General features: G+C 54.8%; 37 protein-coding genes, 4 tRNA genes and 1 rRNA gene (1 of these 42 running past the window's edge). 22 read left to right on the forward strand and 20 right to left on the reverse strand.

Going from position 1 to position 57,671, the window contains the following annotated elements:
- Positions 1–167 precede the first annotated feature (167 nt).
- A 5S ribosomal RNA gene (gene rrf / locus K334_RS0110115) occupies positions 168–280 on the forward strand.
- 160 nt (positions 281–440) lie between these two features.
- Here rrf and K334_RS15090 read toward each other — a convergent pair.
- From K334_RS15090 to K334_RS0110145, 4 genes are all read right to left on the reverse strand, one after another.
- The gene (locus tag K334_RS15090) at positions 441–602 is read right to left on the reverse strand and encodes a hypothetical protein (RefSeq protein ID WP_169712453.1); all 162 of its coding nucleotides are present in this window, start codon (positions 600–602) and stop codon (positions 441–443) included.
- A 12-nt stretch (positions 603–614) separates the two neighbouring features.
- Complete coding sequence (locus tag K334_RS15290; RefSeq protein WP_051218733.1) at positions 615–4,592, reverse strand: leucine-rich repeat protein; 3,978 nt, start codon at positions 4,590–4,592, stop codon at positions 615–617.
- A 742-nt stretch (positions 4,593–5,334) separates the two neighbouring features.
- Positions 5,335–6,468, reverse strand: a complete 1,134-nt coding sequence (locus K334_RS0110130) for a helix-turn-helix transcriptional regulator (protein WP_025881678.1) — start codon at positions 6,466–6,468, stop codon at positions 5,335–5,337.
- Between the two features lie 1,074 nt (positions 6,469–7,542).
- Positions 7,543–7,962 carry a hypothetical protein gene (locus K334_RS0110145; protein WP_025881680.1) on the reverse strand — a complete coding sequence of 140 codons (420 nt, stop codon included), beginning with the start codon at positions 7,960–7,962 and terminating at the stop codon, positions 7,543–7,545.
- Positions 7,963–8,127: 165 nt separating this feature from the next.
- Between K334_RS0110145 and K334_RS0110150 the strand changes: the two genes are divergently transcribed.
- On the forward strand, positions 8,128–9,801 hold the full coding sequence (locus tag K334_RS0110150; protein ID WP_025881682.1) for a glycosyltransferase: 1,674 nt from the start codon (positions 8,128–8,130) through the stop codon (positions 9,799–9,801).
- Between the two features lie 55 nt (positions 9,802–9,856).
- Entirely contained in the window at positions 9,857–12,418 is a 2,562-nt protein-coding gene (gene glgP, locus K334_RS0110155) for an alpha-glucan family phosphorylase (RefSeq protein WP_027444911.1), read from the forward strand.
- A gap of 124 nt (positions 12,419–12,542) precedes the next feature.
- Here the strand turns inward: glgP and K334_RS0110160 are convergent, their stop codons facing one another.
- The gene (locus tag K334_RS0110160; protein ID WP_027444912.1) at positions 12,543–14,672 is read right to left on the reverse strand and encodes a M3 family metallopeptidase; all 2,130 of its coding nucleotides are present in this window, start codon (positions 14,670–14,672) and stop codon (positions 12,543–12,545) included.
- A 49-nt stretch (positions 14,673–14,721) separates the two neighbouring features.
- Complete coding sequence (locus K334_RS0110165; RefSeq protein ID WP_025881684.1) at positions 14,722–16,332, reverse strand: PD-(D/E)XK nuclease domain-containing ATP-binding protein; 1,611 nt, start codon at positions 16,330–16,332, stop codon at positions 14,722–14,724.
- A 404-nt stretch (positions 16,333–16,736) separates the two neighbouring features.
- Here K334_RS0110165 and K334_RS0110170 point away from each other — a divergent pair, with 404 nt between their 5' ends.
- On the forward strand, positions 16,737–18,407 hold the full coding sequence (locus K334_RS0110170) for a hypothetical protein (RefSeq protein WP_036890322.1): 1,671 nt from the start codon (positions 16,737–16,739) through the stop codon (positions 18,405–18,407).
- Positions 18,408–18,496: 89 nt separating this feature from the next.
- On the opposite strand, the gene K334_RS0110175 is transcribed toward K334_RS0110170, so the two are convergent.
- On the reverse strand, positions 18,497–19,435 hold the full coding sequence (locus K334_RS0110175) for a ribose-phosphate pyrophosphokinase (protein WP_021589390.1): 939 nt from the start codon (positions 19,433–19,435) through the stop codon (positions 18,497–18,499).
- Between the two features lie 324 nt (positions 19,436–19,759).
- On the opposite strand from K334_RS0110175, the gene K334_RS0110180 reads away from it, so the two are divergent.
- From K334_RS0110180 to K334_RS0110230, 10 genes are all read left to right on the forward strand, one after another.
- Positions 19,760–21,058: an alpha-L-fucosidase gene (locus K334_RS0110180; RefSeq protein ID WP_025881685.1), complete on the forward strand. Its 1,299-nt coding sequence runs from the start codon at positions 19,760–19,762 to the stop codon at positions 21,056–21,058.
- 325 nt (positions 21,059–21,383) lie between these two features.
- The gene (gene nspC / locus K334_RS0110190; protein WP_025881689.1) at positions 21,384–22,544 is read left to right on the forward strand and encodes a carboxynorspermidine decarboxylase; all 1,161 of its coding nucleotides are present in this window, start codon (positions 21,384–21,386) and stop codon (positions 22,542–22,544) included.
- Between the two features lie 179 nt (positions 22,545–22,723).
- Positions 22,724–22,796: transfer RNA gene (locus K334_RS0110195), tRNA-Gly, on the forward strand.
- Positions 22,797–22,835: 39 nt separating this feature from the next.
- Positions 22,836–22,917: transfer RNA gene (locus K334_RS0110200), tRNA-Leu, on the forward strand.
- A 27-nt stretch (positions 22,918–22,944) separates the two neighbouring features.
- Positions 22,945–23,028 (forward strand) — tRNA-Leu (locus tag K334_RS0110205).
- A 21-nt stretch (positions 23,029–23,049) separates the two neighbouring features.
- Positions 23,050–23,122, forward strand: a tRNA-Gly gene (locus K334_RS0110210).
- Positions 23,123–23,154: 32 nt separating this feature from the next.
- Positions 23,155–23,694 carry a hypothetical protein gene (locus K334_RS0110215; RefSeq protein WP_021589382.1) on the forward strand — a complete coding sequence of 180 codons (540 nt, stop codon included), beginning with the start codon at positions 23,155–23,157 and terminating at the stop codon, positions 23,692–23,694.
- Positions 23,695–23,720: 26 nt separating this feature from the next.
- Positions 23,721–24,137 carry a single-stranded DNA-binding protein gene (locus K334_RS0110220; protein ID WP_021589376.1) on the forward strand — a complete coding sequence of 139 codons (417 nt, stop codon included), beginning with the start codon at positions 23,721–23,723 and terminating at the stop codon, positions 24,135–24,137.
- A 131-nt stretch (positions 24,138–24,268) separates the two neighbouring features.
- The gene (gene gldE, locus K334_RS0110225; RefSeq protein ID WP_051218734.1) at positions 24,269–25,561 is read left to right on the forward strand and encodes a gliding motility-associated protein GldE; all 1,293 of its coding nucleotides are present in this window, start codon (positions 24,269–24,271) and stop codon (positions 25,559–25,561) included.
- The gene (locus tag K334_RS0110230; protein WP_025881696.1) at positions 25,542–26,171 is read left to right on the forward strand and encodes a 4'-phosphopantetheinyl transferase family protein; all 630 of its coding nucleotides are present in this window, start codon (positions 25,542–25,544) and stop codon (positions 26,169–26,171) included. Before gldE ends, K334_RS0110230 begins: the two co-directional genes overlap by 20 nt.
- A gap of 124 nt (positions 26,172–26,295) precedes the next feature.
- Here the strand turns inward: K334_RS0110230 and K334_RS0110235 are convergent, their stop codons facing one another.
- The 3 genes from K334_RS0110235 to radA form a co-directional block, all read right to left on the reverse strand.
- Positions 26,296–27,549, reverse strand: a complete 1,254-nt coding sequence (locus tag K334_RS0110235; RefSeq protein WP_025881697.1) for a phosphoglycerate kinase — start codon at positions 27,547–27,549, stop codon at positions 26,296–26,298.
- Between the two features lie 173 nt (positions 27,550–27,722).
- Complete coding sequence (gene queC / locus K334_RS0110240) at positions 27,723–28,376, reverse strand: 7-cyano-7-deazaguanine synthase QueC (protein WP_021589429.1); 654 nt, start codon at positions 28,374–28,376, stop codon at positions 27,723–27,725.
- A 257-nt stretch (positions 28,377–28,633) separates the two neighbouring features.
- Complete coding sequence (gene radA / locus K334_RS0110245) at positions 28,634–30,022, reverse strand: DNA repair protein RadA (protein ID WP_027444914.1); 1,389 nt, start codon at positions 30,020–30,022, stop codon at positions 28,634–28,636.
- A gap of 102 nt (positions 30,023–30,124) precedes the next feature.
- Between radA and K334_RS0110250 the strand changes: the two genes are divergently transcribed.
- Together K334_RS0110250 and K334_RS0110255 are read left to right on the forward strand one after the other, a co-directional pair.
- A complete protein-coding gene (locus K334_RS0110250) occupies positions 30,125–31,048 on the forward strand; it encodes an ABC transporter substrate-binding protein (protein ID WP_025881705.1) in 924 nt (307 codons plus the stop codon).
- A gap of 2 nt (positions 31,049–31,050) precedes the next feature.
- The gene (locus tag K334_RS0110255; protein ID WP_025881707.1) at positions 31,051–33,267 is read left to right on the forward strand and encodes a tetratricopeptide repeat protein; all 2,217 of its coding nucleotides are present in this window, start codon (positions 31,051–31,053) and stop codon (positions 33,265–33,267) included.
- A 153-nt stretch (positions 33,268–33,420) separates the two neighbouring features.
- Here the strand turns inward: K334_RS0110255 and rho are convergent, their stop codons facing one another.
- The 5 genes from rho to K334_RS0110280 form a co-directional block, all read right to left on the reverse strand.
- Entirely contained in the window at positions 33,421–35,487 is a 2,067-nt protein-coding gene (gene rho, locus K334_RS0110260; RefSeq protein ID WP_027444915.1) for a transcription termination factor Rho, read from the reverse strand.
- A 240-nt stretch (positions 35,488–35,727) separates the two neighbouring features.
- Positions 35,728–37,506: a 30S ribosomal protein S1 gene (gene rpsA, locus K334_RS0110265; RefSeq protein ID WP_025881709.1), complete on the reverse strand. Its 1,779-nt coding sequence runs from the start codon at positions 37,504–37,506 to the stop codon at positions 35,728–35,730.
- A gap of 173 nt (positions 37,507–37,679) precedes the next feature.
- Entirely contained in the window at positions 37,680–39,155 is a 1,476-nt protein-coding gene (locus tag K334_RS0110270) for a DUF438 domain-containing protein (protein ID WP_025881711.1), read from the reverse strand.
- Positions 39,156–39,177: 22 nt separating this feature from the next.
- Positions 39,178–39,501 (reverse strand): cupin domain-containing protein, encoded by a 324-nt coding sequence (locus K334_RS0110275; protein WP_021589420.1) that lies wholly within the window; start codon positions 39,499–39,501, stop codon positions 39,178–39,180.
- A 117-nt stretch (positions 39,502–39,618) separates the two neighbouring features.
- A complete protein-coding gene (locus tag K334_RS0110280; RefSeq protein WP_025881715.1) occupies positions 39,619–40,908 on the reverse strand; it encodes an NAD(P)/FAD-dependent oxidoreductase in 1,290 nt (429 codons plus the stop codon).
- Positions 40,909–41,422: 514 nt separating this feature from the next.
- Between K334_RS0110280 and K334_RS0110285 the strand changes: the two genes are divergently transcribed.
- The 4 genes from K334_RS0110285 (at position 41,423) to ccsA (ending at position 48,108) form a co-directional block, all read left to right on the forward strand.
- The gene (locus K334_RS0110285; protein ID WP_021589415.1) at positions 41,423–42,727 is read left to right on the forward strand and encodes a putative porin; all 1,305 of its coding nucleotides are present in this window, start codon (positions 41,423–41,425) and stop codon (positions 42,725–42,727) included.
- Between the two features lie 99 nt (positions 42,728–42,826).
- Positions 42,827–44,077: an imelysin family protein gene (locus K334_RS0110290; protein WP_404828099.1), complete on the forward strand. Its 1,251-nt coding sequence runs from the start codon at positions 42,827–42,829 to the stop codon at positions 44,075–44,077.
- A gap of 27 nt (positions 44,078–44,104) precedes the next feature.
- Positions 44,105–45,835 carry a di-heme oxidoredictase family protein gene (locus K334_RS0110295; protein WP_025881719.1) on the forward strand — a complete coding sequence of 577 codons (1,731 nt, stop codon included), beginning with the start codon at positions 44,105–44,107 and terminating at the stop codon, positions 45,833–45,835.
- 29 nt (positions 45,836–45,864) lie between these two features.
- Positions 45,865–48,108, forward strand: a complete 2,244-nt coding sequence (ccsA, locus tag K334_RS0110300; protein ID WP_025881722.1) for a cytochrome c biogenesis protein CcsA — start codon at positions 45,865–45,867, stop codon at positions 48,106–48,108.
- Positions 48,109–49,421: 1,313 nt separating this feature from the next.
- On the opposite strand, the gene K334_RS0110305 is transcribed toward ccsA, so the two are convergent.
- The 5 genes from K334_RS0110305 to K334_RS0110325 all read right to left on the reverse strand — a co-directional run bounded on the left by K334_RS0110305 (position 49,422) and on the right by K334_RS0110325 (position 53,469).
- On the reverse strand, positions 49,422–50,585 hold the full coding sequence (locus K334_RS0110305; RefSeq protein ID WP_027444917.1) for a zinc ribbon domain-containing protein: 1,164 nt from the start codon (positions 50,583–50,585) through the stop codon (positions 49,422–49,424).
- 13 nt (positions 50,586–50,598) lie between these two features.
- Positions 50,599–51,303 carry a glycoside hydrolase family 25 protein gene (locus tag K334_RS0110310; protein WP_027444918.1) on the reverse strand — a complete coding sequence of 235 codons (705 nt, stop codon included), beginning with the start codon at positions 51,301–51,303 and terminating at the stop codon, positions 50,599–50,601.
- A 64-nt stretch (positions 51,304–51,367) separates the two neighbouring features.
- Positions 51,368–52,063: a hypothetical protein gene (locus tag K334_RS0110315; protein ID WP_025882104.1), complete on the reverse strand. Its 696-nt coding sequence runs from the start codon at positions 52,061–52,063 to the stop codon at positions 51,368–51,370.
- 3 nt (positions 52,064–52,066) lie between these two features.
- Positions 52,067–52,393 (reverse strand): hypothetical protein, encoded by a 327-nt coding sequence (locus K334_RS0110320; protein WP_154655594.1) that lies wholly within the window; start codon positions 52,391–52,393, stop codon positions 52,067–52,069.
- An 11-nt stretch (positions 52,394–52,404) separates the two neighbouring features.
- Positions 52,405–53,469, reverse strand: a complete 1,065-nt coding sequence (locus K334_RS0110325; RefSeq protein WP_021589425.1) for a LacI family DNA-binding transcriptional regulator — start codon at positions 53,467–53,469, stop codon at positions 52,405–52,407.
- A 200-nt stretch (positions 53,470–53,669) separates the two neighbouring features.
- On the opposite strand from K334_RS0110325, the gene K334_RS13905 reads away from it, so the two are divergent.
- Both K334_RS13905 and K334_RS0110335 read left to right on the forward strand, forming a co-directional pair.
- On the forward strand, positions 53,670–57,134 hold the full coding sequence (locus K334_RS13905; RefSeq protein ID WP_081658085.1) for a sensor histidine kinase: 3,465 nt from the start codon (positions 53,670–53,672) through the stop codon (positions 57,132–57,134).
- On the forward strand, positions 57,121–57,671 hold the 5' portion of the coding sequence (locus tag K334_RS0110335) for a DUF5932 domain-containing protein (protein WP_025882110.1). It continues 175 nt past the right edge of the window; 551 of the gene's 726 nt are visible here — the first part of the coding sequence; the start codon lies at positions 57,121–57,123; its stop codon lies off the right edge, out of view. The genes K334_RS13905 and K334_RS0110335 overlap by 14 nt, the downstream gene beginning before the upstream one ends.

Consider the following 57,671-nt stretch of genomic DNA (forward strand, 5'->3'; position numbering starts at 1 on the left):
GAGACTAGGACGTCGATAGGGCGCAGGTGTATAGACGGCGACGTCACAGCCGAGCGCTACTAATTGCCCGAAACTTTCCTTGCGCTCCATCCTTTTGGCTGTCGTGCGGTGATGGTCTTTCGTTCTTCCTTCCGTCCTTGCCTGTGTCCCGATGTCAAACCATAAAATCAGGTGGTTCTTGCGGCAGGGCCCCACCTCTTCCCATTCCGAACAGAGAAGTTAAGCCTGCCTGCGCCGATGGTACTGCAATGCAATGCGGGAGAGTAGGTCGCCGCCTTCTTTCAGAGCCGAGCCCCGGTCACTTCACAGTGGCCGGGGCTCTTTGCGTTTGGGGGAAAGGAGGAGAAGGGGCGGCTCTGAACGGCTACAGGCGCCCGAAAAAAGGGGAGCTGCGCGAATGGTGGCGCAGCTCCCCTTTTTTCTCATGACGTGGACAGCCTTTACCAGGCGTCTTCACCATTGATGGTTTTGTCGTCGTCGAAGTATATATCCACATTTTGGGTCTCGGTCTCCTTGAAATTGCCGCTCACGCTCCCGGAAAGAATCGCCTGCGGGCTTATCTGTATCACCGTCATCACCGGTTTCAAATAACTCTTCTTCATACACATGTTCTTTTATTTGACATAAACTTTCTTGCCATTGACAATGTAGATACCGCTTGGCAGCCGGGTGCCTTCAAGCTTGTCGGCCACCTTGCGGCCCTTAAGGTCGTAGACGCCCTTGCCGGACATGCCATCGACACGCGTGCGACCGATTCCTGTCAGATCATCGTCGGTGAAGCGTATCTTCAGGCTGGATTTGGCGGCGGCCACGCTGGTAGGCACTTGCAGGTAAGCCTTCTTGGCTGCCAACTCACCCGTGCCCGAAGCCTTGTAGAAACCTGCAACACCATTGTTCTTTCCGTAGAGGAAATTGGTGTAGCCCCCTTCGGTGGCAGGCACCACCTTGGCCGTGAGATTCGGCTTCAGCAGGTTGACGTAGTAAGAGGTTGCCGTTGCATAAGGCACCTTGTAGGTGAGGCCCTCTGTTCCCACGAGGAACAATCCGGTGTTGGCCGGCACGACGTCCACCTTCGAGAGCTGCACCGTGCCATCCCGGTCGAAGCCGCTGGCAATATACGCTGTAAGCCCATAGACTTCGGAGAAGTCCAGGTCGCGGTCGCAGCTGAAGGAAGCCTGGCCGTTGGTCATGGTGATGAACTCCTTGGAGGACTTCCAAGTGGCAACGACTGTCACATCGCCAGTGACCTCTTCGATGATGTATCTATAGTCGGCAATCTGCGATGTCACATCAACGTTGTTTACAAGGAGGCTGGCGAGTTCAGTATCGGAATCAGGCAGGATGGTCAGCATTACATAAGCGCCATATTCGGGGCTATAGTTGTCGGCGGTCACGCCACCACCGGTGATGTTCACGGTGTAGTGCTTGATTTGCCACGTAGCCGTGACAGTGAGGTCCCCGGCGGGCATGGTCTCGGGCAGCTCGGGAGTCCAGCCGATGAAGTCATACCCCTCCCTCGTCGGGTCTTCGGGCGGCGTGACAGCCGTACCGTAGTCCTGTACGATGGGTGCCACATCGTCGTTGCAATCTTCGAAGTAGATGGTGTAGGAATTGATCTTCCATGTGGCGGTGTAGGACTTGTTGCCGGTGCAGCCCTTGTCGATGGTGACATTCATCTGTGCTTCGCCCTCGCCATCGAGTAGCCAACCATTGAAGGTGTAGCCCTCGCGGGTGGGGTTCACGAGCGTGATGGCGTCGCTCTCGATGGTGTAGCTGGCGGGATTCTCCACGGCGGCGCCACCTGCGAGGTCACAAGTGATCGTATATATAATAGGTGTCCACGTGGCGGTATAGCTGCGGTTGTCGGTGCTGCCCTTGGCAATGGTCACGCTCACAGTGGCTTCGCTGAGGTTGGTGCCAGTCCATCCGGCGAAGGTGTAGCCCTCGCGGGTGGGGTTCACGAGCGTGATGGCGTCGCTCTCGATGGTGTAGCTGGCGGGATTCTCCGCGGCGGCGCCACCTGCGAGGTCGTAGGTCAGCGTGTAGCTGATGGGGCTGAAGGTGGCGGCGAGCGTCACGTACTCCTCGCCCTCGCTGTTGGCGCGGCTCTGGGCTGTGCCGAGGTCGGGCAGGGGCGAGACGGGGTTGCCGTTGTCGGTCAAGGCAGTCGGCTCGTAGCCCGTGTCGGCGGTGAGCGTGTAAGCCACGGGGGCGTCCTTCGCCTGGCGATACTGCGCCGAGCCGCCGGCGGCCGTGGCCTTTTCGTTGGCGATGGTGCCGTGGGCCGAGGCCGTCAGGGTGACGAGCGTGCTATGATGGTTCATCTTGGTGAACTTCTTCCATATATCCGCGGCTTGATAGGCTTCCTTGGTGCCGCCGGGAACCCACAGCGTGATGTCGCCGTAGTTGCCTTTGCATATATCCTCCGTCTGCTCGATGGGGGTGGTCCATGGTACGTATATGTCAGATACGTTGCCTGTTCCGGGCATTAGCTGGCCCAGAGACGTTACCTTCTCGCCCAATTCCACAACTTTTGCATAGGCGATGATGCTGTTGCTGAGGTTATCGATGCGCACGATGTTGCGGCCCACGTAGATATGGTCAAGCGTGTGCGCCGGTGTCATGTTCAGGACGCCGTATTTGTGGATGCCTGTCGCATAGGACAGTGCCGTGTCGCTGTCGGCAATAACCATCTTCTTCAGGTTTTCGTTACGCTGGAATACACATGTGCCGATCTTCTTCAACGAGGCCGGCAGGGTTATCTCCTTGAGAGCCTTGCAATCGTAGAAGGCGCCGTGGCCTATCTCCTCAAGACCTTCGGCAAGCGTTACGGTGGCCAGCGAGTAGCATTTCTCAAACGTCTCCTTCGGCAGCACCTTGAGGGTGGACGGCAGAGACACGCTTGTCAGACCGGTTTCTCTGAATGCGGCGGCACCCACTATATTTACAATACCCTCGCCGACCACGAGTGTCTTGAGCGTACTTTTACCTTGGGCGAAATTCTCCGGGATAGTGGTCATGCTGCCACCGAGGGTGAGCGATTCCACGTTGCCGAACATCGACGTGCCCTCTGTGAACGTAAGATTGCGGCCTATGTAGAAGGTCTTGCCGGGAATCGTTGAGTAGGCACTAATGGAAAGCGGCGTCTGGCTGTCGGAGATGTGAAATGTATCTATTGGGCAGTCCTGAAACGCCTGTCTGCCCACCGATGTAACTGACGCTGGCAAGGTGACGCTGGTAAGGGCACAATTATAGAACGCATCTTTACCCACAGTGGATAGCCCTTCGTGCAGCGTGACGCTTGCAAGCTTGGTACATCCTTCGAACATGCTCTCGGAGATTGTGGGGAGGCTTGCAGGAATGTCGATGGCTGTGAGCTCAGAACAGCCTTGGAAACACGCTTTGCCCACCTCCGTCAGATTGCTGCCGAGGGTCACACTGGTGAGCTGCGTGCAGCCCCAGAACATGTTCTCATTCAACTTGGTCACGTCGTCGCCCACGACGAGCGTCTGCACGTCGCTGAATATCGACGTGCCTTCTGTGAACGTAAGATTGCGGCCTATGTAGAAGTACTTGCCGAGAATCTTTGAGTAGGCACTAATGGTAAGTGCCTCATCGCAGTCGGAGATGTTGAACTCTTCTATAGGGCAGCCCTGAAACGCCTGTCTGCCCACCGACGTAACTGACGCTGGCAAGGTGACGCTGGTAAGGGCACAATTATAGAACGCATCTTTACCCACAGTGGATAGCCCTCCCTTCAGCGTGACGCTTGCAAGTTTTTTACATCCTTCAAACATGCTCTCGGAGAGCGTGGCGAGGCTTTCGGGAATGTCGATGGCCGTGAGCTCAGAACAGCCGTAGAAACACGCTTTGCCCACCTCCATCAGATTGTTGTCGAGGGTCACGCTGGTGAGCTGTTTGCAGCCCCTGAACATGTTCTCATGCAGCTTGGTCACGTAGCCGCCCACGACGAGCGTCTGCACGGTAGGAAAGTCGGCAACTGTCGACCCCTCTATGTCGCGGTCAAGGTTGACTTTGGTGGCGGGGCAATTTCCAAATACAGCATAGCTGGCATGGTTCAGCGTGATGGGCTCGTCCGTGCCGCTGAAGGTGATTTCGGCCAAGGCCGTACAATTGTAGAACGCGCCCCGACCGATGGATGTCACTGAGGACGGAATGGTGACGGCCGTGAGTTTTGCATTGCTGTTTCCACCACTCTGCATACAAAGCAGATAATCGCTGATGGTCTCCAACCCATCGTTGAGGGTGATGGACGCGATGTTTTTACAGTTTTCGAAGCAGGAACCACCAGTGCTGCGCATGCTGGCAGGGAACACCACCGACGTGATGTTGGCATTGTCCTTGAAACCACTCTCTGCGATAGAGGTGACGCTGTAGCTCACTCCGTCGTTCTGCGCCGTGGCGGGGATGACGAGGTCGCCGCCGACTTGGTTGTTGGCCTGCTTCACCGATACGGTCTTTGCGTCGGCATCGGTGACGGTGTAGGTAAAGTCACCTGATGTGAACGTTGTCTGCGCCCAGGCTGTCGTGGCTGCAACGACAGACAACAAAAGGGAGAAGAATTTTTTCATAAGCATTGGTTTTATTAAAATCATTTAAAGTTGTTGGAACACATACCTTTTATGAGCGCACAAGTTACAGCCATTCGTCTGGATGCGTTTCCCATATTCACAAAAATGTTTCCCATATTCACAAAAACACGTTGCGGGCGTGCTTTTTCGGTTGTGTAATTTCAACTGTGTCGAGCGTGTAAAGTAAACTGTGTCAGGCGGTTCATGGGAGCATAGCCATGGTGCACTGCGCACTACCGCCTTGGCGGTTGGTTTTTTGTAGGGGAGGGTTGCGAGCGCAGCGCGCTACCCTGCCTAAGCTTTGTTGGTGGGAAGCTAGGCCGAAGGTCTTGGTCTTTTTATCCCAAATCGGTTTATTGGTATATGGTCATGGTGCACTGCGCACTACCGCCTTGGCGGTTGTTTTTTTGTAGGGTAGGGGTGCGAGCGCAGCGCGCTACCCTGCCTAAGCTTTGTTGGTGGGGAGCTAGGTCGAAGGTCTTGGTCTTTTTATCCCAAATCGGTTCATTGGTATATGGTCATGGTACATTGCGCATAAAGAAATGCCTGTCGCAGACCGCGCAGGGAGTGAAGCCGGAGGCTTCATCGCTCAGTAACCCCTGGTCATCTCTGCGAAGCGGAGTGACCAGGGGATAAAAGACCAAGCGGACATCGACCCTGGAAGGGTCGCCCAAAGACAGCCGTGATGATGGTGGGCGACCCCTTCAGGGTCGACGGATGGGTGGCGGGCATACCTCCCCGGTCATCCTGCGGCATGGTCTGCGTCCTTGCCGTAAAGACGGTAGTTGCGGTAGAACGTGGAGAGCGAGTTGTAGCCCGAAGCTGTGGCCACATCGGCCATGGCAATGCCGGGGATGTCCTTCATCAATTGCACGGCGTAGGCGATGCGGCGGCGGTTGACCAGTTCGGCGAACGACGTGCCCATCTGCTTGTTCACCACCTGATAGACGTATGTGCGGTTGGTGTATGCCATGGCAGCCACGTCGTCGATTTTCAGGTTGGGCTGTAGAAAGACCTTCTGTTCGCCAAACAGCGTGAGGATGCGCTGGTGGATGGCGTCTTCATCGGGTACGGGCGTGTCGTCGGACAGTTCGGCACGCATCTCGCTGCGCAGTTTCTCCAAGTCGACGATGGAATACGTGCGGTGCAACCCCACATAGCCGAACGCAAAGAGCAGGCTGGTGAAAAGCAGGGAGGGAATGGCCAAGGCCGCGGTGGAATCGACAAAGATGTGGCGGCCTATGACGTTGAACACCAACGAGAAGCAGGATATCACGACCACGAGCACCAAAACGTTGCGCACACTGCGCATGGTCATGTGCTCGGTGTCGGCGAAATACCGTTCGAGGGCCTTGTCGTATTCGCGTAGCCGACGCGTGGCTGTCACAAGCACATAGACCACGAGCAAGGCAAAGGCCACCTTGCATGCCGTATGGATGTAGGCCTGCCACAGTGCCGCCCCTCGAAGTCCATCCATGCTGTTCCGATAAAGGTATGTGTCGAAGAAGACATGGGTCTCCGCTTGCGGCATAAAGGCGTACAGTATGCCGACGGCCAGCGCGGCCACCACAGCCGGAGCCAGCAGCCAGTAAATGCGGGGCGAGCGATCGGCCACGGAGAGGCGGGTGACATAGATGAGATAGAGGGGGTAGACGGCAAGGTTGGCAAAGACATACAGCGTGTCGGTGAGGGGCAGCAACGCCTCGGCGCGCAGGAAAAAGACGTTGTGGCCCGCGTACAGCATGGTGCTCACGAGCATGAAGCGCAGGAACGACGGCAGTTCGCGCAATCGGCCACGGCGCAATTCCAGTGCGATGATGGCCGACATCACCAGACAGGTCAACATCGGCAGGTCGGCAAGCAGTCCTTTCAGCATTTCAATCGCGCGGATTAGGGTCGGCTAATAGAGTTCAAACCATTGACGATTCGTGAACCCGAATAAAGTGTATCAGTCAATGCCGGCACCATATCCCCGACTGCAAGATAAAGCTTTTCCCGTTCGGCAGCCGATGCGGTGTGCGCCTTCCGGCCCTCGAAAAGCTGTATGGTAAAGTTTATGTTCATGTTTTCTCTGCTGTTTGAAATCAAATGCAAAGGTAGTCATTTTCCGGAATAATCCCATCAACGACCTTGTTAAACCCCATCGGGCGTTGAAAAACCGGGCATGGCGGCTAGGCCGAAGGCCTTGGCCTTTTTGTAGGCCAGGGTTGTGAGCGCAGCGAGCTACCCTGACTGGCCGGTGGTGGAGAGAAGCTAGGCCGAAGGTCTTGGCCTTTTTACGTTTCCATCTGAAGCTCGGGGCCAACCGCCATGCGGTTGTTGGCACAGTACATTATGACGATGTGGCAATGAGTGGTTGGGGAATGGGAAATGGGTGCCTCCCCTGACCCCTCCCAAGGAGGGGAATACCCCCGGTGACGGCGGGGCAGTGGGGGTGGTAATAGACGGTGATGGATGGGCTTCGGCTTTTCCTCTTCTCATCGACGCCCTTTGGGCTTCTGAAAAGGCAGCTTCGGGCTTCTGAAAAGGCAGCTTTGGGCTTCTGAAAGGGCAGCTTCGGACTTCTGAAAAGGCAGCTTTGGACTTCTGAAAGAGCTGCTTTGAGCTTCTGAAAAGGCTGCTTTTGCAAGTCGAACACCTCATCCTTCAGGCCCTACAACAATCATCACAAACGTAAAAAGACCAAGACCTTCGGCCTAGTTACCGACCACCGGCTTAGACAGGGTAGCTCGCTGTGCTTGCAACCCTGTCCTACAAAAGAACCAACCGCCATGCGGTAGTTGGGGCAATACATTATAAGGATTTGTCAATAACGCGGATGGGATTGACGAAAGCTACACCGTGACGGTTTGGCGATGACTGATGGGGGCATGAAACCGCCTCCACCGAAGAATAAGGACAACCGATTTCCCCGCGTGCGCATGGTCGGGGGACTTGGGGCAACGCATCTCTATTTCTTGTGGAGGACAAGCGTCTTGGGAATCTTCACCCATTTGCGGTCCACAACAATCTTGATGGTGCTGCCTTCCCCCTGTTTTAGTATGTAGTTTCCATTCTTGTCCTTGTAAAGAGTGGCGGACAAGTCTTCGCTGCCATAGTCGTTGATGATGTCGACGCGGGCCGTGGAGTCGTTGAGCAGCTTGATGTCGGTTATCAACCATTTGCGCATGTCTCTCTTCGCGCCGAAGTAGCCCGGCAGTTGGCCGAAGATCTCTTGGTTTGGCACAAGGATGTTCTTTTGATAGAAGTCTATGTCGAGATAGACTTGGTATTCGTCATTATACAAATGCCCTTTGAACACTTGTCGTCCCTGGGCGTTCAGCGCCGTTGCGAAGGCCAAACCCATGATGGCTGTCATCATTCGTTTCATCAGATTCCGATTCAGTTTATAGCCGGTGATATTCCCTTGTCAATCAAGGATGTTGCAAAGATAATTCTTTTAGGTCAAGAATGCGGACGAATTATTAAAATATTGTCTTCACAAGTTGGTTTTTCATGTAAATTATAGTATCTTTGCGCCGCTTATATTAGTTGTATGGTAAGAAAGTTTGTTCTTCCCGATTTCATTTTTGAGTCAAGTTGGGAAGTCTGTAATCAAGTAGGTGGGATTTATACGGTATTATCTACGCGCGCAAAGACATTGCAGGAGATTTTAAAAGACAGAATTATTTTCATCGGTCCGGACTGTTGGTCGGAGACAGCCAGTCCCTTCTTTGAAGAGGACGCTTCGTTGTTGGCGGAATGGCGGTCGTCTGCGGCCCAAGAAGGGTTGCGGTTGCGTGTCGGTCGCTGGCTTGTTCCGGGCCGACCGCTGGCAGTTCTTGTTGATTTCAAGCCTTTCTTTGCCCATAAAAACGAAATATACACCCAGCTTTGGAACGATTTCGAGGTCGACAGCCTGCACGCCTATGGCGATTATGACGAAGCGTCCATGTTCTCATACGCGGCGGGCAAGGTGGTGGAAAGTTTCTATCATTTTCAGTTGAACGACTCCCTGAAGGTCGTTTATCACGGCAATGAATGGATGACCGGCCTGGGACTGCTTTACATTCAGAAGCATGTGCCGCAGATTGCAACCATCTTTACGACCCATGCCACGAGCATAGGGCGCAGTATTGCGGGCAACAACAAGCCGCTCTACGAATATTTGTACGCCTATCAGGGCGACGGGATGGCCGAGGAACTCAACATGCAGAGCAAGCATTCGATAGAGAAGCAAACGGCATTGCATGTGGATTGCTTCACAACCGTCAGCGACATAACCGCCAGGGAATGTCAGGAACTGTTGGACAAACCCGTGGACATGGTTCTTCCCAATGGTTTTGAAGACGATTTCGTACCCAAGGGCGCAACGTTTACAGCCAAACGGAAAGCGGCCCGGCGCAGGATGTTGGAAGTGGCGTCCGCTTTGCTGGGCGAAACTTTCGACAACGATACGTTGATTCTCTCGACAAGCGGACGCTATGAGTTCCGCAACAAAGGCATTGATGTCTTCATAGAAGCCATGAACAGGCTGAAAAGCGACGGCCGCTTGTCAAGAAAAGTGCTGGCTTTCATCGATGTTCCGGCATGGGTGAAGGAGCCTCGCCGGGATTTGGCGGAGCGTTTGGAGGGCGGGCAGGCTTTCACGCAACCCCTTGAAACCCCGACGCTGACGCATTGGCTGAACGAGCAGGAGACCGACAGGGCCTTGGGAATGATGAACCATCTTGGCCTCGACAACGGGCAATCGTCTCGTGTGAAGCTGATTTTTGTCCCTTGCTATCTGACAGGGCAGGATGGAATCTTCAATCTCTCCTATTATGATTTGATTTTGGGCAACGATCTCTGCGTCTATCCATCCTATTATGAGCCTTGGGGATACACGCCATTGGAGGCGGTCGCCTTCAAGGTTCCTTGCATCACGACCGACTTGGCAGGCTTCGGCCTGTGGGCCGAGCAGACGTTGGGCCGCGAGAGTGGAATCATGGACGGCGTGAAAGTCATCCACCGCACCGACTACAACTTCTCCGAGGTGGCTGATGGTATCAAGGAGACGGTAGTCGCATTCTCGCAGTTGGACAAGAAACAGGTGGAGACATCACGTTCACACGCTTTCCAATTGTCGAAGAAAGCTTTGTGGAAGCACTTTATCAAGCATTATGAAGCAGCCTATGATTTGGCGCTGGGCAACGCGCGGACGCGTTTGCAGGCCATGGCTGACGCATGACGCGACAATGTAGGTAAAAGAAACAAGTGGAATAATATAACTAAACAAGAGATTTATGAAAATTAAAGCTGATTACGCGAATGCTCCGCAGTGGAAGGAGCTGTCTATCAAGTCGCGGTTGCCGGAGCAACTGCAGTGTCTTGATGAGTTGGCTCATAACATGTGGTGGGCATGGAATTATGAGGCACGCAATCTTTTCAAAAGCTTGGACGAGAAGCTTTATGAGGAAGTGGGCCACAATCCGGTAATGCTTCTGGAGCGTTTGAGTTACGACCGCAAGGAAGCCGTCGTCAAGGACAAGGCTCTGATGAAGAAAGTGAATGACGTCTACGCGAAGTTCCGTGCCTACATGGACGTGAAGCCCGACGCCACACGTCCTTCCGTGGCCTACTTCTGCATGGAGTATGGTCTGAATCAGGCGCTCAAGATCTATTCAGGCGGTCTCGGCATGCTCGCCGGCGACTATTTGAAAGAGGCTTCGGACAGCAATGTAGACCTTTGCGCCGTCGGTTTCCTCTATCGTTTCGGCTACTTCACGCAGAGCCTGAGCATGGACGGCCAGCAGATAGCCAAATACGACGCACAGAACTTCAACTCGCTCCCCATAGAGCGGGAGCTTGACGCCGACGGCAACCCCGTTGTCGTGGACGTTCCCTACATGAACTATCAGGTGCATGCCTATGTGTGGCGTGTCAATGTAGGGCGCATCAAGCTGTATCTGCTCGATACGGACAACGAGATGAACTCCGAGTTCGACAAACCCATCACCCACTCGCTCTATGGCGGTGACTGGGAGAATCGTCTCAAGCAGGAGATTTTGCTGGGTATCGGCGGTATTCTGGCACTGAAGAAGCTCGGTGTCACGAAAGACATTTACCATTGCAACGAAGGTCATGCCGCCCTCTGCAACCTGCAGCGGCTGTGCGACTATGTAGAGTCGGGCCTGACCTACAACCAGGCATTGGAACTTGTGCGCGCGTCTTCACTCTATACCGTCCATACGCCTGTGCCGGCGGGACACGACTACTTCGACGAAGCCTTGTTCGGCAAGTATATGGGTGGCTATCCCGAGCGTCTTGGCCTCACCTGGGACGAGTTTATCGGCATGGGACGCCAGAATCCCGACGACCACAGCGAGCGTTTCTGCCTTTCCACCTTCGCCTGCAACACCTGCCAGGAAGTCAATGGCGTGAGCAAGCTCCATGGTTGGGTCAGCCAGAAGATGTTCGCCCCCGTCTGGGCCGGTTACTATCCGGAAGAAAACCACGTGGGCTATGTCACCAACGGTGTCCACCTGCCTACATGGACGGCTACCGAATGGCGCAAGGTCTATGACAAATACTTCGATCCTTCCTTCATGGGTGACCAGAGCAATGAAGATATCTGGCATGCCATCTACAATGTGCCCGACGCGGAGATTTGGAACACGCGCATGGCCTTGAAGCAGAAGCTGGTCAAGTATATCCGTGAGAAGTTCACGCAGTCGTGGTTGAAGAACCAAGGCGATCCCGCCCGCGTCGTATCTCTGCTCGAACGCATCAATCCCAACGCGCTGATGATTGGCTTCTGCCGCCGCTTCGCCACCTACAAGCGCGCCCACCTTCTCTTCACCGACCTGGAGCGTCTGTCCAAGATTGTGAACGACCCCGAGCACCCCGTGCTCTTCTTCTTTTCGGGCAAGGCCCACCCGGCCGACGGCGCAGGTCAGGGATTGATCAAGCGTATCTTCGAGATCAGCCAGCGTCCCGAGTTCCTTGGCAAGATTATCTTCCTGGAGGACTACGACATGCAGTTGGCACGCCGCCTGGTTTCGGGCGTCGACATCTGGATGAACACGCCGACCCGCCCGCTCGAAGCCAGCGGCACGTCGGGTGAGAAGGCTGAGATGAACGGCGTGGTGAATCTCTCCGTGCTCGACGGCTGGTGGGTGGAAGGTTATCGTGAAGGTGCCGGCTGGGCTTTGCCGCAGGAGCGCACATACGACAACCAGAGCTATCAAGACCAGCTGGATGCCACCACCATCTATAATCTGCTTGAGAACGAAATCATTCCTTTGTATTACGACCGCACCAAGAAGGGCTATAGCGAGGACTGGATTAAAGTGGTGAAGAACTCCATTGCAACCATCGCGCCCCACTATACGATGAAGCGTCAGCTCGACGACTATTACGAAAAGTTCTACAACAAGCAGGCTAAGCGGTTCAAGAAGTTGGCCGCCAACGGCAACAAGCTTGCCAAGGAAATCGCTCTTTGGAAGGAGAATGTGGCCGAACGCTGGGACGCCATCCATGTGGTGTCGAAGGACGACGCCGCATTGTACAACGGTGGTGAAACGGGCAGGGACTTCAAGCTGACTTACGTGATTGACGAGCAGGGGCTGGATGACGCCATCGGTCTGGAGTTGGTTGCGCTGAAGAACAATCTTGAGGGCGGCGACCATGAAATCTATTCGATTCACGAGTTCAAGGTCGTTGGCCACGAAGGCAACAACTATACTTTTGAAGCAAAGGTGGAACCTGTCAAAGCCGGCACTTTCCGCACTTGTGTGCGCATGTATCCCAAGAACAAGGAACTGCCGCACCGCATGGACTTCTGCTATGTGAAGTGGCTCGACTGATGTCTTCAGTCGACACTTTGCTTCTTATGGAAGTATCGATATCATAAATGAAAACGGATGGTTTGTGCCATCCGTTTTTTTATTGCGTTTCGCTTGCGAGAGCCAGTTGTTTTTACTTGTCAATTCACAATCCTCTTGCTTTCAGCAGACTTTCGGCATTCGGCGCCTTCAGTCCCGTGAAGTCGGTGAACATCTGCATGAGGTCTCCGGTGTTGCCCCGGCTCAACACCTTGTCGCGGAAAGCCTTTCCCACGGCGGGGTTCAAGGCGCCATGCTGCGCAAAATGGTCGGCGATGTTGTCGGCCAGCACCTCTGTCCACAGATAGCTGTAGTAGCCCGCCGCGTAGCCGCCGCCCCATACGTGGTTGAAGTAGGAAGTGGCATAGCGTGGAGGTATCTGCGTGTCGAGCAGTCCCATCTCGTCGAGGGCGCGTTTCTCGAAGTCGGCGGCATGTTCGGCCGTCGGCACGTCCTTGCTGTCGAGGCAATGCCAGGCAAGATCCAGACTCGTGGCTGCCAGATTCTCACCCAGTGAGTAGCACGGTTGGAAGTTGATGGACTTCAACATCTTCCGCTTCAGTTCTTCGGGCATGGGTTCGTGTGTCTCCGTGTGGCGTGCGAAATGGTTGAACACCTCGGGAATCGTTGCGAACGATTCGTTGAATTGCGATGGCATTTCCACGAAGTCGCGCGCCACGGCCGTACCCGACAGCGTGTTGTATTTGCAGTTCGAGAGCATGCCGTGCAGAGCATGGCCAAACTCATGGAACATCGTCGAAACTTCATCCCATGTCATCAGTGTCGGAAATCCTTCAGGCGCCTTGGCCACGTTGGTGACATTATAGATGATGGGCAGCTGTCGGCGCAGTCGGCTTTGCTTGGCGAAGGAACTCATCCATGCTCCGCCACGTTTCGTGGGACGGCGGAAATAGTCGGTGTAGAACAAGGCCAGCGGCTTGCCCGTTTTGTCGAACACTTCAAACACCTTCATGTCGGGATGGTAGGTGGGCAGATCCTTGCGTTGCTTGAACGTCAGTCCGTAGGCCCGGTTGGCAGCGTAGAACACGCCATTCACCAAAACAGAGTCGATGTTGAAGTAGGGCCTCACGTCGTCGTCCGACAGTTGCAGCTGCTCTTTCTTCATCTGAGCCGAGAAGTAGAAGCGGTCGTAAGGCTGCAACTGGAAGTCAGTGCCCATCCGCTCTCTCGCAAAAGCCTCTATGTCGTGCGTCTCGGCCTGTGACTTGGGGCGGTAGGCGGCGATGAGGTTCCGCAGGAAGGCGTACACCTTGTCTGTGGAGTGGGCCATTGTCCGCTCCAACGAGTACGACGCGTAGTTCTTGTAGCCCATCAGTTCGGCCATTTCAGCCCTTAGTTTTGCCATTTCCGCAACGATGGGGAAGGTGTTGTACTTGCCCGTTCCGTCAGCCCTGTGAACCGAGGCTTCGAAAACCTTCTTGCGCAAGTCCCGATTTTCCAGGCTTGCGAGGATGGCCTGCTGCGTCGTGTTGACGATGACGATGCAATAGGGGGCCTTGCCCCCCAGGTTTTCGGCGTCTTTCTTGCATTGCGCAATGTCCGCGTCGCCCAGTCCTTTCAAGTCTTCCACCTTGTCCACCCACACCACGGCGTGGTTGGTGGCCTCGGGAAGCATTTCGCCCCATTGCTGTTGCAGCTCGGCGATGCGCTTGTTGATGGCCACCATGCGGGCTTTCTTTTCCTTGGAAAGCAGCGCGCCCGACCTTACAAAGTTCTTATACATCTCTTCCAGCAGTTTTCTGTCTTCACCTTTCAGCTTGTGCAGTTCGTGGTCGTAGACATACTTGATGCGTTGGAAGAAACGTTCGTTGAATGTCAGTTCATTCTTGAAATCGGTCAGCAGCGGCATGACGGCCTTCTGCGTGCTTGCAATTGCCGGCGTCTTGTGCGCGCCGGTCAGTCCGAAGAAAATGCTCTGCACGCGATCCAGCGTCCTTCCGCTCTGTTCGTATGCCAGAATGGTGTTGGAGAAAGTGGGCTTCTGCTTGTTGTTGACGATGCGGTCGATTTCTTTGCGTTGCAGTTCAATCGCCTTCTTGAAGGCCGGCAGGTAGTCGCTTTCCCTGATGACACTGAAGTCGGGCGCGCCAAACGGCAGCGTGCTGGGGCTGAGCAGCGGATTGGCGCGGTCAGCCTGGGGGTTAGCTCCCGTAGTCAGCAGCACCGACGAGGCCAGGCCTGCCGTCACGAATGCTTTTTTTAATTGATGTTTCATCTGTATTGTTGAATAGTTGTTGTTGTCTTCAATAAAATGGCGTTGCCGTTTACAGGTCTCCGTTGTGGGTGACCGGCAGGCAAGCCCAATCACTTATCGTTCCTGTTTCTGAACTGAACGCTATGCCGATTTTGAAACACGGCCTTCTGTCGGTTGCATACTCGCGTGCGTAGCCGCACTTGTCAATCTGTTCGATGGCCTCCGCTGCGGGGCGGTTGAGCTTGTATTCAAAGATGTAGACGTACTTGGGCGTCTCTATGATGAAGTCGGCGCGCCCCTGGCTGGTCTGCTTCTCGTGGTAGACGGTGTAGACACTCATCAGCCGCATCAGGAGATAGACGGTGTATTGGAAGTAGCGTTCCTGCTCCCGCTCGTTCTCGTGGCGCCGCGCCGAGTAGGGAATGCTGGCCAGGAAAGAAGTGAGCAGTTCGCGATAAAGCTCCGTGTCGCCCCGCTTCAATGCCAAAACCATCTGCGCCACGGCCGAAGAGGCGCTTTCCTTGGACTTGAAATAATCTGCCGAAAGCAAGGAGATGAAGCCCTTGGTGACCTCGGCGTTGGGGAAGTCGAGCAGGAACTGGCGCACGTCGGGGTCATAACCCTTGATGGTCAGGTAGCCGCTCTGGTAGATCATGGGCAGCGGCTTCTCCACGTCGGCCTTGTAGTCGACGAACTCCTGGGCGTCATAGTACCTCCCCACCAGCTCGTTGACGTTCTCCTCGCAGTGGTCCAGCAGCCTGAGAAGGTAGGAAGGCGTGCCCGTCTGGAACCAGAAGTCACGGATGTCCTGGTTGTCGAAGGCCTTGAGAAGGCTGAAGGGATTGTACACGTCGGTCATCATCCGGCTGAAATGATAGCCGTCGTACTGGCGTTTCAGCTGCCGCTTCATGTCCTCCGCCGTCGTCCCAAGGCTCTCGGCCAGCTCGCTTATGCCCTCGGCGAAGACCGTGTGCAGCTCCTCGGTGGTCACGCCGCAAAGCGCGTCGTACTTAGGGGCCATGCTGATGTCGTTGGGTTGGTTGAAGCCGCTGAACACGCTGACCTGAGAGAACTTCGTAACGCCCGTGAGAAGCACGAACTGAAGGTCCTGGTCGGCCGCCTTGAAGACCGAGTAGAAACCTTTCAGAACCTCACGGTTGTATTCCTCAAGCGTCTTGTCTACATTGTTCTTGCGGATGGTGTCGGGGATGTCCAGCACGTCGAGAAGCGGCTTGTCGTACTCGTCGATGAGCACGACGCAGCGCAGTCCCGTCTGTTCGTGGGCGGCATGCAGCACGTGGGCGAAGCGCCTCCCGATTCCCAATTCGTCGATGGCCTTTCCGTAGCGCCGTTCCCCTTGGGCAACGAAAGCCTCTATCGTTCGTCCCAGTTCATCTGGGTCGGTGAAGTTGCTGCCGTTGAAGTCGAGATGGAACACGGGATATTGCTTCCACTCCGTCTCCAGCGTGTCGATGGCAAGCCCTTTGAACAGATTCTTTTCGCCCAGAAAGTAATATTTCAATGTGGACACGAGCAGCGACTTGCCAAAGCGGCGGGGACGGCTTAGAAAGTAGATGGCTCCGTTTTTCACCAAATCATGGATAAGGTCTGTTTTGTCGATGTAGACATAACCATCCTCTCTTATCTTTCTGAAGTCTTGAATGCCGATTGGGTATTTCATTATATTATAATGTGTGATAAGTCCTTTTGCAAACTTACATATTTTTTTCGGATATCTGGTGGATTATGCCAAAAAGTTGCGCTGTTGAGCGAATTGTCAGCCCCTTTGAATCATTCAATCGCACTGCCTTTGCGTGCAAAAAGCAGTGTGGTGGGCTTGTAAAAGCTATCCTTTCAGCTCCTCGAAAGATACTTGTTGTCCATTCAGGGCTGGTTACGGTCTATTCCGCGGTCATCTGACGATGTGGAAAGACGCAGTCTAAAATTAACCATAAAATAATTGGAAATTATAAGATTAGTTCGTATGTTTGTAGAAGGATGTTGAGTTGACGGTTAAAATGGGTGGTCATTTGGCCGGATACGAAGAACGTCTTTGTTTAGCAAATCGTAAAATCTTGTACAAGTATGAAAGTTGTTTTCTCCGGCCTGTTGCTGTTTTCGTTGTCGTCCGTCGTGTCCGCCCAGACACTGAGCAATGGCATACGCCTGCCCGAGCAATGGCCCCCGCAATACCCCATTCCCACGGAACGGCATGAAATGCCTGTGCCTTATCTTCAGCCCAAACCGCAGGTGTTGCCCATCAACAACGGCCGCCAGCTGTTTGTCGATGACTTCCTCGTCAGTCGAACCGACTTGCAACGTGTGTGCCACACGCCCGATTTCTATCCAGGTAATCCGGTACTTGAGCCGACGGAGAAGTGGGAGAACACAACCGATGGCGCCCCCTATGCGGCCCCTTTCTCCGATGGCGTTTGGTATGATGAGAAGGAGAAAGTCTATAAGATGTGGTATTTGGCGGGTGCGGGAACGATGCACAAGGAGAGTAGTCAAACCTTCTACACCTGTTATGCGGAGTCGAAGGACGGCAAGAAGTGGCGCAAGGTCAACCTCGATGTCGTTCCCGGCACCAATGTCGTCGACACCTGCTGGCGTGACGCGGCCACGGTGTGGCTTGACCGATTTGAAAAAGACCCGCAGAAGCGTTGGAAATTCTTCAATATCGAGCGGCGGACGGCCGACAAGCGTTGGCAGGTTGTCCTGAAATATTCGTCAGACGGGCGTCGGTGGAGCCGTGGCGTTGCCCAGTCGGGCGATGTCTACGACCGTTCCACTGCATTCTACAATCCTTTTACGCGTCGTTGGGCCCTCAGCCTGCGTGATGGAACACCCGTGTCGGGGCGTTCACGTGCCTATATAGAGCACGAAAATCCAGAGACGCTCGTGAGCCTTACCCATCGTTTCCGCCATGATATTGCCGACCGCAACATGCGTTTCTGGTTTGTTCCCGATGACAAGGAGCTGCGGCATGAGAAGTATCCTGCAACGGAACCGGGCATTTACAACTTTGATGTCATACCCTACGAGAGCATTATGCTGGGACAATACACAGCCTGGGCCGGGCCGGAAAACAACGTCTGCCAGCAGGAAGGCATACAGAAGCGCAATGTTGTCTCGCTGGGCTACAGCCGTGACGGCTTTCACTTCCATCGTCCAACCCACAATGCGTTCATGAATGTGAACGAGACGGAAGGGGCTTGGAACTGGGGCAACGTGCAGTCTGTCAACGGTACGCCGCTCATCGTCGGCGATTCGCTGTATTTCTATGCTTCCGGTCGGCGTCTCAACAAGATCATGTGGGACAGCTATACGTCCACCGGCCTGGCCATGCTGCGCCGCGACGGCTTCGTCTCTATGCGGGCCGGCGGGAAAGAAGGCTATCTCATCACCGAACCGCTCACCTTTGATGGCAAACATCTGTTTGTCAATGTCGATGTGAGGCGGAGAGGTCTGCTGGCCGTGGAACTTCTCGATCGCGACGGACAGGTGATTCCCGGCTATGGCAGGAAGGACTGCCGCATGCCGCGCGGCGTGGACAAGACAAAGTTGCGTGTCACATGGAGGAAGCATGATGACGTGGCGGCATTGGCGGGCAAAGTCGTCCGCATGAAGTTCTATCTGACCCACGGCGACCTTTACGCTTTCTGGGTGTCGCCATGGGAGAGTGGCGAGAGTCGTGGCTTTACCGCGGGTGGAGGCCCCGGGATGAGTGCCGGTGGGGTGGATAAGCCAGAGTAGTTCTCAGGCCAAAGCAAAGAAAACGGCTGGAAATCAACAGTGACTTCCAGCCGTTTTTTTTTCTTATAGCGAAAGATGTGGCGAGTGTCTTATACGAGATATTGCGATGAAATGCTTTCGTTCTCGACAACGCGGCGGATTGTTTCGGCGATCATGTCGGCCACCGAGAGCTGCTTCACCTTGGCGCAGCGGTTGGAGTAGGGGATGGAATCGGTGAAAACGATTTCTTCCAATGCCGAACCCTGTACGCGTTCGGACGCCGGACCGCTCATGACGCAGTGGGAGGCGCAGGCGCGCACGCTCTTGGCACCGGCCGCCTTCATGATGTCGGCCGCCTTGGCAATCGTGCCCGCCGTGTCGACCATGTCGTCGACGATGACGACATTCTTGTCTTTCACTTCACCGATGATCTGCATGCTGTCGACGACGTTGGCGCGCGCGCGGGTCTTGTTGCAGAGCACGAGGGGACACCCGAGATACTTGGCATAGGTGTTGGCGCGCTTCGAACCGCCCACGTCGGGCGAAGCGATGACGAGATCTTTGAGGTGGAGGCTCTGAAGATAGGGCAGGATGACGCCGGAGGCGTAGAGATGGTCTACCGGAACATCGAAGAAACCTTGAATCTGGTCGGCATGCAAGTCCATCGTGATGAGGCGGTCGATACCTGCCACGCTCAGCAAGTCGGCCACCAGCTTGGCGCCGATGCTCACTCTGGGCTTGTCCTTGCGGTCCTGTCGGGCCCAGCCGAAGTAGGGGATGACGGCAATGATGTGGCGGGCGGAGGCACGTTTGGCCGCGTCGATCATCAGAAGAAGCTCCATCAGATTGTCAGAATTGGGAAAAGTGCTCTGCACAAGGAATACATCACGGCCGCGAATGGACTCTTCGTAGGAAACCGCAAATTCACCGTCGGAGAAGCGGGTGACGACGAGGTTGCCGAGGGGACAGCCTAAACTGGCGCAAATCTTTTCTGCAAGGTATCTCGTGTTGGTACCTGAGAAAACTAAAAAAGAGTTTTTCTCACTCATTTCTTGTTGGTTTTATATTACAAATGTTAAGGTGTTGCTGCGGGAAAGCATAGGCTGACAATTGCTTATGCCTATCTGAAAAGAATAGACGGCCTGAATGGATAATGCTTGGCTGAATCATCATTGTCAACATTGAAACGGTCTTTTCACCTGCAAAAGTAGAAATTTTATATCAAACAGCCAATGTTATTCTTATAAAAAGCTATCTTTGCTGGGAAATTGACGGAGGTTGCCGGGCAGGCCGACGAGGAATCGGACGGCGACCGTCGCCGTTTTGCACAGTACCGCTTTGCTGTAAACAATATACTACATATCTATAATCGTATGAAAAAACTATCCTTATTTGTCATTTCATTGGCGGTTTGCATGGTTGGCCTTGCGCAATACCGGCCTGCAAAGGAGAATCTGAATGCCAGAAAACAGTTTCAGAACAACAAGTTCGGCATCTTCATCCACTGGGGAATCTACTCCATGCTGGGCGACGGCGAATGGGTGATGAACAACAAGCACATCAATCATGAGGAATACACGCATTTGGCCGATGGCTTCTGTCCGTCCAAGTTCAATGCCGACGAATGGGTGAAGGCCTTCAAGGCGGCGGGCGCCAGATACATCACGTTCACGACGCGCCATCACGACGGCTTCTCGATGTTCAAGACGGCTGAGTCCAATTATAATATTGTGGACGGCACGCCATACGGAAAGGATGTGGTGAAGGCTTTGGCCGAGGCCTGCCGCAAGCATGACATCGGTTTGCATCTCTATTACTCCCATCTGGATTGGCAACGGCTCGACTATCCGCTCGGGCGCACGGGCCTCAAACTGGGACGTCCCACGGACCGACAGGACTGGGAAAGCTATTTCTCTTTCATGAACAGGCAGCTGACCGAACTCCTCACCAACTATGGAAAGATGGACTGCATCTGGTTTGACGGCTGGTGGGACCACGACCAGGACCCGTCGTTCGACTGGCACCTGCCCGAACAGTACGCGCTGATTCACAAACTGCAGCCCGCTTGCCTGATAGGCAACAACCACCATGGTGCCGTGAATCAGGGCGAGGACATCCAGATGTTCGAGCAAGACCTGCCCGGACAGAACACTTATGGATTGCAGGGCGACGCTTCGATCAGCGAACTGCCGCTTGAGACCTGTCTGACGATGAACGGTGACTGGGGCTACAGCATAACGGACAAGAAATACAAGTCGACGGAGAAGCTGATACAGATGTTGGTGGGCGCGGCCGGGCGCAACGCCAACTTGCTTCTGAACGTGGGGCCGCGTCCCGACGGGCAGATTCCCGTTGAAGCTCTCGAACGTTTGAAGGGTATTGGGGAGTGGATGAAGGTGAATGGAGAGACCATCTACGACACCCGCGGCGGCATGGTGGCGCCTCGTGACTGGGGCGTGACCACGCAAAAGGGCGACACGCTCTATGTACACATCCTCAATTTGGCCGACAAGGCGCTGTTCCTGCCGGTCGCCGCAAAGAGCGTTGCCAAGGCCCGCATGTTCGCCGACAAGAAACCGGTGGGCGTCGTGAAGGCCAACGACGGCGTTCTTCTTCAGCTTCCGGCCGTCCCGACAGGCGTCGACACCATCGTCGAAGTGCAGTTGAAGTAGGGGAAGAGGAGTGTCAAAACGACAATAATCCAATCAAAACGCTTGTTGTTCAGTTGTAAAGTGTTATTTTTGCAGACTGAACAACAAGCGTTCCTTGTTTGATGGCCGATGGCCACGCAGCACAGACAGCTCTTTTCACGCTTCGCTTCAAAGCGTTGGCAACTCGTTCATTATCAATGGAATATGAATCGTGGCCTGTTTGGGCTGCCAAAGCAGCCCTTTGACCGCTTCAAAGGCCAGCTTTCAGCCGCCGAAAGGGCCGCTTTTGCGAGGCAAAAGGGCTGTTTTTGCAAACAGAAAGGACAGCTTTGGTAAAATGGAAGATATGAAGATAGACATACAGACCTGTCGGGGGATGGACCGACCGATGTATATATTGGAGGAAAACCGCCTGCGGAACAATCTGAAAACCATCCAGCGGGTGGCCCGTGAGGCTGGGGTGGAGGTCATTCTGGCCTTCAAGGCTTACGCGCTTTGGAAGACATTCCCCATCTTTCGCGAGTATATACACTCCACGACAGCCAGCTCTCTGGCGGAAGCAAGGCTGGGTTTGGAGGAGTTTGGCAGCCCGACACACACGTTCTCGCCGGCCTACACCGACTATGAAATCGACGAGATAGCACGCTGTTCCAGCCATTTGCAGTTCAATTCGCTTTCGCAGTATGAGCGCTTTCACCAGCGGGTGAGGCGGCAGAACCCCGCCATTCAGCTGGGGCTGCGGGTCAACCCCGAGTATTCCGAGGTCGAGACGGATCTGTACAACCCCTGCGCGCCGGGCACCCGGTTTGGCATTGCGGCAGAAAAGCTGCCCGCCGATTTGCCCGAAGACATCGTTGGCTTTCACTGCCATTGCCATTGCGAGAGCGGGGCCGACGTGTTTGAACGCACCTTGCACCATATCGAGGACAAATTTGCACGTTGGTTTCCGCAGTTGAAATGGATGAATTTCGGCGGCGGACACCTGATGACGCGCGCCGGCTATGACGTCAGCAGGCTTGTCCGGCTGTTGAAAGCGTTTCGCAGCCGTTATCCTTGGCTCCAAGTCATCCTGGAACCGGGCAGCGCCTTTGCCTGGCAGACGGGACCGTTGGTGTCGCAGGTGGTCGATGTGGTGGAAGACCACGGCATACGCACGGCCATTCTGAACGTAAGTTTCACCTGTCACATGCCCGATTGCTTGGAAATGCCCTATTCCCCGACTGTCCGTTTCGCGGAACACATGGACGCGCCCGACGCGTCGTCGACCGTCTACAGGCTGGGAGGCAACTCGTGTCTGAGTGGCGACTTCATGGGCTATTGGAAATTCGACCATCCGTTGGAGGTCGGCGAGCCTGTCATTTTTGAAGACATGCTGCATTATACCACCGTAAAGACAAACACTTTCAATGGCATTTCTCATCCTTCCATCGGCTTGTTGCACGAAAGTGGCGAGCTGGAAGTTCTGCGTTCGTATTCTTACGAGGATTACAAGAGCCGGATGGATTAGCCTGATAGTGAAAGGATTATCATGCTTTTGGCCGTATTCTTTCGAAGAAATGGCTGCCTGAAGCTGAATAAAAAACAAGCGTTGCGTTGAAAAAAGACGCCGAAAAGTTTGCAGGAATAAAAAAAAACCTTACCTTTGCAACCGCATTTAGAGAAGTGCTCCTTTGCAATAAAGGGTTTGCGGAAATAGCTCAGTTGGTAGAGCACGACCTTGCCAAGGTCGGGGTCGCGGGTTCGAGTCCCGTTTTCCGCTCAACATGCTGAACAAAATACCGGAAAGTTTTCTTCTTTTGCCCAGGTGGCGGAATTGGTAGACGCGCACGTTTCAGGTGCGTGTGTTTTACGACGTGCAGGTTCGAGTCCTGTTCTGGGCACTCATTTTGTTCAGCATACAACATTTTGGAGAGGTGGCGGAATTGGTAGACGCGCTACTTTGAGGGGGTAGTGTCAATTGTGACGTGGGAGTTCGAGTCTCCTCCTCTTCACTTTGTTGAACTACTTTGTTTGCGGAAATAGCTCAGTTGGTAGAGCACGACCTTGCCAAGGTCGGGGTCGCGGGTTCGAGTCCCGTTTTCCGCTCTTTTTCTTGACGAGAAACATAAAAGCAATCAATGAACTTATATTTGCGATATTTCGATAAAGAGACATTAGTTTCTAATGTTGAAGAAGCCTTGGACTTTCTCTATTCCATACCGGAAATCGGTGTAACTCCCGAATTGGAGGCAGATATTCGAGACTATGTAAACAGCGATGTCCTTTATCCGAAACGCTATAAAGTCCGTCAACGGGTATATTTCATCATCATCAAGACACTTGCCCCGACCATGATGGACTTCAAACAAAAGAAAGCTGTACGGCAGATTGTAAACGAAAAGCAGGGACTTGCCGCCACTGCGGTGACGCGGTTGACCGAGAAAGTGCCGGGTTGGTACGAGGGAACGCTCGATTTCAAGCGGGTTGTCATGATTCCTTCGACGGGCAAGCACGAGTATCGCGACACGCATTTTGTCGTTGCATGCAAGGCCACGTCGGGCTTGGAATGCTATGACAGAATCGTGGATTACTTGCGTGAACGCGTCGACGGCCGTTCGCAATTCCCCTCTGCCAAAGGCAAGAACTTCCGTTTCAAGTATCTTGGAATGTGGAAGTGACCCCCGTCTCTCAATGGAAAGCCGCTATGAACAAAGTAATGCTGATAGGAAATGTAGGCAAGGAGCCTGATGTTCGTTATTATGACAACGACCAGGCTGTGGCGCAATTCCCGTTGGCGACAACCGAACGGGGATATACGTTGCAGAACGGAACGCAGGTTCCCGACCACACGGACTGGCACAACATCATCATGTGGCGCGGTCTGGCCAAGGTTGCCGAGAAATATGTCCATAAGGGCGACCGCATTTATGTGGAGGGACGACTGCGCTATCGGTCGTATGACGACCAGAAAGGGCAGCGGCGGTATGTCACGGAGATTCTGGCAGACAACATGGAGCTTCTTTCGACGAGGCACGACACCGACGCCGAGAAGAAAACCGCAGCCCAATCGGATGAGCGTAAGGAAACCGCAAACGACACCAAAAGCCCACTTCCATTCTGATGATAGCCGTCAGAATGGATTTTAGGTTTAGACCAACAGCGTGATAATACGACAAACAGACTTTATTTTCAATCTTCCGCATTTTGGATAGCTCATTTATAACAGACGCGTTTCAGGACATTTATTTTCAAATGCCGACAGCCGGCGTGCTGCTGGCCGCCGTATTGGCCGTTGTCCTGCTCCTTTTCTCGGGCTTCGCAAGCGGTTCCGAAATCGCGTTTTTCAGCCTTTCCCCAACCGATATTGCAGAACTTGCACAGGAAAAGACCGAGCGGGACAGAAAGATACAGCTGCTGCGGGCCGATAGCGAACGCACGTTGGCAACCATACTGATAGCCAACAACTTCGTCAACGTGACGATCATCATGCTCTGCAACTATATTTTCGGTTCCGTGTTGCACTTCGGACCGCAGGCATATTGGCTGCAATTCCTCATCCTGACCGTATTGCTCACGTTCATCCTGTTGCTCTTCGGCGAGATCATGCCCAAGATCTACAGCCGGCAAGACCCCTTGATGTTCTGCCGCAGAGCCGTCAACGGCGTTCTCCTGATACGAAAACTCTTCTGGCCTTTGGAGACCATTCTGCTGCGAAGCGGCGTCGTTGCCGAGAAGGTGGTGCAGAAGGAGAGCCACGTGCTCAGCGTGGATGAACTGGAACAGGCGCTGGAATTGACGGACAAGGACGATATCAAGAACGAACAGAGCATGCTGAAGGGTATCATCCGGTTCGGCGACGAGACAGCCAAGGAAGTGATGACAAGCCGGCAGGACATCGTCGACCTGGACATACACAGCGATTTCGCCACCGTGTTGAAGTGCGTCGTCGACAACAACTACAGTCGGATTCCCGTTTTCCAGAACAACGAAGATGACATCAGGGGCATTCTGTATATCAAGGACTTGCTGCCGCATTTGCAGAAGAATGCCAATTTCAGGTGGCAAAGCCTGATTCGGCCGGCCTATTTCGTGCCGGAAACGAAGAAGATAGACGACTTGTTGCGCGAATTTCAGGACAACAAGGTGCATATCGCCATTGTCGTCGACGAGTTTGGAGGCACCAGTGGCATTGTCACGCTGGAGGATATTCTGGAAGAAATCGTAGGAGAAATCAACGATGAGTACGACGAGGACGAGCACATCTATTCCAAATTGAATTTCAACACTTATGTTTTTGCGGGCAAGACACTGCTGAGCGACTTCTGCAAAATACTGAACATCAACGACGACGAGTTCTCCGAAGTGGAGGGGGAAGCCGACACTTTGGCCGGATTGCTGCTCGAAATAAAGGGAGATTTCTTGAGTGTGCACGAAGTGATAGACTACAAGAACTATACGTTTGAGATTCTCTCTGTAGACGAAAGGCGGATTACCAAGATCAAAGTGACCGTTCACAAGAAGACCGATGGCACTCCTCAAGATTGAGAAACTCGGGTCCGGCGTCCTGTTGGGCCTGTGGGAGATAGAGCAGGAGGCAGAGGACTTGCGTCCACTCGTACCCGAATCGATTTGGAAAAAGGTGCTGGCAGACTGCAAGAGCGAGTCACGCCGGAAGGAGACGCTGGCCGTCTATGCCCTGCTTCATGCCATGACGGGCAATCGTGAGCTTGTCATTTCCCATGAACCGTCGGGCCGTCCCGTCGTGGAAGGCTGGCATATCAGCGTCAGCCACACCTGTGGCTACGCCGCGGTCATCCTCTCCGAACGCTACAATGTGGCCGTCGACGTGGAGTATATGAGCGGTCGGGTGGACCGGATAGCCGAACGTTTCGTCCGCCGGGACGAATGCGCGCCCGACACGATTGGCCGCTTGATCGTCTGGTGCGCGAAGGAAACGCTGTACAAGCTGTACTATGAAGACGAACTGCAATACTTTGACATGCGTTTGGTCGAACAACCTGTGCTTGAGACAACCATGACAGCCGATGGAGAAGTCCGTCGGGGCGTCATGGAAAACGTGTTGCGGAAAATAGCTGTCGGCTTCTGCTACCGGGTGACGCCCGCCTACGTGCTGACATGGGCCGTTGGCCGATGAGAGGCGGCACAGGTTTCGGGGGGTCGTCGCATGTAGAAGAGCGATGGGAACAATATAAAAAAAACTCATCTTGGTGCAGAACCAAGATGAGTTTTTTAGTGTATCATCGAATGACCGTAGGCATTCATTCGCCCTTGATGGCCGCAACGCCCGGCAACACCTTGCCTTCGATGGCTTCGAGCATGGCGCCGCCACCCGTAGACACGTAGCTCACCTTGTCGGCCAAGCCGAACTTGTTGACAGCTGCCACGGAGTCGCCGCCGCCAACGAGCGAGAACGCGCCGTTCTCCTGGGTGGCCTGGGCCACGTACTTGGCGATTTCACCGGTTCCGTGGGCGAAGTTCTCCAACTCGAAGACGCCCACCGGACCGTTCCAGAGGATGGTCTTGGAGCTGAGGATGATCTTCTTCCACGCTGCGAGGCTCTCCTCCGAAGCGTCCATGCCTTCCCATTCGTCGGGAATCTGGTCGATTGGGAACACCTTGCGCTCCGTGTCGTTGGAGAAGTCCTTGCCGCATACGGTGGCAACGGACAGGCTGAGGTTCACACCCTTCTCCTTGGCGGCTGCCATGACGTTGAGTGCTTCAGGCATCAAGTCGTCTTCGTGGAGCGACTTGCCTATCTTGCCGCCCTGTGCCTTGATGAAAGTATAGCCCATGCCGCCACCGATGATGAGGTTGTCGACCTTGTCGAGCAGGTTCTTGATGACCCCGAGCTTGGAACTTACCTTAGATCCGCCGATGATGGCAGTGAACGGGTGCTGCGCATTCTTCAACACATTGTCGATGGCGGTCACCTCTTTTTCCATCAGGTAGCCCAACATCTTGGCGTCGGCGTCGAAGTAGTCGGCGATGACCGCTGTGGAAGCGTGCTTGCGGTGGGCGGTTCCGAAGGCGTCGTTCACGTAGACGTCGGCGTAGGAAGCCAACTTCTTGGCGAACTCCTTCTGGCTTTCCTTCATGGCCTTCTTGGCCTCGTCGTATTCCGGAGTGCCCTTTTCAACGCCTACCGGCTTGCCTTCCTCCTCGGGATAGTAGCGCAGATTCTCCAGCAGAAGGGCCTCGCCCGGCTTCAATGCGGCAGCGGCCTCGTCGGCCTTGGCGCAGTCGGGGGCGAACTTGACGTCGACACCGAGGGCGTCGCTCACGTTCTTGACAATCTGGCCGAGCGAAAGTTCGGGCTTTACTTTGCCTTTGGGCTTGCCCATGTGGCTCATCATGATGAGAGAACCGCCGTCGGCCAGCACCTTCTTCAGTGTGGGAAGGGCGCCGCGGATACGGGTATCGTCGGTCACTTTGCCATTTTCATCCAATGGCACGTTGAAGTCTACACGAACAATTGCCTTTTTGCCGGCAAAGTTGAATTGATCGATTTTCATTTGTTTTACGTTTATTTTGTGAGTAAAAAATATCGGGTTGTAAACAATCGCAAAGATACGATATTTAATTCGATTGATAAAATAAGCCGTTGACAATTAATAGTTTTTGTACGGCTGTGGCCTTTTATTGCCACATCCGGATGGCAAAAGTCCGAGCTTTCGGGCCGTCTTCCCTATTCTTCATAATCGGTGGTGTCGGCAATGCCCGCGAATGCCAACGCCTCTTTGCGCTCGATGCAGGTGCCGCACTTGCCGCAGTGCCTCTCACCGCCCTTGTAGCAGCTCCAGGTTTCGGCGTAGTCCAGCTTCAACCGCTTGCCGACGGCCGCTATTTCGCCTTTGGTGAGATGGGTGTAAGGGGCCTCCACGCGGACGTCGGCAAAGGTTCCGGCCTGCGCCGCTCGGTCGATGGCCGCGATGAAGGCGGGTCGGCAGTCGGGATAGATGGTGTGGTCGCCGGCGTGGTTGGCTATCAACACCTTGGTCAGTCCGTAGCTTTCGGCCATGCCCACGGCGATGGCCAGCATGATGCCGTTGCGGAACGGCACGACGGTCGACTTCATGTTGTCTTCGGCATAGTGGCCTTCGGGAATAGCGTCGGCCCCCTCCAGCAGCGAGCTTTTGAAGTGGCGGCCCATGAAGTCCAGGGGGATGGTGACGTGTTTGATACCCAATCGCTCGCAATGCAATTGGGCGAAGGGGATTTCCTGGCGGTTGTGGTTGCTGCCATAGTCGAACGAAACGCCCAGCGCGATTTCGTCCTTCTTGTCGTGAAGCAGCGTGATGGAGTCCATGCCGCCGCTCACGATGATGATTGAATCTTTCATTTTATGTCTCAAGTGATGGTCTGGTTGAATGTGCAAGAGAATCGGTGGAAACGCCGTCGTTGCGCGGAGCGTTTCGCAAAGGGCCGCAACCGCTTTCCAAAAGGGCTGCTTTTGGCGTCTGAAAGCAGCCCTTTCGCGTTGCAATCGCTATGCTTTTGGCGGCTGAAAGGGCTGCTTTGGGAAAACGGTTGGCCCACGGTGTCGCAACGGGAGTGGGATGGTGATTGTAAGTCGCTGATGGATAGTCGTTTGCACGGTCATCCGAAGAGCAGCCGCAAGGCCTCTTCCACCTTCTTGACAGGGTGCAGTTGAATGTTGAACTTCGCCGTGTTCAGCCCTTGCAGATTGTATTTGGGGACGATCATGTTGTGGAATCCCAGCTTCTCGGCTTCCGAAATGCGTTGCTCGATGCGGTTGATGGGGCGCACCTCGCCGCTCAGTCCCACTTCGCCGGCCATGCACCAACCCGACTCGATGGCCGTGTCGACATTGCTGGAGAGTATCGCCGCGATGACACTCAGGTCCATTGCCAAGTCCGTTACACGCAGACCACCGGCGATGTTGACGAACACGTCTTTCTGCATCAGCTTGAAACCGACCCGCTTCTCCAGCACGGCCAGCAGCATGTTGAGCCTGCGTTGGTCGAAGCCCGTGGCCGAACGCTGCGGCGTTCCGTAGGCGGCCGACGACACCAGGGCCTGCGTTTCGACGAGAAAGGGCCTCACGCCTTCCACCGCCGACGAGATGGCAATGCCCGAAAGGCCCTCGTGGTCTTGCGTCAGCAGCAGTTCCGACGGGTTGGAGACCTGCCGCAGTCCGTTCTGCTGCATCTCGTAAATGCCAAGTTCGGAGGTGCTGCCGAATCGGTTCTTGATACTTCGCAGGATGCGGTACATGTGATGCTGGTCGCCCTCGAACTGGATGACCGTGTCGACGATGTGTTCCAGAATCTTGGGGCCCGCCAGCGTGCCTTCCTTGTTGATGTGTCCGATCAGCATCACGGGTATGCCGCTGGTCTTGGCAAAGCGCAGCAGCAGCGCCGAGCACTCCTTCACCTGCGAAATGCTGCCCGGCGAGCTTTCGATTTCGCCCGTCGAGATGGTCTGTATGGAGTCGATGATGACGATTTCGGGCTTCACTTGGCGGATGTGCTCGAAGATGTCTTCCAGCGAAGTCTCGCAAAGTATCATCACGTTGTCGTTCCGTTCATGGCTCAAACGCTCGGCCCTCATCTTCAGTTGGTGGGCGCTTTCCTCACCGCTGACATACAGAATCCTCCTGCCTCTGACGCCCATGACGGTCTGCAAGGTGAGCGTGCTCTTGCCGATACCTGGCTCGCCGCCCAGCAACACTATGCTTCCGGGCACGAGTCCGCCGCCGAGCACGCGGTTGAGTTCCTCGTCGTGCAGGTCGATTCGTGGCTCGTCCTGAGCCGAAATCTGATGAAGAAAGAGGGGATGGTTGCTATGGTTGAGCGAAGTTCTGACCGATTGGGCCGCTTGCCTGGCTGTCGTTGCCGCGGTGTCGTTGGCTATCCGGATTTCCTTGAACGTGTTCCATTGTCCGCAATTCGGACATTTCCCAATCCATTTTGTAGATTCCTGGCCACAATTGCCGCACACATACGCTGTCTTCTCTTTTGCCATGACGTTTCAATATGGGTAAATCTTTACAAAAGTAGTAATTATTTCAAGAGTTACAAAATTTATTGTTATTTTTGCACGCATAACGAACTCCGTGTAATGGATATGGTTTTTCAGCGAAAATACATTGTTTTTCTTCTCGTCTGCATGGCTCTGGGGGCTTGCGGCAACTCCTATGAAGAGCGGCAGCGTGCGTCCCGCGCCCGCCAGGCAAGCCTTCTGCGGCAGGATTCGCTGGCTCTGAAGGTGGCGGTGCTGCCCACCTTGGACTGCCTTCCCATCCTGGTGGCGCAGAAGGAACGGCTCTTCGACACGTTGGGCGTCGACGTCCGACTGCGTCATTTCAATGCGCAGATGGATTGCGACACGGCCCTCTTGGGCGGCAGCGTGGAGGGAATGGCGACCGACCTGGTCAGGGCGCAGCGTATCGTGCGCCGCGGCACGCCCCTGGAGTATGTCGCTGCCACCGGCTTGTCGTGGCAACTCGTCGCCAACCGCAAGGCCCGGCTGCGCCGGTTGAATCAGCTGGGCGACAGGATGGTGGCCATGACCCGCTATTCGGCGACCGATTATCTGACGCGGAACACCCTGGACACGGTGAAGTTGAAAGAGAAGGTGTTCAACATACAAATCAACAATGTCAGGCTGAGGCTCCTCATGCTGCTCAACAACGAGATGGACGCCATGTGGCTGCCCGAGCCGCAGGCCACCAAGGCACGCCTGATGGGGCACAACATCCTGGCCGACTCGCGCCGACAGGGCGTCCACTTCGGCGTCATCGCGTTCCGCAAGGCGGCGTTGGCTGACAAGCGGCGGCGCGAGCAGTTGCGGAACTTCACGAAAGCCTACGACATGGCCTGCGACAGTATCAACAAACGGGGATTCGTCCACTACGCCGAGTTGCTGAAAAAGTATGACGTCGACATGAAGACCATCAGGCAGTTGCCCCCTGTTCGATATGAACACGCGCGAAAGCCGCAGGCCGCCGATGTGAGGAAGGCCGACCAGGAAGACAACAGAACATTTTGAAGATGAAGAATATAGAGGCCCAACAGCACTTGGAGGCCATCGCCAAGGCCATCGCGCAAGGAGACATACGGGTGGGCGTTGCGCAAATCCGTGATTTTCAGGCTGTATACAAGTCGGTGGCCGACCTTTCCGTCGTCGAAGAAGCCGAAAGCGACTACCGGATGATGGCGGATTACTACCGCAAGGGCTTGGCCGACGCAAGCCGCGAGCGAATTTTCAGGGACATCCAGAAAAAGCTGTTGCAGGCCTATGGCGATATGGCGATGGACTATCAGTGCCGCTACAATGCGGTGATGGCTGCCGTCACGGCCCGCCTTGCCGGCAAGCGTGTCGAGGTGGGGCAGGCCCGCCGCCGGCTGGAGGAGTTCGTTTCCGACCTGGCCATGCTCTCTTTGGAGCCTGAAGACCATACCCAGGAGAAGAGCGAACGTCTTCATGCCGCGCATTTCGATACGCTGCGCAATGTCTTCAACCATCTTTTCACGTCGCGCATGTGGACGGAGAGCGACAAGCAGAATTGGACTGCGCTCGTGTTGTCGCCCACGATTGATTTGAACGATGGGCTTGTGATGACCAGTGCCATCATGTTGGGCTGTATGATGCAGTTCGATTTGCGCAAGTTCCGGTCGCTGACGGAAATCTATTCCTACGCTTCCGACGAGCGTTTGCGCCAGCGTGCGCTGGTAGGTTGGCTGCTGGCGATGTCGAAACAGGCCGACGTCTATCCGGAACAGTTGCCCATCGTCCGCCGACTGCTGGACGACGAGCGTTGCCGGAGTGAGGTGGGCGAGGCGCAGATGCAGATGTTCTATTGCATGGATGCCGACAAGGACAGCAAGGAAATCCAGCGCGACATCATGCCCGGGCTCATCAAGAACAGCAATCTGCGCTACTCCGACCGGGGATTTGTGGAGAAGGAGGACGACGAGATGGAAGACATCCTGCATCCGGACGCGCGTGACAAGGCGATGGAAGACATGGAAAGAGGCTGTCAGAGGATGATGGACATGCAGCGCCGAGGCAGCGACATCTACTTTGGAGGGTTTGCCCAGATGAAGCGTTTCAGCTTCTTCTACTCCTTGGTCAATTGGTTCATGCCGTTCAACACGGCCCATCCCGACCTGCGTCCGGTGCTCCATAAGTTGCATAACGCCAAGCTGCTGGACGCGATGGTGAAGGGAAATCCGTTCTGCGACAGCGACAAGTACAGCTTTGTGCTGGCTTTGTCGGGTGTCATTGATAGAATGCCGAAGAATGTGCAGGAAATGTTGGAGCTTGGCGACTTGCGCCAAGACCTGTCGTTGGCTGGCGACGGGCGGCAGAACGACCCACGCTATATTCGCCAAACCTACCTCCAGGATTTGTACCGCTTCTTCCGATTGTTCATGCAGAGGGAGGAGTTGCCCCGCGTTTTTACGGCCAATCCGCTTCAAGGTGAGGTCACGCAGGCTGACGACGCGGCCTTCTTCATGGACCATCCGGCCTTCCGACTGCCGGAGATGGACGAGCGGAAGACGGTGTTCATGCGCTTTCTGACGAAACGGAGGATGACAGTCGAACTGCAGAGGGTGGTCGACAGCATGTCCGACAAGACTTCGGCGGATTACCTGTTGGCTGCGGCAACCGCCTTGATGGCCAACCGGGATATGCTTCCCAAGGCGGCCGGATTCCTCAAAGTGCTGTTGCAGCATGACTCCCGGCATGCGACCGCGTTGCGCCTGTTGGGCAAGGTCTACCGCGAACTGGGAGCTTACGAGGCTGCGGCAGGCGTTTATGAGAAGCTGGTTGAGCTGTTTCCCGACAATCGTGCCCATCTGTTCAACTTCTGTCTGTGCCTGGTCGAGACTTCCGACGAACGCGCCCGGCAGCAACTCTTCAAGCTGGTGTACAAGTATCCCGAAGACTCCAATGTCGTTAGGCTGCTGGCTTGGAGCCATTTGTGTGCGGGTGAATTGGAAAAGGCGAAGACGGAGTATGCGAAGATTCTGCAACTTGACGAGGCCGGACGGGCCGACTATGTGAACATGGGCTACTGCCATTGGTTTGGCGGCGACATTGACGGAGCGGTCGAGGACTTCCGCCACGCGGTGGAAAAGAGCAGCGTCGAGCAGGTGCTTGGCAATTTGGAGAGCGACGCGGAGCTCATCGCCCGCTTTGTCACGTCTGATGTTGAAGTGTTTTTAATGCGCGACCTTGTCAGAAGCGTGGCGGACGCTTGACGTGGCTTTGTTTTCCGGACGCTTGTCTTGTCCTTTTGAGACAAAGCGAATCCTTCTTGAAATAAAAAAGATGGCTTTTGCAGCTTGGAAACAGGTTTGTTCCGCCGCAAAAGCCATCTTTTTTGGATTTCGGGGTGTCGTATATCGGCTGGTTTATCCGTTCATGGAGAGCAGGAACTCTTCGTTGTTGCGGGCCGTCAGCATTCTGTTGTGGATGGAGTTCATGGCCTCTATCGGGTTCATGTCGGCAATGTACTTGCGCAGAATCCACATGCGGTCGAGCGTAGTCTTGTCTTGCAGCAGGTCGTCGCGGCGTGTGCTTGAAGCCACGAGGTTGACGGCCGGGAAGATGCGTTTGTTGCTCAGGCTGCGGTCGAGCTGCAGTTCCATGTTGCCGGTGCCCTTGAACTCCTCAAAGATGACCTCGTCCATCTTCGATCCGGTGTCGATCAGGGCGGTGGCGATGATGGTCAGCGAGCCGCCGCCTTCTATATTGCGTGCCGCTCCAAAGAAACGCTTCGGCTTTTGCAGGGCGTTTGCATCCACACCACCCGTCAACACCTTGCCGCTGGCTGGGCTGACGGTATTGTAGGCGCGGGCCAAACGAGTGATGGAATCAAGGAAAATGACGACGTCGTGGCCGCATTCGACCATGCGTTTAGCCTTCTCCAACACGATGCCCGCTATCTTGACGTGACGCTCGGCAGGCTCGTCGAAGGTGGAGGCGATGACCTCTGCGTTGACCGTTCGTGCCATATCGGTCACTTCTTCCGGGCGTTCGTCGATGAGCAACATCGTCAAGTAGGCCTCCGGATGGTTGGCGGCGATGGCGTTGGCGATGTCTTTCATCAGGATGGTCTTGCCCGTTTTGGGCTGTGCCACGATGAGGGCGCGTTGTCCTTTGCCTATGGGAGAGAACAAATCTACCACGCGGGTGGACAGATTGGTCGTGTTTGGATTGCCGCAGAGGGTGAACTTCTCATTGGGGAAGAGTGGAGTGAGGTGCTCGAAAGGAATCCTGTCGCGCACTTCTCCCGGGTCGCGACCGTTGATCTTGTCTATCCCTGTCAGCGGAAAATACTTCTCGCCGTCGCGCGGAGGACGCACTTTGCACTGTACGACGTCGCCTGTCTTGAGGCTGTATTTCTTGATTTGGTTGGTGGCAACATAGATGTCGTCGGGTGAAGACAGGTAGTTGTAGTCGCTGGATCTCAAGAAACCATAGCCGTCGGGCATGATTTCGAGGACGCCGTTGGCCTGTATGAGGTCTGAAAAATCAAACTTGGAGGAAGCCGTCGACTGCTGTTCCGGAAGCTGATAGGCCGGTGCCGGAATCGGTGTCGTGGGGTTGTCGAACATGTCGTAGTTGGGAACTGCGCCCTGATCTTCGATGGGAAGGTCCACCTTGATGATGAAACCAGTGCCGTCGCAGGGGTCTTCTTCCCAATAGCCGGACCTGACTTGCTTTGCGGCGGCATTGCTGTCGGGCGTGAAAGCCGTTCCGTTCTTGTCGGAAGGCTGAGTGTTTTCGCCATTGGAGGTGCTTTCCTGCGCATTGTTGTGCTTGGCTATCTTCTCCTGTAGCTTGGCTATCAGGTCTTCGCTGGCTGTGTCCTGGTCGGCTTTCGTGCCGAATTGCGCTTCCGGAACAAAGTCGGCCGGTTGCTCCGCAGGCTGTTCCGATGGGGTGGAAGCCTCTACGTCTTCTTCAGCAACGGCTGTGGAAGTGTCTTCTGGGGTGGCGGTGCCGGCCATGTTTTCGTCTTTGGCGACCTCCTTGACGTCCTCTTCAGCAGATTTCTCGGCCTCTTTCTTCGATTTTCGACCCCTTTTGGACTTTGTCTCAGCGGCTTTCTGGGCCTCTTTGGCTTCCTCTATCGGAGTGGTCGCGTCTGTTTTCTCGGGTGTCTCCGCACCGTCTTGAAACAATGGCAGTGCGTTTTGGGCGTTTCCGGCCGGCTTTTTCTTCTTCGTGTCGAAATTTTCGCCGTCTTTCCCCTTGACGGAATAGACTCTGTCTGTATCTTTTTTAACAATGCGTGTGCGTTTCCGTTTGGCACCCAATGGGTTTTTGTTTCCTTCGTCAGTAGCCTGTTTGTCCAGTATAGAGTATATAATGTCTTCCTGAGAGCCCTTAGTGTCATAGATAGCTCCCATGTTATTAGCAATGTCTTCGAGCTCAGTCATGCTCTTAGACAATAATTCGTCTTTGCTAAACATATAAATTGTTATGAAATAATTGTTTTGAAAAAGTTCGTTTCAAGAAGAGAAACGAACAATGTATTAAACTTTGTGGTGCAAAGGTAATGTTTTTTCTCGATAAATACTCAATTGGTAGATGGCATTTTGTGTGCTTAACATTTATTAGGAAAAGGCCGCGGCCTTGTCGAAAGCACGAAAAAAGGCATATTGCAGTCAACTGCAATATGCCTTCGGTTATGCTGAATCGGAATAATTCGATTACTCTCCCTTTTCCATCTTGGCCTTCAAGTCGGCCAGTACGTCAAGGTCGCCGAGTGAAGTGCCGGCTGTCACGTTGTTGATGACAGCTGCGTCGCTCTTCTTGGCGGCGTGCTTGCGAGCCGGTTTGGCTGCTGCTACGTCCTCCTTGCCCTCTTCGAATGTGCGGGAGTGCGACAGGATGATGCGCTTGGTGTCCTTTACGAACTCGATAACCTTGAAGTCGAGCTCTTCACCCAGCTGTGCCTGCGTGCCATCTTCCTTCACCAGGTGCTTGGGCGTTGCGAAACCTTCGCCACCTTCGTTGAGCGTGATGACAGCACCCTTGTCCATCATCTCGGTAATCTTGCCGGTATGAACGGAACCCGGGGTGTAGATGGTCTCGTAAGTGTCCCAAGGATTGTCTTCAAGCTGCTTGTGACCAAGGCTGAGACGACGGTTTTCCTTGTCGATTTCGAGAACGACTACATCGATGTCGGCACCAACGGTGGTGAACTCCGACGGGTGTTTTACCTTCTTGGTCCACGACAGGTCGCTGATGTGAATCAAGCCGTCGACGCCTTCTTCCAGCTCTACGAAGATACCGAAGTTGGTGAAGTTGCGAACCTTGGCGGTGTGCTTGCTGCCAACGGGGTATTTGCTTTCGATGGCTTCCCATGGATCTTCCTTGAGTTGCTTGATTCCGAGGCTCATCTTACGCTCGTCGCGGTCGAGTGTGAGGATGACGGCTTCAACCTCATCGCCTACGTGCATGAACTCCTGAGCTGAGCGAAGGTGCTGGCTCCACGACATTTCTGAAACGTGGATGAGGCCTTCTACGCCCGGAGCTATTTCAACAAATGCGCCGTAATCGGCAATGACGACAACCTTGCCCTTGACATGATCGCCCACCTTAAGGTTGGGATCGAGCGCATCCCATGGGTGGGGAGTGAGCTGCTTCAAGCCCAATGCAATGCGCTTCTTCTCTTCATCGAAGTCGAGAATCACGACATTGATCTTCTGGTCGAGGGCCACCACCTCGTGCGGATCGCTGACACGACCCCATGAAAGGTCTGTGATGTGGATGAGTCCGTCGACGCCACCGAGGTCAACGAATACACCGTAAGAAGTGATGTTCTTGACGGTACCTTCGAGCACCTGGCCTTTTTCGAGCTTGGAGATGATTTCTTTCTTCTGTGCTTCCAACTCGGCTTCGATCAGTGCCTTGTGGGAAACGACGACGTTGCGGAACTCCTGGTTGATCTTGACAATCTTGAATTCCATCGTCTTGCCTACGAATACGTCGTAGTCGCGTATGGGATGAACGTCAATCTGGCTGCCGGGCAGGAATGCTTCGATACCAAATACGTCTACAATCATACCGCCCTTCGTGCGGCACTTGATGTAACCCTGAATGACTTCCTCGTTTTCGAGGGCGGCGTTGACACGCTCCCAGCTCTTGCTCAGGCGAGCCTTCTTGTGGGAAAGAACCAGCTGGCCCTTCTTGTCTTCCTGGTTTTCTACGTAAACTTCCACCTTGTCGCCCACCTTCAGGTCGGGATTGTAGCGGAATTCAGAAGCGGGGATGATGCCATCGCTCTTGTAGCCGATGTTTACGACCACCTCTTTCTTGTCTACCGAGATTACTGTTCCCTCGACAACCTGGTGTTCCGACACCTTGTTGAGGGTTTCGTCATAAGACTTTTCAAGGTCTTCCTTGCTGACGCCGGCACTTGCGCCATTTTCAAACTCTTCCCAGTTGAAGTCGTCCAATGGCTGTACGTTCTTTAAATTTGACATAAATAATTGGTAATTGTTTTTTAAATTAATAAAGTTTGACTTTATATTAATCAATATCTGCCGAACAATCGGCATAAATCGGGCGCAAATTTACAAATAAATTTCATCATAGCCAATGAGTTACGATGGGCAATCGCTTTGTTTAGCAATTATTAACGCGGGCCGATTGCATTCTATTCCTTGCCGAGGAAGTGTTCTTTTGCGAAATCCATGTCCTGCACCATCTCCACCGTTCCCAGATAATGGCCGGCTTGGTCGCGCACGGCCATGTAGTTGACGAGCATTGCGTGGCCGTTCTTTTCCATCCAAACGGGCAGCTGGTCGCGCTTTCCGGTGCGGAAGTCGTCGATGATGGTCCTGACCATCGACTCTATTTTGGGCGGATGGCAGGTGAAGACTTCTCGGCCGAGGGCCATCTGCGGGCGTTTGAAAACCTTGGGGCCTTCGTTGAAATAGCGGTTGATGTTGTCGGCGTCGACGAACGTTATCTCCATCGGAAGCGTGTTGAGCATGGCCGTGAGCTGTTCCAATGTCAGCGACCCGCCCGGCATTGCTATCAGGTGGCTGTCTTGCGGCACGTCGTCTCCCTGCCGGCCTTCGGCTGCTTTCCACGTGTTCATGGCCACGCCGAGGCACTCCGCGTAATCCTTTCCGTCGTGATATATCCGCATCCACTCGTCTTCGGTGAAGTGGGCGGCGCATAGCGGGAAGAGGATGTTGTTCTCCTTGTAGGTCATTTCGAGCGCGCGGGTCAGCACGTCCTTGGCCCGTTGGTTCCACAGGGCGTCATGATTGTCCTGCCGGGTCAGCCTTCCCAGCTCGTCGCGAATCTCGTCATCCACCGTCCACATCACCTGCGACGGCCCCGTAATGTCGTATTTCACCTTCAAGTGGGGGTAGAGCAGATCGCCTTTCTTGGCATAGTGGATGGCGATGGCACGTATCTTCTCGATGTCTCGGCCGATGTCTTCGCCGGCCTGCTGCCGTTCGAGCGCGCGATCGGCCAACGCCGCCAGCGCGTCGTTTTCGCGGCGGAGCGTCTGAAGCGGGTGTCCCTCGACGTGTTCCAAGGCAACTGCCCTGTCCATGTCTTCGTCATTGCCGGTCTTTTCCTCATGCGTGGCGCCATGGAAGAGGGCCGAATGCACGTCGCACAGCCGCTGCACATCCCGCAACGGCAAGCCTTCCTGCATCAGTTCCTCCTCGGCCTGCATGATCTCCGACGCCTCCACGTCGTTGAAGTTGGCTGTGAAGTCGGCCCTTACGGCCTCCAGTTCCTCTCCCTTCGACAGCCTTTGGAGATAGGACTTCAGCAGTCCGATTCTTTCCTTGGCGTCTACCTCGGCGTGGTCGTGGCGCGGGTTCCCCATCGGGGCAGCCGTTTCCACCTTATTATATATAGGGATCTCGGCGGCAGGGGTGGCTCCCGCAATTTCGAAACCATGCTCCTGCAAGCTGCCGATGACGTCGGCCATGCTGATACCTTTCATCTGCGCGCCCTTTGGAATGGTCATAATCTTGCCGACCGAGCGCAGCATCACTTTCTTCTTGATTTCCGTGAAGCCCAACGTCGCCATGATATCCACCAACTCTGGGTATTCCTGTGTCAGTTCGAAAACCGTCTTGCTTAAATCAATCTTCTTGCCCATATCGCGTAATATCTATGTTTTCTTATCCTCGAATCATCGTCAACATCATCTTGAAGCGCCTGCCGGCGTGCAGCGCGTGGGCGGCTCCGCTCGGGATGACATAGCTTTGGCCTGCTTTCACCAGGCATTCTTCGTGGTCGACCGTCAATGCCAGTTCGCCGTCGATGACCTGTATCAACGCGTCGAACGGCGCCGTGTGTTCCGACAGGCCCTGGCCTTCGTCGAAGGCGAAGAGCGTGACACTGCCCGCCTGGCTGTGGACGAGCTCCTTGCTCACAATGCCACCTTCGGCATAGTCTATCGACTCGCTTGCGTTAAAAACCTTTCCTTTCTCAAATTGTGCCATAATCTTGTTGCTTTTGGTTCTGTTCAATCTGCGTCGCTGCAACAACCGTACCATGTGCAGCCCGTTAGCCGCGGATGGTAACAAATGTTACCGGCGGCGTGGCGTCTGTTGCATTTGTCACCAATCGTCCGTCGGCTTCTTGGCAGGCCGCAGGATGAGTCGCAGGCTCTGCTTGTAGTAGAGGTAGTTCCACACCCAGTTCAGGAACACGACGGTCTTGTTCTTCACGCCGAGGATGGAGCGCAGGTGGACGACGAGCCACAGCAGCCAGGCGAAAAGCCCGCCGAAGCGCAGTTTCCCTATTTCCGCCACGGCTTTCTTTCGGCCGATGGTGGCCATGGTGCCCAGGTTCCGGTAGACGAAAGGGCGTGGAGCCTGGCCGCAGTCCATGCCCGTCAGGTTTCTGGCCACGATGTCTGCCTGCTGCATGGCCACCTGTGCCAGCTGCGGATGGCCGTAGGGATACTGCGGGTCGCCCTCGACGAGGCTCTGGTCGCCGATGGCATACACGTGCTCCATGCCCTTGACGCGGCAGCAACGGTCGGTCAGTATGCGGCCGCCGCGGCCTATGCTCTCCGCCGGAACGCCCTCCAGCCTGTTCACCACGATACCACTTACCCAGATGACGGTCTTCGATGGAATCCTGGTTCCGTTCTTCAGCACGAGTTGTCCGCCCACGTAGTCCGTCACCATGCAGTTCTGTCTGACGTGAACGCCCATCTCCTTCAAGTCCTTTTCGGCCTCGGCCGACAGCTTCGGGTCCATCGCCGCCAGCAGTCTTTCGCCAGCGTTGATGAGATAGATGTGCATGCGGGCCGACAGGTCGGGGTAGTCTCGATGGATTACGGTGCGCTTCATTTCGGCCAGGACGCCCGCGATCTCCACGCCCGACGGGCCTCCGCCCACGACGGCTATCGTCATCAGGGCCTCGCGTTCGGCTTCGTCGGTCTGGCAAACGGCCTCTTCCAGCCGTGAGAAAATCGTGTTGCGCAGCTGCATCGACTCCGCGACGGTCTTCATCGGATAGGTGTTCTGCTCCAGATTCCTGTTGCCGAAGAAGTTGGTCGTGGCCCCGGCGGCCAGCACAAGGTCGTCGTAGTGTACGGTTCCGAATGTGGTTTGGATGGCCTTTTCCTGCGTGTCGACACCCTGAACCTCCCCCATTCGGAAGTGGAAGTTCCTGTCGTTCTGAAACATTCTTCGGAAGGGGAAGGAGATGTTGCTCGGTTCCAGTCCTGCCGAGGCCACCTGATAGATCAGTGGTGGAAACTGGTTGTAGTTGTTCTTGTCCACCAACACCACCTGGTAGTTGGTCTTTCTCAGGCTCAAGGCCAGCCGCAGGCCGCCCAGTCCGCCTCCCACGATGACGATTCTCCGCTGTTCGTTCCTCTTGATGTTCGCTCTCATATATCTGTTTGTTTATCGACGTCACATGATGTAGTGCTCTTCGACAGCACCACAATACTCGTGCCAAAGGTAATGAATAGTTTCCGAACGGCCGTGTTTTCATGCGTTCTTTCTTCAGTCGCCTTGCCGCAGCGGCGTCGCGTTGCCTGTCGGCGGGACGGAAGCTTGTCGGCGCCTTTCCAAAAGCTGCCCTTTCAGCGACAGAAAGGGCTGCTTTGGCCGTGTGAAAGGGCAGCGGTTGACGGCTCAAAGGGCAGCTTTCATCGGCTGAAAGGGCAGCTTTCTGAAAGCCGTTTTCAAGTGGCGGCCGTTGGACGGACAGGGATGGCGGCGTCATCGGCGGCAGATGATACCTACTAATGGCTACGAGTTGGGACGAAACGAGAACTTGCGTCGGCTTAAATACCTTGTTTTGTGTATTGTAAAGATTTCTTAAATATATTAATTTTGTGCCGAAAAGCAAAGGCCTGACGGCCAATTGTCGCTTTTTCTTTGATTATAATTAAATTAGACAATGAATACTTTTAAAATGTTATTTGCAGGCATGCTCGCCGTCGGTGCTCCAGGCATGGCAGAAGCGCAGGCCAATGCTGCCGATTCCGTGATGAATCACGCCAATGGGAGGCGACTGAGTGTCGGTGGGTATGGTGAAGTGGCCTACAGCCGCAACTTCTACAGCGACAACGGCTTCCGTTTCACAAATCCTTCCAAATACAAGAAAGACCCTTCGCATGGCCGTTTCGACCTTCCCCACGCCGTGATTTACCTGAATTACGACTTCGGCAAGGGCTGGACGATGGGCACCGAAATCGAATTCGAGCACGGAGGCACCGGTTCCTCCATCGAGTATGAGGCCGACGAGGCCATCGAGTTCGAGCAGGAACAGGAAAAGGGCGGGGAAGTGGAGCTGGAACAGTTCTGGCTCCAGAAGTCTTTCAGTCCGGCCTTCAACATCCGTGCGGGCCACATCGTCGTGCCGTTCGGCCTGACCAACGCCCACCACGAGCCGCTCAACTTCTTTACGGTCTACCGTCCCGAGGGCGAGCGGACCATTCTGCCGTGTACATGGCACCAGACGGGCGTCTCCTTCTGGGGGCGCAGCGGTGCTTTCCGCTACGAGGCGCAGGTGATTGCCGGTCTCGACGCCTACCACTTCAGCCGCGCCAACTGGATTCAGGGCGGTTCCCAAAGTCCGTTTGAATACGAAGTGGCCAACAAGTATGGCGTCTCGGCTCGTCTGGACAACTATTCCATACCAGGTCTGCGCGTCGGTTTGAGCGGCTATTACGGCAAGGCAATGCACAACTCGGTGCCCCACGACATGGAAGTCGGCGACAAGAAGAATATCAAAGGCAACGTCTACCTGGGTGCTTTCGACTTCACTTTAGACCGCTTCAATTGGGTCGTTCGTGGCAATGTGGACTATGGTTATGTGAGCAATGCCGACGAAATCGGCCTGCTTGTGCGGCCCAGCACGCAGAGTGTGAAGCCCTATCAGACCGGCAATGCCAAGTATTTCGGCAGCCATGCCATCGCAACCATGCTGGAAGCAGGCTACGACGTGTTCTCGCGCATCGCGAAACTGCGGGCCGACAAGCAGAAACTCTACGTGTTCGGACATGTGGAATACTATGATTCCTACCTCGGCGCGCAGACGAAACACTGGACGGAGAAGACCGTCTTCGCCGGAGGTGTCAACTATTTCCCGATACCGCAGATATGTGTCAAGGCCGAATACAACTACCGCAAGCTGAAGTCGGGCTACAACAACGAGCCGGCGCTCAACATCGGCATTGCCTACCAGGGCTTCTTCCTTTGAAAAGAACGTGCCCTCAAGCTGTTTGAATGATAAAAACACTCTAAAATAAAACAAAAAACAAAATGAAAAAAAACTAAAAGAATCGCCCGGCTGTTCCTCTTGGGAGCACTCTGCCTGGGCTTTGTGTCGTGCAGTGACGATGAGAAGAAATCGGATGTCGACAACAACGGCGTCATGAAGAGCATTGTCGACACTTACATCGATGATGTTGTATTTCCCACCTACAAGAGTTTGGCCAACAATGCGCAGACTCTCTATGACGCCTGCCAGACCCTTTACGCGAAAGCTCAGGCAGGTACGCTGACGCAAAAGGAAATCGATGCAGCCTGCGAAGCGTTCAAAACGGCCCGTCGCGATTGGGAGCAGAGCGAGGCTTTCCTTTACGGTGCCGCCGCCGACAACGAGATCGACCCGCATATCGACTCATGGCCGCTCGACCACAAGCAGCTGCAGGAAGCGCTCAACAACAAGGAACTCATTGCGGGAGTGAAAGGAGCGGATGCCGTTCACTACGTTTATACGCAGAACAAGCATTTCGATTCCGTTGTAGGATTCCACGGATTGGAGTTCGTTCTCTTCCGCGATGGCAAGAACCGGACGCTCGAAGCCATCAAGGCCGGTAAGGAAACGGCCGAAGGTTTGACCAGCGTGAACACGATGGACGAGCTTGCTTTCGCCGCCGCCGTGTCGGGAGACCTGCGCAACATGATCTTCTTGTTGGAGTACGGATGGCTCGGCACGAAGGTGGAAGCCGCTCATTCGGACGTCTTGAAGGCAGCTCCTTGGCTCACGGAGAACATGAGACACAAGGGACTTTCGCCCAAAGATGTCAGCTACGGCGACTATGTGCGCAGCGCCAAGCTGGCTACCGGCATGTTCTCTACGTGGCAGGAAACGCTGAAAAACATCTTCGTAGGCGGCTGCTCCAACATCTGTCAGGAGGTTGCCACACAGAAACTGGGCCAGGCTTATCGTGTGGCCACCGGTACAGCTTCGGACGACGATGCCGGCGATTACATCGAGTCGCCTTACAGCAAGCGTTCTTTCATCGACTATCAGGACAACATTCTTTCCATCAAGAACTCGTTGTATGGCGCGCGCAACGCGAAGGAACCCGTCGCCAAGTCGCTCCTGAGCTACCTCAAGGCCAAGAACTATGCTGACTTCAACACCCTCACTCGTGCCTTGGACGAGGCTGTCGACGCGCTTGAGAAGGCCAAGAACAGCGGCAAAGCGTTCATCGACGCCCCCGGCGACCCACAGGTGAAGACCTGCATAGAGAAGGTTCAGGCTCTCGACGACGCCCTCAACAAGGCCGGTACTTGGGTGGCAACCCTGACGGAAGAGTAAAATCATCGTTATAAAAACAAGCGAATTATGGAATGTAGCAAGTACATCCATTCGTTCATGGCTGTAATCATATTGACTATGGTTGCAGCCTGTTCGGATGATAAGGTGGAACCGGCTCAGCCGGAAGCCGCCTATGTGGGACAGCCTACGGGCAATTTCTCCGCGGACGAATGGTATCCCGGAGGACTGTTGGGCACGACCGACAACGTGTCGTCCAATTCCTACTCCGACCAGACACCGGCTGTGGACAACAGCCAGAGCCTCTCCAGCCACTTCTTCATCGGCGAGCAGATGTTCGAACGCCAGTACACGGAGACCACCGCGCCGTTCAAGGGCGTCGGCCCGGCGTCGGTTCGCCGCTCCTGCATCGACTGCCACCCGGAATACGGACACGGAAAGCGCATGAATCAGTATGAAACGCGCTATGGCAACGGCAACGGCTATCTGCTCGTCGTGTACCATCCGACGGCTGAAGGATCGAACGACGGCCCCTATATCTCCGAGGTTACAGGCATGCCGCAGACACAGGCGACGTCGCCTTTCCTGGCCCCTATCGACGAGAAGGGTATCAACATGAAGTGGGAACACGTCACGGCGATGGAGAGCGGCTTGCCGATGAAGTTTGCGGATGGCGAGACCTTCGACTTGATTTACCCTGAAATCACGATTGCCGCCAGTGCTTTCCGCACGCTTCCGGTGCCCACGAACTATGCCGTGAGGCTAGAATCGACGATCGGTATCGGCGGCAGCGGCCTGATCGACGCCATCCCCAACGACTCCATCAAGGCGCAGTATGCCAGAACCGCAGGCTATTTCAAGCGGGCGGGATTGGACGTGAAGGAGTATGTCAACCCGAGTTTCTGGGACGCTGGGGCTAATGATTTCACCGCAAATGCCTGGTACACCTCCGCCCGTCTGGGCAAAGGAAAGTTCGCCGACGGCTCCGATGCGTCGAACGCGCGGTTCGTCAAGCGGTTCACTTATGCGCTGACGCGCGGCTCCCTACAGGACGGGCCGGGCGCAAATGCCATCTGGAACATCACGAACGTGAGCCGTCCCGACCGCCCCTACCTCTATACCACCCAGGCATGGGCCGACGCCATGGCGCAGAACGAGGAGGTATTGGCCAAGATAAAGGCCGACCCCACGTCGCCTTACTTTGCCAACACCGATGAAGGAATACGCGAGAAGGTGAAGAATCTGTTGAGTCCGAAGGTCAACCAGTTCGACAATCCGTGGCACAAGTTCCAGCCCGACCAGAGCGCCGACCAGTTCTATTCGTTCATGGTATGGCACCGCGGACTGGCCGTTCCACGCGCCCGCAACCTCAACGACGGCGCCGTGCAGCGGGGCAAGCAGCTCTTCATGGAGATGGGATGCGCCCGTTGCCACCGTCCCAAGTGGCAGACCACGGACGACAACTACTGGACGCCCATGATGATAGCCGACCGTGAGCTGCCCCGTTACAAGCACCAGACGATCCATCCCTACACGGACCTCATGCAGCACAAGCTCTACATGAAGAACGACATCCACGGAAGCTGGTGTCGGACCACACCTCTGTGGGGCCGCGGACTGGCCCGTATCAACACCGGAGCCGAAGACCGCCTGCACGATTGCAGGGCCCGCAACGAGATAGAGGCCATCATGTGGCACGCTTACAGCAAGAACAGCCACGCCTACGGTTCGGCGTTGAAGTTCTACAATCTCAAGAAAGCAGACCGCGACGCAGTCGTGAAGTTCCTGCAGTCGATTTGACATTCGGAATACAAAGACATATCAGCTTCATGTTGAAGAAATTTTCCTGCGTTATATATATATTGACATTGGTTGTCCTCGGTATTGCCACAGTGATAGAGCATGCCGAGGGCAATGCTTTTGTCGCCCGGCACGTCTATGGAGCCTGGTGGTTCAGCCTGCTCTGGGCGTTGCTGGCGGCGACCGGCGTGGCTTATATCATCCGAAAACGGGTGCGGAGGTGGAGCATTCTGCTCCTGCATCTCTCGCTGGTCGTGATTCTTGTCGGTGCGGGCATTACCCGTTTCACTTCCTACAAGGGCGTGGTTCACCTGCGTGGCGACGCGCCGACCCGCGAATACAGGGATGTCGTGTCGATGGGGGAGCCGCAAAAACATCCGCTTCCCTTCCTTCTCAAGCTCGACAAGTTTGACGTGCACTACCACGCCGGCACCTCTTCGGCCGCCGACTATTCGACACGTTTCGTCATCATCGACGGCAACCGGACCATCCATGCGGCCGTGTCGATGAACAAGGTGTTCCACTATCGGGGCATTCGCTTCTTCCAGTCCAACTACGACGACGACCATCGGGGAAGCTACCTGAGCCTCAACAGCGACCCGTGGGGCGTCCCCGTCACCTACACGGGCTACGCCTTGCTCTTCTTCTCGCTCCTGTGGCTGCTCGTCGACCCCACGGGCGTGTTCCGTTCGCTGCTCCGCCATCCCGTATTGCAGAAGGGGGCGGGCGTGCTCGGCCTGTTGTTCTGCCTGTCGCAGGGCGTCCGTGCGCAGGCGGTCCTGCCCAAGGAGACGGCCGGAAAGATGGGACAACTGTTCATGTTGTACAACGACCGCATTTGTCCGATGCAGACCTTTGCCCTCGATTTCACCAAGAAACTTCATGGAAGCCGCAGCTACAAGGGGATGACCGCGGAGCAAGTGGTGTCGGGGTGGATATTCCATAACGACGACTGGGCCGACGAACCTTTCATCAGAGTGAAGAGCGGGGCGGTGAGGGAGGCCTTGAAACTTGACGAATATTGCTCCTTGAACCGCTTCTTCGGCGGCCCCGGAGGCGGCTATGTCTTAGGTCCCTACGTGCAGGAGTATTACGAAGGAAACAATGACAAGCTGCACCGGCAGATTGTCGACATAGACAGGAAGATAGCACTCATCATGGATCTGCGGCGCGGCAGCCAGCTGAAGCTCTTCCCCTACACCACGCCCGCACGCAGCAAGGGCGAGGGTGGGGCCACCGTCTGGTATTCCCCCACCGACACGTTGCCCGCAACGATGGAGCACCGGCATGCCGAGTACATCGGCAACGTGTTTTCATTGATCTTCGCCGACGTGAAGGCCGGCAATCTACAGCGGGTGGACGAGTTTTTCGTCAGGATGAAATACTATCAGAAGACCAATGCGGGCACGACGCTGCCGACGCCCCTTCGGTTCAAGGCGGAGCGGCTCTACAACGCCATTCCCTTGGCCACCATCCTCTTCATGGTGAACCTGGCGATGGGAATCGTCACCCTTCTGCTGACGATTCGCGGCCTCACGTCGGGCAGGCCGCTTGTCCGCGGTGTGCGCGACGGCGTGGTCGTGGCGGGCGCCGTCTTGCTTTCGGCCTTGTCGTTCGCGGCCCTTACGCTGGCCTTGTCGCTCCGTTGGATCGTCAGCGGCACGATTCCGCTCAGCAACGGCTACGAGTCGATGTTGTCGGTGGCCTGGTTTGTCCAGCTCTTCACCATCGTCCTGTCGCTCCGTGTGCGCCATCTCACGCTGTTGATCTCCTGCTTCGGCTTTCTGCTGAGCGGCTTCTTCCTGCTGGTGAGCCATATCGGACAGATGGATCCGGCCATCGGCCAGCTCATGCCGGTGCTCGACAGCCCGTTGTTGAGCGTGCATGTGAGCGTCGTCATGATGAGCTACGCCCTCTTGGCGCTGACCTTCATCTGCGCCGTCATGGGCCTCTGCCTGCCTTCGCAGGGCGAGAAGCTGCAAGTGTTGAGCCGCGTTTTTCTCTATCCGGCCATCGTGACGCTGGGATTGGGAATCTTCATCGGCGCCATCTGGGCCAATGTCAGCTGGGGAGCCTACTGGAGTTGGGACCCCAAGGAGACGTGGGCGCTCATCACGTTCATGGTCTATGCCGTCGTACTGCATACGCAGAGCCTCCCCGTTTTCAGCCGGCCGCGCGCCTACCATTTGTATATGTCGCTTGCCTTCCTCAGTATCCTGATGACATTCTTCGGCGTCAACTACGTGCTGGGAGGCATGCACAGCTACGCCTGAGCGCAGAGGGCGTGAAGGGCGGGGCCCCACGCCAAGGCGGAACGCCGATTCCTCACGCCCCTGTGGCCCACGCCATTCGCAGAGACGGAAAATCGTGGCTCGGAAGACGTCACGTCAAAACGGATGTTGAATGCGCGACGAGGGAAATCGTCACGTCAAAACGGATGTTGAATGCGCGGCGGGAGAAATCGTCAAGACAAAACAAAAGTTGAATGCGCGACGGGAGAAATCGTCAAGACAAAACAAAAGTTAAATGCGCGACGGGAGAAATCGTCAAAGCAAAACGGATGTTAAATGCGCGACGGGAGAAATCGTCAAAGCAAAACAGGTGTTAAATGCTGAACTTCAGCAAACGTCAAAGCAAATGACGGCGGACTTTCCGAACCCCGGGAAACGAGAGCGTGTAAAGCAAACCGTGTCGGGTCGGCTCATGGGGACATAGCCATGGTGCACTGCGCATGCTACCGCCTTGGCGGTTGGTCTTTTTAGAGGGCGGGGTTGCGAGCGCAGCGAGCTACCCTGCCTAAGCTTTGGTGGTGGGGAGCTAGGCCGAAGGTCTTGGTCTTTTTATCCCAATGAACCATTGGGTATCAAGAAATGCCTGCCGCAGGCTGTGTAGGAAGTGAAGCCGGAGGCTTCATCGCTCAGTAACCCCTGGTCATCTCTGCGAAGCGGAGTGACCAAGGGATAGAAGACCAAGTGGAAATCGACCCTGGAAGGGTCGCCCAAAGACAGCCGTGATGACCGTGGGCGACCCCTCCAGGGTCGACAGAAGGATGGCGGGCACACCTCCCCCGGTCATCCTGCGGCATGACCGGGGGTTACGGAGAGGTGAAGCCGCCGGCTTCAACACCCGCAGGAAAGCCTCGGGTGCCGTCATGCAAGCCTGCCTGCCCGCCCGCTATGGAGGGGCAGCCGCCCGCAGCCATGTCCATCCTATCGACCTTGCTGCTCGTGTCTCCTCATGCTTCAAAAACCAATTGACAATTCCGACGGCCCACCCTTTATACCCGACAGCAATCACCACAACCGTAAAAAGACCAAGACCTTCGGCCTAGCTCCCTGCCACCAAAGCTTAGGCAGGGCAGCTCGCTTCGCTCGCAACCCCGCCCTCTAAAAAGACCAACCGCCAAGGCGGTAGCAGGCGGAGTACAGACGGTTGTATGCACAGTACATGCGGTTGCAGGCGCACTGCACCATGACTATGCCCCATGAACCGACCTGACACAGTTTACTTTACACTCTCGAAAAAGCGGTTGAATGCAGGGTGCAGTCAACCGCTTGTGGGGTATGGATGGCGTAGAAGCAGGGGCTTATTCCACAATCTTCGTCATGTTCATTTCGGCGATTTCGCCGTCGGGATTGATGCGCGCCTTCACCTTGAACCTGTTGCCGGCCGTGGTTCCGTCGGTCTTCTCCACCTCTTGGACGACCGAGAAGTTGACGGTGTATTCGTATTCCTCGTCGCCCACTTCCTTCTTTTCTATCTTGTAGTCGTTGTCCAGACGCCAGTTCATGTTCTTGATGTCGTCCTTGTAGATCTTGTTCATGAAGGTGACGACGTCGCTTTTGGTGGCGTCGGGCTTGCCGAGGAACGACGTGAGCAGGCTGCTGACCGACGAGCGGAGTCCTTCTTCGTCGCGGGCGTTGATGCTTTGGAAGAAGCTTCGGAAGGCGGAGGCGACCATTTGGCGTTCCTGCGGCTTGACGGTCTTGGCGCCGATCTTCTTCAATGCGTCGTTGGCTTCGTCCACATGCTCGCCGTTGGGATGGTCTTCCAGATAGCGCTTGTAGGCTTCTTCCGAGTCGGCCGATGATGCGGAGGCCCAGTCGAGCGAGTCTATCTTGCGCTCGGCTTCGGCCTTGTGGGGCGAATCGGGATGGTCTTCGAGATATTGCTCGAAGGCTTCTTTGGAGTTGTTGACCAAAGCGTCGTTCCATGCTTGGTCCACTTGTTGGAGCAAGGCGAGGTGCGCCTGGATGGAATCGCGGTGGGCTTCGGGCGCGTCGAGATAGGTGTCGAGGTAGCTTTGCAGCACGGCCGGGTCCGAGTTCTTCATGGCGTACTCGTAAGCCTCAAGCTCTTTCTGCTTGCCGGCTTCGGCATGGAAATACCAGAGGGCGGCGCAGACGATGGCGGCGACGATGGCGGCTACGATGAGCGTCGGCCTGTAGTTCTTCTTGGGCGCGGGGGGCGTCGGCCGTTGGGCTTGCGGTTGTGGCGTTGCCGGTGCCTCGGGTGCCCGCGGAACGGCCGGTGGCGCGGGTGGCGTCGGCGGCTGTTGCGTTGCAGAGGCGCGCCCGTCGTCCGTCGTGAGGTGTCGGCAGTTGGGGCATGCGCCTTGGTCTTTGAAGTAAACTTCGCCACATTGCGGACATCTGAAGATCTTGCCCGCTATTTCCACGCCGCACTGTGGGCAGACGGGGGCTTTGTCGCTGATTGGATGTCCGCATTCGGGACACTTGATGATAGCCATAGTCGTTGATATGTTAATGTCTGAATCTTATTTCACGCAGGGAATGCCGGCCCATGAACCTGCTTTTGTCCACATAACCGTTGATTCCGTTGATGCGGCCTTTGCCTGTATACTGCCACATGGTGATGTCGCGGTCGTCCTTCAGCACAGGTTCCCGGGTGGTGTACTGGGCTATCATCAGCGGATATCCGTCGATTTTGCCCAGCAGGTGGTGGTCGTAGAAGTTGGCAAAGGTATAGAGAAGGGGCTTCTGGCGATAGGCCGTTTCCACCAGTTTGATGAACTTGAACAGCGAATCGCAGAACTCTTCCGTGCTCAGTCCGCTCTTCGTTTCGATGTCGATCATGGGGATGAGGTCTTGTTCCTCGGCCCGGCACTGGAGCATGAAGTTGTCGAGTTGTTTCTGAAGGTCGGTCTTTGGGCGGAAGAAATGGTACGATCCCACCTTCAGACCATATTTGTGGGCCAGCTGGATGTTGTTTTCATACTTGTCGTCGATGCGGTCGCCGCCCTCGGTGGCTTTCAGATAGACGTAGGCCATCTTGGTGTTGTCGCCTATGGTCTCCCAGAATACGTTTCCCTGATAGTGGCTTAGGTCGATTCCATGCACATGGTTGCATGTGTCTTCGCATTGCACGTAATCGTTTTGAGCTTGAGTGGTGAGAGAGGATAAAAGCAGTGACAGGAGTAAAGTCGCTTTTCCGAAAATCTTGTCCATGTTTGCAAAGTTAAGCGAAATAAGTGGATATGGCGCAAAAGCAGGGCGGAATTAAAATTAATTATCATTCTTCGATTTCAGACAGGCTGCGGCCGAAATTCCTCATGAAGTTGCTGATGTCCTCGATGGGGGCATATCGCCAGTAGCGCAGTGAGCGGCGGAGATTGCGCCGCAGCAGCGTGGAGTTGTTGTAGACGAACCCGCCCCGGCCTTGCTTGAAGTGCCGGGCCTGCACATCCTGCTCCGTGTTGGTGATGGTGAGCACGACGAGGCGCATGGCTCTGCCCTCCGTCCTCTTCACGAAGGGCAGTTCTTCGGCCCGGAAGCCGAAACAGTGGATGAGGATGGTGCCCTGGAGCTGGGCCATGCGGGTGAGATGAAGTTGCGAGAGCCATGAGCAGAGCTTGTCGAAGTCCACCTTCGGCCCCCGTGTCCGGATGTACTGGCCCAGCTGGATGATACCGCGGATGGGCATGCCGTGGTTCATCGTGGCGTTCACGTTGCTGACAATGATGCGCAGCATGTAGATCGTTTCGAGCGAAGGAGTGTCTCGTTTCCGTTCCTTCTCTTGCAGACGCTTCAGTCGTGCATTGAACAAAGGGTTCGCCATGAGCACCTCGCCGGCCGGCATGGCGGCTATGTTGCGCAGCATGGCGATCATCTTTTGCGTCTTGAACGCCGACATGGGTTCGAGCACTTCCTTTGTGTTGAAGTTGTCGGCCCGCAGTTTGGTGAAGAGATTCCGCTTGATGATTTCCATAGTTCAGCTGTATTTCTTTGGATGACGGAAAGCGATGGACAGCAGCGAGGCCACGAACCAGCCGTAGACGTTGTAGTCGCCGTCTGTGATGCCTGTCGGGCCGCAGAGCGCAAGGCCCAGCGTGAGGACGGCCATGACATCCATTCCGGCCACGGCCGTGGCCGGTACGACCAGATAGGGTGTCACTTTCAGGTATTCGACAGCAGCGACGGAGAGTGAAAGATTCGGCTCACTCTCGGTCTTGTCCACGGAATACACCGTGAAAACGATGATGAAGACGATCAATACGAATAGTGGCGACAGCGCCACAAGTCCTTTTCTATTGTTCAATTTGGGTCGGCTTATAACTGGGTTCTGCGATAGAACTCTACATTTTCCTTTGACAACAGCTCTATGGGCATATAGTTGACGGGCTGGACTTTCTTCTTCAGGACGATGGCCTGGAACAAAGCGTCGACACAACTGTAGCCCTGCTGGTAGGCATGCTGGGCTATCAGGAACGAGATACTGCCCTGAAGCAGGCATTCGGCATTCTTGGGCACCATGTCATAGCCCATGATTTGAATGTCACGATGGTTGTGACGAAGCAGAAAGTCGCCAACGAGATGAGCCTTGGAGTTGAGCGTAATGCAGTGGTGAACGTCGGGATGGGTGTGGAAGAAGTCCTCCAGAACCTTGTCGAAATCCTTTTTTGACATGCCCAGCGGCAACTCCAGTTCCGTGATTTTGATACCGGGGAAATGGTCGCGCATGTAATGGCGGAAGCCCACTTCACGGTTGGCCTGCTGCTTGCTGACCACGATTCCGTCCTTGGTGTGCTTCATCAGCATGATTTCTTTCTCCTGTGAGGCTATCAGCATGAGCATCTTTGCGGCGAAAAAGCCACTGGCGAAGGAGTCTTGACCGAAAAACGACAGGGGACGAAGGTCGGGCATGTAGGAGTCGAGCAAGACAAATGGAATCTCAAGTCTGTGCAATTGGTCGGTGAACCTGCGTGTCATCTCCAGCGTGGAGGGCACGATGATGACGCCGTCGGGATGCGTCTCGATGCAATTCTCATAGACCGACTTGAAAGAAAGGTCGTCAAAACGCTGATAATAGAGGAAATTTACATTGACATGGAAGTCGCGCAGGGCTTCCATTGCTTTGCGGGCACCCTCTTCTATCTCCTCCCAATAGGCTTCCGACTCATGCTTTGGGAGTACGATTTGAATCTGGTAAGACTTGTTGTAGGCCAAAGCGCTGGCATACATGTTGGGCTGATAGTTCATCTCCTTCAAGGCTTTTTCAACCTTTTCGCGGGCGGACGGCGATACATTGGGGCGATTGTGCAACACACGGTCTACGGTCCCCACAGATACGCAGGCTCTTTCTGCGATGTCCTTGATACGTATTTTCTCTGTCATGCTCTGGCTTGTTTTGACACTTTGGGGCTGTTTGAACTGTTGAAAAAGCGTAACATACAATGCACCAGCACCCTAAACGCTGCAAAAGTAGCAATAAAATGTTAATAACCGCTCAATCGCACAGCTGATTTTTGTGCGTTTGTGTTTTTCATGGGTTTTATTTCAGCCTTTCAGGAATAATCTGTATTTTTGCATTCAGCATGAAGGTATTGGTTCACCTTTTATATAATAAGGAACGTTTGTTGAGTTGTCGTCATTCTCTTTACAGCTGTCTCCTGGGGATTTCTTTCTTTTGGAGCGTCCTCTTGTTGTCCTCCTGCGAGCCGTCGTACAACAAAGAGGTTGATGAACTGAACCAAGCGTCCTATTCTTTTCACTATCGCAATCTCGATTCCACCAAGGTCTTGGCCGAAAGGGCGTTGACTTTGGCACAGATTTATGACGCCGGTTGGGCGGAAGCGAAGAACAATCTCGCTTTTGTCAAGATAGCCCGGATGGATTACGATGCAGCCAATGCGTTGTTGGATGAGATTCTTGACAAGAGCGACAACCAGTTGGAACTGTATGTTGCCAATGTCCAGAAGATGCGATTGTGCCAGCGTCAGTCGCGCAACAAGGACTTCTACATCTATCGCCAGCAGGCCATGCGGTGCCAGAAGCGCATCAAGGAGGAGACGAAGGAGCTTTCCGAACGGCAGCAACAGCGTCTGACGTATGCCGACAGCGAGTTTGCCATCGTGGAGTCCACCTATTTTTATTATATAGGAATGCAGAAAAAGTCGATTGCGGCATTGGAACGAATCGACCCTTATGGTGAAATCGTGAAGGATACGGCCCAGTTGTTGGCTTACTATTACAATGTAGGCTCCGGCGGAATCATCACGAAGGGAACTCCGCGGGAGGTCAGCCAGCGTGAATTCGATTACTTGATACAGTGTCTGACAGGCTCGTTGAAGCATGGCTACGTATATTGGGAGGCCAATTCGTTGCAGGCCATCAGCGAACACTTGCGCCTGTCACCTCTTCGCGACACCCTTATCATGGAGAATCTGCCGGCTATGAAGTTCGTCAATACCGACCACATGCCCGATTCCCTTTTGGCGGGCAACTTGGCAGAGCGGGCCACCAGGCTGTTTACGGAGTATGGAGACGTGTATCAGACGGCCGGCGCCTATCGGACGTTGGCCGAGTGTTACTGGGATTTGAAGGACTATCGCAGCGCATTGATATGCCTGAACGACGCCCTGGAGAAGGATACGGTGATCAATCGGGCCCCCGATCTGGTGGCGTCGATACGCGAACAGTTGTCGCTGGCCTATTCCGCTATCGACGACAAGCCCAAGAGCGACTACAATCGCAACATCTATCTGGACATGCAGGAGATGACCCGGCAGGACCGCCAGCTCGACGCGCGCGCCGCCCAGCTCGACCTTTCGTCCCAACAGCTGAACTGGATGATTGCGGGCGTGGTCCTGATGATACTCCTTGTCATATCGTTGCTTTTCCTTTTCTCCAGAATGCGCCGTAAAAAAGACGCCGAGGACTCGCTGGAAGACTTGCTGAGGCCCCTGCGCCGTTGGAATGTAAGGGAGGCGGAGGAGATGAGTCGCCTGGAAGAACAGAACGAAGAGGTGGACGAACAGATAGAGATTGCGAAGCTGCATGTGTTGAACAACAAGAAAAGGAATGTGGAGCAGCGGGCCAAAGTGGCCTTGGTGAACAGCGTCACGCCTTTTATCGACCGCATTTTGAATGAGGTGAGCCGACTGTCGCATTCCTGCGAGCCGGCTGAAGTCAGACAACAACGTTTCGATTATATAGCCGAACTCACCGGACAAATCAATCATTACAATGACATCCTCACCCATTGGATTCAGTTGAGGCAAGGCGAATTGAATCTGCGCATCGAGAGTTTCCCGCTTGCCGAGCTGTTCAATCTTGTCGCCAAGGGGCAGATGAGCTTCAGCTTGCGGGGCGTCCGCTTGGAGGTGGAAGCGACCCGGGCTGTCGTGAAGGCCGACAAGACCTTGACTTTGTTCATGATCAACACGATTGCGGACAACGCCCGCAAGTTCACGGACAAGGGGGGAGTCGTCACCGTGTCGGCTGAGGAAACCGATTCTTACGTGGAAGTGTCTGTCACCGATGACGGATGCGGCATGGACGACGAGCAGTTGGCCCACGTCTTCGACCATAAACCTGGGAAAAGCGGGCACGGCTTCGGACTCATGAACTGCAAGGGAATCATCGAGAAGTACAAGAAAATCAGCACGGTGTTCAACGTCTGCATGATAGGAGCCGTCAGTCGAAAGGCCGAAGGCAGCCGTTTCTTCTTCCGCTTGCCCAAGGGCATTGCCCGCACCGTGTCGCTATTGCTGTTGTCAATGGCCACTTTCGGCCATCTTTCGGCCAAGGACGACCACGTGGTCTTTGGCAAGGCATATCGTCAGAACAAGGTCTTCTACAACGCTTCACGCTTTGCCGACAGCGTTTATTTTGCAAATATCAATGGCCGATACGACCGTGCGCTGCAACTTGCCGACTCCACTTACAAGTATCTGCACGCCATCCCCAGGCGATTGCGCAACAAAGACTACAATCTCATCCTGCTCGACGTGAAGAATGAGGCGGCCGTCGCAGCCTTAGCGTTGCACAAATGGGATTTGTATAGAGCCAACAACAAGGTTTATACGCAGTTGTTCAGAAAGATGTCGGCCGACAATACGCTTGACAATTACGTGCGGGTGATGCAGCGAAGCGAGACCAGCAAGAGTGTTGCCATCATCCTGTTGGTGCTCTTGTTGCTAAGTATCTTCCCCGCATATTACTTCCTTTACTATCGCCACGTCGTGTTTTATCGTTATTGTGTGGAGCTGGTCAACATCATAAACGGCAAGTTGCTTTCGGACATTCCGGCTCAGGAGAAGCTCGAACAGCTCGATTTGATCTGGAATCGGCGCAAGCGTTATCTCAGCGGAAGGGAGAATCGGCTGGCCAATATCGTCAATCAGATTCGCTCTGCGCTGAAAGAAAGCATAGCCAACAAGCAGCTGTGGCAGGACAATATCGAATTGACACGCGACGAACTGCGGCGCACCCGATATGAAGAGGCGCGTCTGTATGTCAGCAACAACGTGCTGGACAACTGCCTTTCCACGCTCAAGCACGAGACGATGTATTACCCTTCACGCATCAGCAGGCTGATGGAAGAGGGGCGGGAGCGGAATCTTGTGGCTATTGGAGAGGTGGCCAGCTATTACAAACAGCTCTATTCCATCTTGAGCGAGCAGGCCATGATGCAGCTGAACTATGAGCTGCGGATGGATGACGACATGCTGAAATACTTGCTCGACATGCTCAAGCGTCTTAGCAAATGCCACGCCGCCGCTCATGAAACGGCAAGTCGGGATGAGCATTATGTCGTGCTGAAAGACCGGCTGACGGGCGTTTCGCTTTCGGAAGAGCAATGCAAAGACCTCTTTACGCCTGTTTCCGTGAACATAGAGTTCATGATATGCCGCCAGATTGTGCGTGAAATCGGAGAGATGACCAACATGCGCGGCAGCGGCATCCAGGCCCTGCGGCTGAACGACCATGAGGTTATGATAGAGATTACGCTGCCTAAGAAATTTATGAGTAAACTGCAAATATATGGACAAGTTTAAGGTAATCATCGTAGAGGATGTACCTTTGGAATTGAAAGGTACCGAGGGAATCATTCGTAATGATATTCCGGAAGCCCGGATTGTAGGCACCGCGGAGAACGAACCGAGCTTCTGGAAACTGCTGAAAGCCGACAAACCCGACTTGGTTCTGCTCGACTTGGGGCTTGGAGGCTCCACCACCATCGGGGTTGAAATATGCCGCCACACCAAGGAAAGCCATCCCGACATCAAGGTTCTGATATTCACGGGTGAGATTCTGAACGAGAAGTTGTGGGTCGATGTGCTGGACGCGGGCTGCGACGGAATCATCCTGAAGAGCGGGGAACTGCTCACCCGGGGCGATGTCGCCAGCGTGATGGGTGGCAAGAAGATGGTTTTCAACCAGCCCATCATGGAGAAAATCGTCGAACGTTTCAAGCGGAGTGTCAACAATCAGATCATGCGGCAGGAAGCGTTGGTCAACTATGAGATCGACGAATACGACGAACGTTTCCTCCGCCACTTGGCGCTGGGCTACACCAAGGAGCAGATCACCAA

The sequence above is a fragment of the Segatella baroniae DSM 16972 = JCM 13447 genome (assembly GCF_000426585.1).
GTDB lineage: Bacteria > Bacteroidota > Bacteroidia > Bacteroidales > Bacteroidaceae > Prevotella > Prevotella baroniae.

What these genes read in the sequence shown, in the direction of transcription:
- K334_RS0110150 (WP_025881682.1), top strand. Translation starts at nt 8,128, where the DNA reads ATGGTAAGAAAGTTTGTTCTTCCCGATTTCATTTTTGAGTCAAGTTGG.
- K334_RS0110310 (WP_027444918.1), bottom strand. Translation starts at nt 51,303, where the DNA reads ATGGACAAGATTTTCGGAAAAGCGACTTTACTCCTGTCACTGCTTTTA.
- ccsA (WP_025881722.1), top strand. Translation starts at nt 45,865, where the DNA reads ATGTTGAAGAAATTTTCCTGCGTTATATATATATTGACATTGGTTGTC.
- K334_RS0110160 (WP_027444912.1), bottom strand. Translation starts at nt 14,672, where the DNA reads ATGAAACATCAATTAAAAAAAGCATTCGTGACGGCAGGCCTGGCCTCG.
- K334_RS0110220 (WP_021589376.1), top strand. Translation starts at nt 23,721, where the DNA reads ATGAACAAAGTAATGCTGATAGGAAATGTAGGCAAGGAGCCTGATGTT.
- rho (WP_027444915.1), bottom strand. Translation starts at nt 35,487, where the DNA reads ATGTTTAGCAAAGACGAATTATTGTCTAAGAGCATGACTGAGCTCGAA.
- K334_RS0110315 (WP_025882104.1), bottom strand. Translation starts at nt 52,063, where the DNA reads ATGGAAATCATCAAGCGGAATCTCTTCACCAAACTGCGGGCCGACAAC.
- nspC (WP_025881689.1), top strand. Translation starts at nt 21,384, where the DNA reads ATGAAGATAGACATACAGACCTGTCGGGGGATGGACCGACCGATGTAT.
- K334_RS0110280 (WP_025881715.1), bottom strand. Translation starts at nt 40,908, where the DNA reads ATGAGAGCGAACATCAAGAGGAACGAACAGCGGAGAATCGTCATCGTG.
- K334_RS0110295 (WP_025881719.1), top strand. Translation starts at nt 44,105, where the DNA reads ATGGAATGTAGCAAGTACATCCATTCGTTCATGGCTGTAATCATATTG.
- K334_RS0110165 (WP_025881684.1), bottom strand. Translation starts at nt 16,332, where the DNA reads ATGAAATACCCAATCGGCATTCAAGACTTCAGAAAGATAAGAGAGGAT.
- K334_RS13905 (WP_081658085.1), top strand. Translation starts at nt 53,670, where the DNA reads ATGAAGGTATTGGTTCACCTTTTATATAATAAGGAACGTTTGTTGAGT.
- K334_RS0110130 (WP_025881678.1), bottom strand. Translation starts at nt 6,468, where the DNA reads ATGCTGAAAGGACTGCTTGCCGACCTGCCGATGTTGACCTGTCTGGTG.
- K334_RS15090 (WP_169712453.1), bottom strand. Translation starts at nt 602, where the DNA reads ATGAAGAAGAGTTATTTGAAACCGGTGATGACGGTGATACAGATAAGC.
- radA (WP_027444914.1), bottom strand. Translation starts at nt 30,022, where the DNA reads ATGGCAAAAGAGAAGACAGCGTATGTGTGCGGCAATTGTGGCCAGGAA.
- glgP (WP_027444911.1), top strand. Translation starts at nt 9,857, where the DNA reads ATGAAAATTAAAGCTGATTACGCGAATGCTCCGCAGTGGAAGGAGCTG.
- K334_RS15290 (WP_051218733.1), bottom strand. Translation starts at nt 4,592, where the DNA reads ATGAAAAAATTCTTCTCCCTTTTGTTGTCTGTCGTTGCAGCCACGACA.
- K334_RS0110325 (WP_021589425.1), bottom strand. Translation starts at nt 53,469, where the DNA reads ATGACAGAGAAAATACGTATCAAGGACATCGCAGAAAGAGCCTGCGTA.
- K334_RS0110285 (WP_021589415.1), top strand. Translation starts at nt 41,423, where the DNA reads ATGAATACTTTTAAAATGTTATTTGCAGGCATGCTCGCCGTCGGTGCT.
- K334_RS0110170 (WP_036890322.1), top strand. Translation starts at nt 16,737, where the DNA reads ATGAAAGTTGTTTTCTCCGGCCTGTTGCTGTTTTCGTTGTCGTCCGTC.
- K334_RS0110305 (WP_027444917.1), bottom strand. Translation starts at nt 50,585, where the DNA reads ATGGCTATCATCAAGTGTCCCGAATGCGGACATCCAATCAGCGACAAA.
- K334_RS0110230 (WP_025881696.1), top strand. Translation starts at nt 25,542, where the DNA reads ATGGCACTCCTCAAGATTGAGAAACTCGGGTCCGGCGTCCTGTTGGGC.
- K334_RS0110180 (WP_025881685.1), top strand. Translation starts at nt 19,760, where the DNA reads ATGAAAAAACTATCCTTATTTGTCATTTCATTGGCGGTTTGCATGGTT.
- K334_RS0110275 (WP_021589420.1), bottom strand. Translation starts at nt 39,501, where the DNA reads ATGGCACAATTTGAGAAAGGAAAGGTTTTTAACGCAAGCGAGTCGATA.
- K334_RS0110145 (WP_025881680.1), bottom strand. Translation starts at nt 7,962, where the DNA reads ATGAAACGAATGATGACAGCCATCATGGGTTTGGCCTTCGCAACGGCG.
- queC (WP_021589429.1), bottom strand. Translation starts at nt 28,376, where the DNA reads ATGAAAGATTCAATCATCATCGTGAGCGGCGGCATGGACTCCATCACG.
- gldE (WP_051218734.1), top strand. Translation starts at nt 24,269, where the DNA reads ATGCCGACAGCCGGCGTGCTGCTGGCCGCCGTATTGGCCGTTGTCCTG.
- K334_RS0110215 (WP_021589382.1), top strand. Translation starts at nt 23,155, where the DNA reads ATGAACTTATATTTGCGATATTTCGATAAAGAGACATTAGTTTCTAAT.
- K334_RS0110175 (WP_021589390.1), bottom strand. Translation starts at nt 19,435, where the DNA reads ATGAGTGAGAAAAACTCTTTTTTAGTTTTCTCAGGTACCAACACGAGA.
- K334_RS0110270 (WP_025881711.1), bottom strand. Translation starts at nt 39,155, where the DNA reads ATGGGCAAGAAGATTGATTTAAGCAAGACGGTTTTCGAACTGACACAG.
- K334_RS0110250 (WP_025881705.1), top strand. Translation starts at nt 30,125, where the DNA reads ATGGTTTTTCAGCGAAAATACATTGTTTTTCTTCTCGTCTGCATGGCT.
- K334_RS0110235 (WP_025881697.1), bottom strand. Translation starts at nt 27,549, where the DNA reads ATGAAAATCGATCAATTCAACTTTGCCGGCAAAAAGGCAATTGTTCGT.
- rpsA (WP_025881709.1), bottom strand. Translation starts at nt 37,506, where the DNA reads ATGTCAAATTTAAAGAACGTACAGCCATTGGACGACTTCAACTGGGAA.
- K334_RS0110255 (WP_025881707.1), top strand. Translation starts at nt 31,051, where the DNA reads ATGAAGAATATAGAGGCCCAACAGCACTTGGAGGCCATCGCCAAGGCC.